The 55,682-nt window shown below is 42.9% G+C and carries 29 protein-coding genes (1 of these 29 running past the window's edge); 27 read left to right on the forward strand and 2 right to left on the reverse strand.

The window, feature by feature from the left end:
* A protein-coding gene (locus BSCG_RS13520) for a SusC/RagA family TonB-linked outer membrane protein (protein WP_008776101.1) crosses the window boundary here: on the reverse strand, nucleotides 1-17 show its 5' end (the start). Its footprint begins 3,109 nt before the window's first position; 17 of the gene's 3,126 nt are visible here — the first part of the coding sequence; its start codon is at nucleotides 15-17; its stop codon lies off the left edge, out of view.
* A 485-nt stretch (nucleotides 18-502) separates the two neighbouring features.
* Between BSCG_RS13520 and BSCG_RS13515 the strand changes: the two genes are divergently transcribed.
* From BSCG_RS13515 to lpxA, 5 genes are all read left to right on the forward strand, one after another.
* Nucleotides 503-3,610: a glycoside hydrolase family 2 TIM barrel-domain containing protein gene (locus BSCG_RS13515; RefSeq protein ID WP_008776102.1), complete on the forward strand. Its 3,108-nt coding sequence runs from the start codon at nucleotides 503-505 to the stop codon at nucleotides 3,608-3,610.
* A gap of 181 nt (nucleotides 3,611-3,791) precedes the next feature.
* Complete coding sequence (locus BSCG_RS13510; RefSeq protein WP_008776103.1) at nucleotides 3,792-4,967, forward strand: efflux RND transporter periplasmic adaptor subunit; 1,176 nt, start codon at nucleotides 3,792-3,794, stop codon at nucleotides 4,965-4,967.
* A 16-nt stretch (nucleotides 4,968-4,983) separates the two neighbouring features.
* Nucleotides 4,984-8,415 carry an efflux RND transporter permease subunit gene (locus BSCG_RS13505; protein ID WP_008776104.1) on the forward strand — a complete coding sequence of 1,144 codons (3,432 nt, stop codon included), beginning with the start codon at nucleotides 4,984-4,986 and terminating at the stop codon, nucleotides 8,413-8,415.
* Between the two features lie 11 nt (nucleotides 8,416-8,426).
* Nucleotides 8,427-9,818: a TolC family protein gene (locus tag BSCG_RS13500; protein ID WP_008776105.1), complete on the forward strand. Its 1,392-nt coding sequence runs from the start codon at nucleotides 8,427-8,429 to the stop codon at nucleotides 9,816-9,818.
* A gap of 18 nt (nucleotides 9,819-9,836) precedes the next feature.
* A complete protein-coding gene (gene lpxA / locus BSCG_RS13495; protein ID WP_008023953.1) occupies nucleotides 9,837-10,607 on the forward strand; it encodes an acyl-ACP--UDP-N-acetylglucosamine O-acyltransferase in 771 nt (256 codons plus the stop codon).
* Nucleotides 10,608-10,691: 84 nt separating this feature from the next.
* Here the strand turns inward: lpxA and BSCG_RS13490 are convergent, their stop codons facing one another.
* On the reverse strand, nucleotides 10,692-11,333 hold the full coding sequence (locus tag BSCG_RS13490) for a carbohydrate-binding family 9-like protein (protein WP_004310385.1): 642 nt from the start codon (nucleotides 11,331-11,333) through the stop codon (nucleotides 10,692-10,694).
* Nucleotides 11,334-11,520: 187 nt separating this feature from the next.
* On the opposite strand from BSCG_RS13490, the gene BSCG_RS13485 reads away from it, so the two are divergent.
* The 22 genes from BSCG_RS13485 to BSCG_RS13380 all read left to right on the forward strand — a co-directional run bounded on the left by BSCG_RS13485 (nucleotide 11,521) and on the right by BSCG_RS13380 (nucleotide 55,550).
* Complete coding sequence (locus BSCG_RS13485) at nucleotides 11,521-12,531, forward strand: LacI family DNA-binding transcriptional regulator (protein ID WP_008023950.1); 1,011 nt, start codon at nucleotides 11,521-11,523, stop codon at nucleotides 12,529-12,531.
* Between the two features lie 125 nt (nucleotides 12,532-12,656).
* A complete protein-coding gene (locus tag BSCG_RS13480; RefSeq protein WP_032849531.1) occupies nucleotides 12,657-15,293 on the forward strand; it encodes a family 78 glycoside hydrolase catalytic domain in 2,637 nt (878 codons plus the stop codon).
* Between the two features lie 122 nt (nucleotides 15,294-15,415).
* Nucleotides 15,416-17,818: a glycoside hydrolase family 2 protein gene (locus BSCG_RS13475; RefSeq protein WP_009039096.1), complete on the forward strand. Its 2,403-nt coding sequence runs from the start codon at nucleotides 15,416-15,418 to the stop codon at nucleotides 17,816-17,818.
* A gap of 5 nt (nucleotides 17,819-17,823) precedes the next feature.
* The gene (locus BSCG_RS13470; RefSeq protein WP_004310376.1) at nucleotides 17,824-18,792 is read left to right on the forward strand and encodes an ROK family protein; all 969 of its coding nucleotides are present in this window, start codon (nucleotides 17,824-17,826) and stop codon (nucleotides 18,790-18,792) included.
* 5 nt (nucleotides 18,793-18,797) lie between these two features.
* Nucleotides 18,798-19,376, forward strand: coding sequence for an SIS domain-containing protein (locus BSCG_RS13465; RefSeq protein ID WP_004310374.1), 579 nt, complete (start codon nucleotides 18,798-18,800; stop codon nucleotides 19,374-19,376).
* A 22-nt stretch (nucleotides 19,377-19,398) separates the two neighbouring features.
* Nucleotides 19,399-21,000 carry a hypothetical protein gene (locus BSCG_RS13460; protein ID WP_008641751.1) on the forward strand — a complete coding sequence of 534 codons (1,602 nt, stop codon included), beginning with the start codon at nucleotides 19,399-19,401 and terminating at the stop codon, nucleotides 20,998-21,000.
* 136 nt (nucleotides 21,001-21,136) lie between these two features.
* Nucleotides 21,137-22,291, forward strand: coding sequence for an MFS transporter (locus BSCG_RS13455; RefSeq protein WP_004310370.1), 1,155 nt, complete (start codon nucleotides 21,137-21,139; stop codon nucleotides 22,289-22,291).
* A gap of 12 nt (nucleotides 22,292-22,303) precedes the next feature.
* Entirely contained in the window at nucleotides 22,304-24,403 is a 2,100-nt protein-coding gene (locus BSCG_RS13450; RefSeq protein WP_004310368.1) for a glycoside hydrolase family 36 protein, read from the forward strand.
* The gene (locus BSCG_RS13445) at nucleotides 24,400-27,909 is read left to right on the forward strand and encodes an alpha-galactosidase (RefSeq protein WP_008776108.1); all 3,510 of its coding nucleotides are present in this window, start codon (nucleotides 24,400-24,402) and stop codon (nucleotides 27,907-27,909) included. The genes BSCG_RS13450 and BSCG_RS13445 overlap by 4 nt, the downstream gene beginning before the upstream one ends.
* Nucleotides 27,910-27,946: 37 nt before the next feature.
* Nucleotides 27,947-29,695 (forward strand): hypothetical protein, encoded by a 1,749-nt coding sequence (locus tag BSCG_RS13440; protein WP_004310365.1) that lies wholly within the window; start codon nucleotides 27,947-27,949, stop codon nucleotides 29,693-29,695.
* A 28-nt stretch (nucleotides 29,696-29,723) separates the two neighbouring features.
* Nucleotides 29,724-32,963 carry a SusC/RagA family TonB-linked outer membrane protein gene (locus tag BSCG_RS13435; RefSeq protein WP_008776109.1) on the forward strand — a complete coding sequence of 1,080 codons (3,240 nt, stop codon included), beginning with the start codon at nucleotides 29,724-29,726 and terminating at the stop codon, nucleotides 32,961-32,963.
* A gap of 19 nt (nucleotides 32,964-32,982) precedes the next feature.
* A complete protein-coding gene (locus BSCG_RS13430; protein WP_004310363.1) occupies nucleotides 32,983-34,821 on the forward strand; it encodes a RagB/SusD family nutrient uptake outer membrane protein in 1,839 nt (612 codons plus the stop codon).
* A gap of 12 nt (nucleotides 34,822-34,833) precedes the next feature.
* Complete coding sequence (locus BSCG_RS13425) at nucleotides 34,834-37,866, forward strand: SusC/RagA family TonB-linked outer membrane protein (RefSeq protein WP_008776111.1); 3,033 nt, start codon at nucleotides 34,834-34,836, stop codon at nucleotides 37,864-37,866.
* 11 nt (nucleotides 37,867-37,877) lie between these two features.
* Nucleotides 37,878-39,650: a RagB/SusD family nutrient uptake outer membrane protein gene (locus tag BSCG_RS13420; RefSeq protein WP_008776112.1), complete on the forward strand. Its 1,773-nt coding sequence runs from the start codon at nucleotides 37,878-37,880 to the stop codon at nucleotides 39,648-39,650.
* Between the two features lie 22 nt (nucleotides 39,651-39,672).
* The gene (locus tag BSCG_RS13415; RefSeq protein WP_008776113.1) at nucleotides 39,673-40,743 is read left to right on the forward strand and encodes an endonuclease/exonuclease/phosphatase family protein; all 1,071 of its coding nucleotides are present in this window, start codon (nucleotides 39,673-39,675) and stop codon (nucleotides 40,741-40,743) included.
* Nucleotides 40,744-40,748: 5 nt separating this feature from the next.
* Complete coding sequence (locus BSCG_RS13410; RefSeq protein ID WP_004310359.1) at nucleotides 40,749-42,044, forward strand: acetylxylan esterase; 1,296 nt, start codon at nucleotides 40,749-40,751, stop codon at nucleotides 42,042-42,044.
* A 195-nt stretch (nucleotides 42,045-42,239) separates the two neighbouring features.
* A complete protein-coding gene (locus BSCG_RS13405; RefSeq protein ID WP_004310358.1) occupies nucleotides 42,240-46,298 on the forward strand; it encodes a two-component regulator propeller domain-containing protein in 4,059 nt (1,352 codons plus the stop codon).
* 292 nt (nucleotides 46,299-46,590) lie between these two features.
* Complete coding sequence (locus BSCG_RS13400) at nucleotides 46,591-48,126, forward strand: sulfatase-like hydrolase/transferase (RefSeq protein WP_008776115.1); 1,536 nt, start codon at nucleotides 46,591-46,593, stop codon at nucleotides 48,124-48,126.
* A 159-nt stretch (nucleotides 48,127-48,285) separates the two neighbouring features.
* Nucleotides 48,286-51,444: a SusC/RagA family TonB-linked outer membrane protein gene (locus BSCG_RS13395; protein ID WP_008023920.1), complete on the forward strand. Its 3,159-nt coding sequence runs from the start codon at nucleotides 48,286-48,288 to the stop codon at nucleotides 51,442-51,444.
* A gap of 27 nt (nucleotides 51,445-51,471) precedes the next feature.
* On the forward strand, nucleotides 51,472-53,244 hold the full coding sequence (locus BSCG_RS13390; protein WP_004324280.1) for a RagB/SusD family nutrient uptake outer membrane protein: 1,773 nt from the start codon (nucleotides 51,472-51,474) through the stop codon (nucleotides 53,242-53,244).
* A 30-nt stretch (nucleotides 53,245-53,274) separates the two neighbouring features.
* On the forward strand, nucleotides 53,275-54,375 hold the full coding sequence (locus tag BSCG_RS13385; protein ID WP_032849532.1) for a DUF5017 domain-containing protein: 1,101 nt from the start codon (nucleotides 53,275-53,277) through the stop codon (nucleotides 54,373-54,375).
* A gap of 227 nt (nucleotides 54,376-54,602) precedes the next feature.
* Nucleotides 54,603-55,550 (forward strand): tRNA-dihydrouridine synthase family protein, encoded by a 948-nt coding sequence (locus BSCG_RS13380; RefSeq protein WP_004313853.1) that lies wholly within the window; start codon nucleotides 54,603-54,605, stop codon nucleotides 55,548-55,550.
* Nucleotides 55,551-55,682: the final 132 nt, after the last annotated feature.

The following is a 55,682-nucleotide window of genomic DNA, read 5'->3' on the forward strand; positions in this document are numbered from 1 at the left end:
GAACAACACATAAGCATTAACGTACTAATGCACCTCTTGCATCTTTTTAGTCTCGTTAGTTTGTTCATAATAATAAATTTAAGAATTTGAAATAGGTTTGTTAAAAACACTCGCCGCAAATTAAGTGAATGTAATAGTTTTTAAGATACAATTATCATACTAAAAAGGGACAAAATAGTACAAAACAAGAAATAAAAAGCATTAAAATTAGCTGTATTACTCATAGTATCAGGATGTCACGCTAGAAAAATACAGCCTATTCATCGTTTCTTCTTTACTTTACCATACTCGAGAGGTGATACTCAAAAAGTTAATTTACCAAGTTCTTCTTTCATCATAAATCTATGCCAACTTCACATACCATTACCAGACTCCATTGAATAGTTCATAAATAAATTAAAATTGAACTATTGACATACCTATTAGACTTATTATTCTCCTTTATTAATCAAATTATTCCCTATCTTTGACTCCAGAAATTCAAACCTAATACAAAAAACCCATGAAGAAACAACTACTCTCTTGCTGCTTGGCTGCATTGGGACTGACAGCAATTCAAGCACAAAGCTTCAACGAGTGGAAAGACCCGGAAGTGAATTCCGTAAACCGCTCCGCTATGCACACTAATTACTTTGCTTTCGCATCGGCTGATGAAGCTAAAGCCGGCATTAAAGAAAATTCCACAAATTTCATGACCTTGAACGGTCTTTGGAAATTCAACTGGGTAAGACACGCAGACGCACGCCCAACCGACTTTTATCAGACTAATTTCAACGACAAAGGTTGGGATGACCTTCAAGTTCCCGGCGTTTGGGAGTTGAACGGCTACGGTGACCCTATCTATGTCAACGTAGGATATGCCTGGAGAAGTCAATTCAAAAACAACCCTCCGCTAGTGCCGACAGAAAACAACCACGTAGGCTCTTACCGCAAAGAAATCATCCTTCCTGCCGACTGGAAAGGCAAAGAAATTTTCGCACATTTCGGCTCGGTAACGTCCAATATGTACCTTTGGGTGAACGGACGCTACGTAGGATATAGCGAAGACAGCAAACTGGAAGCTGAATTCAATCTGACTAACTACCTGAAACCGGGTAAGAACGTCATCGCCTTTCAAGTTTTCCGCTGGTGCGACGGTAGTTACCTGGAAGATCAGGACTTCTTCCGCTACTCGGGCGTAGGACGCGACTGTTATCTTTACGCACGCGACAAGAAATACATCCAGGACATTCGCATTACTCCCGATTTGGACAGCCAATATAAAGACGGTACATTGAATATATCCGTTGACCTGAAAGGAAGCGGCACAGTAGCTTTAGACTTGACAGATGCTCAAGGCAACAGCGTAGCGACTGCCGACCTGAAAGGTTCGGGAAAATTAAACACGACTCTATCCGTCTCCAATCCGGCGAAATGGACTGCTGAAACGCCTAATCTCTACACGCTGACCGCTACACTGAAAAACGGCAACAACGTAGTAGAAGTAATCCCTGTTAAAGTAGGTTTCCGCAAGATTGAATTGAAAGGCGGACAGATACTCGTAAACGGACAACCGGTACTCTTCAAAGGAGCCGACCGTCACGAAATGGACCCGGACGGCGGTTATGTGGTTTCTACCGAACGTATGTTGCAGGATATCAAAGTGATGAAAGAACTCAATATCAACGCCGTGCGTACCTGCCATTACCCGGACGACAACCGTTGGTATGACCTGTGCGACCAATACGGTCTGTATGTAGTAGCCGAGGCAAACGTAGAATCTCACGGAATGGGCTACGGCGACCAGACACTGGCAAAGAACCCAATCTACGCCAAAGCTCACATGGAACGCAACCAACGCAACGTACAACGTGGTTACAACCATCCGTCCATCATCTTCTGGTCATTGGGTAATGAAGCCGGCATGGGACCAAACTTTGAGAAATGCTACACTTGGATTAAAAATGAAGACAAGACACGTGCCGTACAGTACGAACAAGCAGGAACCAGCGAATTCACCGATATTTTCTGCCCGATGTACTATGACTACGACGCTTGTATCAAATATAGCGAAGGCAATATCCAAAAGCCGTTAATCCAATGTGAATACGCGCACGCTATGGGTAACTCCGAAGGCGGATTCAAAGAATACTGGGACATCATCCGTAAATATCCGAAATATCAGGGCGGATTTATCTGGGACTTCGTAGACCAGTCCTGCCACTGGAAAAACAAAGACGGAGTAAGCATCTACGGCTATGGCGGCGACTTCAACAAATACGACGCTTCGGATAATAACTTCAACGACAACGGTTTGATTAGCCCCGACCGCGTACCCAATCCGCATGCATACGAAGTAGCTTATTTCTATCAGGATATATGGACGACTCCTGCTGATCTTGCCAAAGGCGAAATCAACATCTTCAACGAGTATTTCTTCCGCGACTTATCTGCTTATTACATGGAATGGCAATTACTGGCAAACGGAGAAGTAGTGCAAACAGGCATCGTATCCGACCTGAAAGTAGCGCCCCAACAAACTGTGAAAGTGCAAATTCCATTTGACACAAAGAACATCTGTCCTTGCAAAGAACTGCTACTCAACGTGAGCTACAAACTGAAAGCCGCCGAAACACTGCTGCCGGCCGGAACCACCATCGCTTACGACCAACTAAGCATCCGTGACTACAAAGCACCGGAACTGAAACTGGAAAACCAACAAGCCTCTAACCTTCCGGTCATCGTGCCCACCATTTTGGACAACGACCGCAACTTCCTGATTGTAAAAGGTGAAAACTTCTCTATGGATTTCAACAAACACAATGGTTACCTCTGCCGTTACGACGTCAACGGCATGCAACTGATGGAAGATGGCAGCGCACTGACTCCTAACTTCTGGCGTGCACCGACCGACAATGACTTCGGAGCCGGACTGCAACGCAAATATGCTGCCTGGAAGAATCCGGAACTGAAACTGACTTCTCTGAAACATGCTATTGAAAACGATCAGGCAGTGGTTCGTGCCGAATATGACATGAAGTCGATTGGCGGAACATTATCACTGACTTACACCATTAACAACAAGGGAGCAGTGAAAGTTACCCAAAAGATGGCGGCAGACAAGAGCAAGAAAGTTTCTGACATGTTCCGTTTCGGTATGCAAATGCGTATGCCGGTCAACTTCAACGAGATAGAATATTACGGCCGTGGTCCGGGAGAAAACTATGCCGACCGCAACCACGCGGCCATGTTAGGAAAATATCGCCAGACGGTGGAAGAACAATTCTATCCTTACATCCGCCCGCAGGAAACCGGAACAAAAACGGATATCCGCTGGTGGAGACTTCTGAACATCAGTGGCAACGGACTGCAATTCGTATCGAGTGCTCCTTTCTCCGCTTCTGCCCTGAATTACACCATCGAGTCATTGGATGACGGCGACGGCAAAGACCAGCGTCACTCACCGGAAGTAGAAAAGGCAGACTTCACCAACTTCTGTATCGACAAGGCGCAAACCGGACTTGCCTGTGTCAACAGTTGGGGAGCTATCCCACTGGAAAAATATCGTCTTCCTTATCAGGATTATGAGTTAAGTTTTATTATGACTCCTGTATATCATAAAATAAAGTAAAAAACATAGTTAAAAAACACGGTATCAGAGAACAAGAATACCGAATTTAAAGTACTTTTGCAACCGGAAACTAAATTATCTAATTTAGTTTCCGGTTTTTCTTCCTTAACCCCCTTATCTATATAGATGAACAGCACACTGGAAACAAACGCATTAAATTAAAAAACAGATATTTATAAGTATGAAAAGTAGAATTGTTTTATTTGCATTTTGCGTAGCCCTCTTGTCTAGTTGTGGCAATAAGGGCAATGACACAGGAAAGGTTCCTGAATATGCAGTACAAGAGTTACAAAAAACGACTGCTAATTTAACAACTGCCTATCCGGCTACAATTAAAGGAAAACAAGATGTAGAAATCCGCCCCCAAGTATCGGGCTTCATCACGAAACTCTGTGTAGACGAAGGAGCAGCTGTACGTAAAGGACAAGTGTTGTTCATTGTTGATCCGACTCAATACGAAGCAGCTGTACGTACTGCCAAAGCAGCCGTAGCTACAGCAGAAGCAGCAGTGAGTACTCAACAGATGACGTATGACAATAAGAAAGAGTTGAACAAAAAGCAAATCATCAGTGACTATGACCTGGCAATGGCAGAAAACTCCTTGGCACAGACTAAAGCCCAGTTGGCACAAGCAAAAGCGCAACTGACCACTGCTCAACAGAACTTGTCATTCACACAAGTTAAAAGTCCGTCAGATGGCGTTATCAACAATATCCCTTATCGTGTAGGAGCATTGGTAAGCCCTTCTATCGCTACGCCGATGACTACTGTTTCCGAGATTGACGAAGTATATGTATACTTCTCAATGACAGAAAAGGAATTGCTGGCAATGACCAAGTCCGGTAGCACTATCAAAGAAGAAATCAGCAAAATACCGACTATCAAACTGCAATTAATTGATGGTTCCACATACGATATAGAGGGTAAAGTAGATGCTATCACAGGGGTTATCGACCAATCTACCGGTTCGGTAAGTATCCGTGCTATCTTCCCGAATAAGGAACATGTATTGCGTAGCGGAGGTACTGCAAACGTTCTGATTCCTTATACCATGGAGAATGTTATCACTATACCACAGTCTGCAACAGTAGAAATCCAGGATAAGAAGTTCGTTTATGTTTTGCAACCGGACAGCACGGTAAAATATACAGAAATCAAAATCTTCAATCTGGATAACGGAAAAGAGTACTTGGTTACTTCCGGTTTGAATTCAGGAGATAAAATCGTAATCGAAGGAGTACAAAACCTGAAAGATGGCCAGAAGGTTCAGCCTATCACACCGGCGCAAAAAGAAGCAAACTATCAACAACATTTGAAAGACCAACACGACGGTAATTTAGCCACAGCCTTCAACTAATAATCAGATAATCATTATGAAATTAGATAGATTTATTAACCGTCCGGTACTATCAACCGTTATTTCTATCCTGATAGTCATCCTGGGGGCTATCGGATTGGCGACACTGCCTATCACGCAGTATCCGGACATCGCGCCTCCTACCGTTTCGGTAAGAGCCACCTATACGGGAGCCAGTGCATCGACCGTATTGAATTCCGTGATTGCTCCGTTGGAGGAACAAATCAACGGTGTAGAAAACATGATGTATATGACCTCAACTGCGTCAAACACGGGTTCCGGTGAGATATCCATATATTTCAAACAAGGAACAGACCCGGACATGGCCGCCGTCAATGTACAAAACCGTGTTTCTATGGCACAAGGTCTGTTGCCGGCCGAAGTAACTAAAGTCGGTGTAACCACTCAAAAACGCCAGACTTCCATGCTGGTAGTATTCTCTCTCTATGACGAGACAGATACATATAGCGAATCGTTTATTGAAAACTATGCTAAGATCAACTTGATTCCTCAAGTACAACGTGTACCGGGTGTGGGTGACGCCAACGTTTTGGGTCAGGATTATTCTATGCGTATCTGGTTACGACCGGACGTCATGGCACAATACAAGCTCGTTCCCGGTGATGTTTCCGCTGCTCTGGCAGAACAGAATGTCGAAGCTGCTCCAGGACAGTTCGGTGAACGCAGTAACCAGACTTTCCAATACACCATCCGTTATAAAGGACGCTTGCAACAGCCTGAAGAGTTTGAAAATATCGTTATCAAATCTCTTCCTGACGGTGAAGTACTCCGTCTGAAAGATATAGCAGAAATTCAGCTGGACCGCTTGGGATATAACTTTACCAACCGGGTAGACGGACACAAGTCTGTGACTTGTATCGTATACCAGATGGCAGGAACCAATGCGACACAGACCATCAGTGATATTGAAGCATTGCTGGATGAAGCATCAAAAACGTTGCCTACCGGATTGAAGCTGAACATCTCCATGAATGCCAACGACTTCCTTTTCGCTTCTATCCATGAAGTGTTGAAGACGTTGATCGAAGCATTTATCCTGGTGTTTATCGTAGTGTATATCTTCTTGCAGGATTTACGTTCCACATTGATTCCGACTATCGCCATTCCGGTAGCTCTGATCGGTACTTTCTTCATCCTGTCCCTGGTAGGATTCAGTTTGAACTTGTTGACGTTATGTGCGCTCGTGCTTGCTATCGCGATTGTGGTCGACGATGCGATTGTGGTCGTCGAGGGTGTGCATGCCAAGCTTGACCAAGGTTATACATCTGCGCGTCTGGCTTCTATCGATGCTATGAATGAATTGGGTGGTGCTATCGTATCTATTACGCTGGTCATGATGGCCGTATTCGTTCCGGTAAGTTTCATGGGAGGTACAGCAGGAACATTCTATCGTCAGTTCGGTATGACTATGGCAATCGCTATCGGTCTGTCCGCATTGAACGCATTGACTTTGAGTCCGGCTTTGTGCGCTGTTCTTCTGAAACCTCACAAAAAAGAAGATGGAACTACGGAAGACTCCACATTGAAAGAACGTATGAAAGTAGCCTATACGGCAGCCCATACAACCATGATCAACAGATATACCGAGGCTATCGGAAAGATGTTGCATCCGGGAATTACACTTACTTTCACGCTTATTGCCATTCTCGGCATGATCTTTGGTTTGTTCAGTATCAATCCGATAGTTACTGCAATTTTCGTAGTGCTTAGTATTCTGGCACTGATCGGAATGAGTACGAAGAAGTTTAAAAACAGATTCAACGATACATACGAATCAATCCTGAAACGTTATAAGAAACGAGTACTGTTCTTTATCCAGAAGAAATGGTTGTCTATGGGATTAGTTGTCGCTTCCATTGCGATACTTGTATTCTTCATGAACACCACTCCGACAGGTATGGTGCCTAATGAAGATACCGGAACGCTGATGGGAGCAGTGACATTGCCTCCGGGTACTTCCCAAGACCGTTCTGAAAAAATCCTGGCACGTGTAGACAGTTTGATTGCTTCCGATCCTGCGGTATTGTCACGTACCATGATTTCCGGATTCAGCTTTATCGGTGGCCAGGGACCGTCATACGGTTCTTTCATCATCAAACTGAAAAACTGGGACGAACGTTCTATGATACAGAATTCAGACGTTGTAGTCGGTTCCTTATATATGCGTGCACAAAAGATTATCAAAGAAGCACAGGTATTGTTCTTCGCTCCTCCTATGATCCCGGGTTACTCGGCATCTACGGATATTGAGGTAAATATGCAAGATAAGACCGGTGGTGACCTGAACAAATTCTTCGATGTGGTTAATGATTATACGGCAGCACTGGAAGCACGTCCGGAAATCAATTCGGCAAAAACTTCCTTCAACCCGAATTTCCCGCAATACATGATCGACATCGATGCAGCAGCTTGTAAAAAAGCAGGTATCAGCCCGAGCGATATCCTCACTACCATGCAAGGATATTACGGAGGTTTGTATGCATCCAACTTCAACCGTTTCGGTAAGATGTATCGTGTTATGATTCAATCAGATCCATTGTCACGCAAAAACTTGGAATCTTTGAAGAATATCAAGGTGCGTAATAGTGCAGGTGAGATGGCCCCGATTGCCCAGTTCATCTCTGTGGAGAAAGTATATGGTCCGGATATTATCAGCCGTTTCAACCTTTATACCTCTATGAAAGTAATGGTAGCTCCGGCAAGTGGTTATACATCCGGTCAGGCATTGACTGCCCTCGCCCAGGTTGCCCAAGAAAACCTGCCTACCGGTTATACGTATGAATTAGGAGGTATGGCGCGTGAAGAGGCTCAAAGTAGCGGAAGTGCTACCGGACTGATTTTTGTGCTCTGTTTCGTATTCGTTTACTTATTGTTGAGTGCACAGTACGAAAGTTACATTCTTCCGCTGGCTGTATTGTTATCCGTTCCGTTCGGTCTGTTAGGCAGCTTCCTGTTTGTGAACGGTGTAAGTGCTATCGGTAATATTTCGGCATTGAAGATGATTCTGGGTACGATGTCCAACAATATCTATATGCAGATCGCGTTAATCATGTTGATGGGTCTGTTGGCGAAGAACGCCATCCTGATTGTAGAGTTCGCCCTCGACCGTCGTAAGATGGGTATGAGTATCACTTGGGCAGCTGTATTGGGTGCCGGTGCCCGTCTCCGCCCGATTTTGATGACATCATTGGCTATGGTAGTCGGTTTGCTTCCGTTGATGTTTGCCTTCGGTGTAGGTGCCCACGGTAACCGTACACTAGGTACTGCTTCTATCGGTGGTATGTTAATCGGTATGATTTGCCAAATTTTCATCGTTCCTGTCTTGTTTGTTATCTTCCAGTATCTGCAAGAGAAAGTTAAACCGATGGAATGGGAAGATATCGACAATACAGATGCCGTAACAGAGATTGAACAATACGCTAAATAATGAAATTCGATATGAAGAAACAGATTCTATATATGTTGTGCGCAACTGCTCTCTTGAGCAGCTGCCACATCTATAAGTCGTATGACAGACCCGAAGACATCACTACTTCCGGCCTGTATCGCGATCCGGTAGCGGATAATGATACACTGGTTTCGGATACAGCCAACTTCGGTAATCTGCCGTGGAGAGAAGTCTTCACCGACCCGCAACTCCAGTCTCTCATCGAAACGGGACTGAAACAAAATACGGACCTCTTGTCCGCCGCTCAAAATGTGAAAGCAGCAGAAGCATCCCTCATGTCGGCACGCCTGGCTTATGCCCCGTCATTAGGATTGTCTCCGCAAGGAACGATCAGCAGCTTTGACAAGAATGCAGCTACAAAAACTTATTCATTACCTGTCACAGCCAGTTGGCAAATCGATTTATTCGGTCAGTTGCTGAACTCGAAACGAAATGCGCAAGTTACACTGAAGCAAATGAAAGCTTACCGCCAGGCAGTACAAACACAAGTTGTCTCTAACATCGCCAATATGTATTATACATTAATGATGTTGGACCGCCAACTGGAAATAACCAAAGCCACGGCTGAAATTCTGAAAAAGAATGCCGAGACAATGGAAGCAATGAAAAACTCTGCTATGTACAATATCAATTCGGCAGGCGTAGAACAGAGCAAGGCTGCCTATGCGCAAGTACTTGCCACTATTCCCGACATTGAACAAAGCATCCGTGAGACAGAAAATGCCCTGTCCACTTTCCTCGGAGAAGCTCCTCATGCCATCAAACATGGTGTATTGGAAACACAAGTACTTCCAACGGAACTTTCCGCAGGTATACCTATTCAATTGCTATCCAACCGCCCGGACGTGAAAGCAGCCGAAATGTCATTGGCAAGTTGTTATTACAATACAAATTCGGCACGTGCTTCATTCTATCCGCAAATCACGCTCAGCGGCTCTGCGGGATGGACAAACAGCGCCGGAAGTGCGATTATAAATCCGGGTAAGTTGTTGGCTTCTGCCATTGGTTCGCTGACACAGCCTTTGTTCTACCGGGGACAAAACATTGCTCGTCTGAAAGCTGCCAAAGCGCAGGAAGAACAAGCGAAATTATCTTTCCAGCAGGCCTTGTTGAATGCCGGTAGTGAAGTCAGCAATGCGCTAAGTTTATACCAAAAGACGAGTGAAAAGGTAGAATCTCGTCAAATGCAAGTAGAATCTGCCAAAAAAGCTTCGGAAGATACAAAAGAATTGTTTAACTTAGGGACTTCAACCTACCTGGAAGTATTGTCTGCACAGCAGGCTTACTTGAGCGCACAAATTTCACAGGTTTCTGATTGCTTTGATCGGATGCAGGCTGTAGTAAGCCTTTACCAGGCACTGGGTGGTGGAAGAGAAGAATAACTTTAAACTTATACTATTATGATTAGTCCGTTAGCTTACGTAGATCCCGAAGCAAAGCTGGGCAAGAATGTAACCGTTCTGCCTTTTGCCTACATTGAAAAGAATGTAGAGATCGGGGATGATTGCGTCATCATGTCTTACGCTAGTATCCTGCAAGGTACTAAAATGGGAAAAGGAAACAAGGTACATCAGAATGCTGTCCTCGGAGCGGAACCACAAGATTTCCACTATACTGGAGAAGAAAGCAGCCTGATTATCGGAGATAATAACGATATTCGTGAGAATGTAGTAATCAGCCGCGCTACATTTGCCGGCAATGCTACCAAAATCGGAAACGGAAACTACCTGATGGATAAAGTACATCTTTGCCATGACGTACAAATCAACAATAACTGTGTGGTAGGTATCGGCACCACTATTGCAGGAGAATGTACGTTGGATGATTGCGTTATCCTAAGTGGAAATGTCACCTTGCACCAGTATTGCCATATAGGTAGCTGGACACTGATACAGAGCGGATGCCGTATATCTAAAGATGTACCTCCGTACGTTATCATGTCAGGAAATCCGGTAGCATATCACGGTGTAAACGCCGTAGTTCTTTCTCAACATCACAATACATCGGAAAGAATCCTTCGTCACATCGCTAATGCATACCGTTTGATTTATCAGGGTAATTTTAGCGTTCAGGATGCTGTACAGAAGATCATCGATCAGGTTCCTATGAGTGAGGAGATCGAGAATATTGTAAATTTCGTGAAGAACTCGGAAAGAGGGATTGTGAAATAAACAAAGTGAGTCCATATAAAGAAGGTTGATACTTGAAAAAGTATCAACCTTCTTTTTTATATTCAAATTCAAAGATTCAATTCACTATTCAAACTCCAACGTTCCGAAGAAATCAGGGCGGTGGAAATCCGGCTGTTCAATCTGTATCGGATTCCATGAAAGGAAATGAGGGGTCTGCAATTCATCGCCACATTTATAGAAATTAGCTTTTATCTCCTTTCCGTCGAGCGAATCAATCTGGTGCTTAAAGAACACAGAATACGGAATAATAAGGGCCACTTCCCAGTCCGTTTCACCGATGCGTTCAGCAAAAGGCTGATTACCCAGACTAGACCAGCGTTGTACAAGAGCAGTCACCTCTTTCGGTGCATGTTCGCGGTTGTTACGCACAGGTCCGGCACCCACCAGAATAGTTCCGATGCAATTGCATTCTATATTATAATAGATCCCGTCGCCTGCAGGTATGGAAAAGAATTCCACGCAGGAGTCAGTCCATACAGAACCGTTATCTTTTCCATACTTGGCACGTACACTCTCCTCTTTCACTTTAAAATGTAGCAAAATCGAGTTCTGTGTGTGAGCAATTCGAAAATTCACTTTAGGTTTGTAAGGATATTCAGCCCAATTGACACACTGAATCGACTGAAAATCTATTTTTTCTTCATCGAATAGTTTAGGAAGCGAACAAGCCTCCACGTTAGCCGCACTAATTTTCTTTACTTTCATATATCTTTCGTTTGAATGATACAAATATAGTTACTTTCTTTGGTTTACACCTTATTTCTATGTTATTTTTAAATTGCAAATTATTATATCAAAAAATAATATTTAGTTAAATATTACTCAACTATTATATAATGAGATATTTTTTCATATATTTGCCATCACTTAACCGATTAAATAGATACTGTTTATGAAAACATCCCTTAAAGACATAGCAGAAACCTTAAAATTATCCAAGACAACAATCTCTTGGGTACTTTCTGGTAAGGGGGATGAAAAAGGTATTAGTCTTGCTACACAAGAAAAAGTCTTTCAATGCGCCAAACAGTTGAATTACCAGCCTAATTTATTAGCCAGAAGCCTAAATACGGGTATATCAGGCACAATCGGATTAATCATACCGGATATTACAGACTCTTTTTACTCCAAAGTTGCCCGTTCTATAGAAAAGGAAGCGGAAACACAAGGCTATTCATTAATGATTTGTAGCTCTGAATCTGAAATAGAAAGAGAAAACAGAATGATCCGGTTATTCAAAGCGAAACAGGTGGATGGAATTATAGTAGCCCCCACAAAAGTTTCTAAAATTGAAATACAGAATCTAGTCAAAGAAGGCTATCCATTAGTCTTATTTGACCGCTACTTTCCTGAGATGCAGACAAACTACATCATTATTGACAATGAAGGCAGTAGCTACGAGTTAGTAAAGAAAATGATCGATAACGGATCATCTAAAATAGCTATTATTACCACGAATCCTCATCTCCGCACAATGAATATGAGACGAGAAGGGTATGCAAGAGCTTTAATTGAAGCCAACCTACCCGTTGATCCTGATCTATATGGAGAGGTGACCTTTGTTGATTATGAGAAGAATGTTTTCAAGACTCTTGATCAAATATTCAGCAAAGTACCTGATGTAGATGGGTTCTTCTTCACAACCCATATTTTGGCTCTGGAAGCATTCCGTTACTTTTATGAAAAAGGAATCAATATAAATAAAGGATATGAATTGGCTTGTATTCATGGAGTATCAGCATTCCGTGTCTTAGCACCTAATATGAACATCGCAAGAATGCCAATAGAAGAGATCGGTAAGAATGCCGTAAGGATTCTACTTGGCGATATCAAATATCGCTTGGAAAATTCGACCGAAAAAAGAGAAGTAGAAACACTTGTCCTGCCATGTTCATTACCCTAGTCATGATTTTACATTTTTTCTTCAATCACTTAACCGGTTTAGTGAAAATAAATAATGATATCAAATTAACAAATGTAACAATAAAGAAAATAGCCCTCTAATTATTAACATAAAGATACAGAATTATGAAGTTCCAAATTAAAAATGAAAAATACATGCTGGCTCTATTAGGACTTCTAGTATGGGCATGCAGCAGTAACAACATTGATATTGAAAATATGCGATGTGAATATCAAATTTCTCCAATTGGCATTGATTCACCAGCACCGCGTTTTACTTGGAATTACACAACCAATAATGAAGATGCAACAGAGTTTTCTCAAGACAGCTATCAGCTATATATCGCCACCCGGGAACAAGATTTGAGAAACTCATCCGATAATAGCTGGCAATCTGACACTATTTACTCTGATACTCCTCATGCGACCTATCAAGGATCAGAAAAATTGAAATCCAGAACTCGTTATTACTGGCAAGTAATAGCATGGGATAAAACAAAGGAACATAAGATTATCTCTCCTATATCCAGTTTTGAAACAGCTCAACTCAACCAAAGTGACTGGACAGGAGTATGGATTACTGATAATCATGATAAAGATTATACGCCAGCGCCCATGTTGCGCAAGTCGTTTATCGCTCAAGATGATATACAACAAGCAAGATTATATGTAAGTGCCGCTGCATATTATAAAATGACATTAAATGGTAAATCAATAACATCATCACATCTCAATCCGGGTTTTACTCATTATAATAAAAGAAATCTGTATAACACATACGACGTCACTTCACAACTGCTCAAAGGAGAGAACGTACTATCTGCAATACTTGGGAACGGATTCTACAACGAATCGGCCCCTGTAGCAACATGGAGCTATGAGCAAGCCCGCTGGCGTAACCGCCCAAGAATGATCTGCGAAATGGAGATATTATATAAAAATGGAGAAAAGCAAACCATCCATTCAGATTCTACTTGGAAAACGAGTATCGGTCCTTATATACAAAACAATATTTATAGTGGTGATACCTATGATGCATGTCTTGCAATTGCTGGATGGGACAAACCGGGTTTTGATGACTCTAAATGGACAAATGCAATTCAGGTGGCTGCCCCTTCTCCCCTACTAGTATCACAAAACATGCCTGCTATTGAAACGGAACAATTTATCACTCCAATCAATATGCGTTCTTTTGGTGATACAGTCTATGTATACGATTTTGGAGTTAATATGTCAGGGGTCTGTACTCTTTCTATCAATGGCAAGAAAGGCACTAAAGTCAGTATGCAACACGGCGAATTGCTAAAAGATAACGGACGCTTGGAAATGCGCAACTTAGATATTTACTACAAACCATTACCTGGCCTCGCTTTTCAAACAGACACTTATATATTGGACGGAAAACAAGGTACATTCACTCCAGATTTTACATATCATGGATTTCAATATGTAGAAGTTCGTTCAGATCGTCCTGTAAAACTTACTAAAGAGAGCTTAACCGCTCAATTCATACATACGGCTGTTCCTCCTGTTGGTAAATTCAGTTGTTCAAATGAACTATTAAATAAAATATGGAAAGCTGCTAATCAATCATATTTATCAAATCTGATGAGTATCCCGACTGACTGTCCCCAACGAGAGAAAAATGGATGGACTGCCGATGCACACATAACAATGGATTTAGGATTATTAAACTTCGATGGTATTACTTTCTATGAAAAATGGCTGGATGATATGATTGATAATCAAAATGAAGAAGGACGTATATCGGGAATCATTCCTAGTTCCGGATGGGGCTATGATGACTGGATAGGTCCTGTATGGGATGCTGCCATGTTTATCGTGCCAATGGCAATTTACCACTACTATGGAGATACAAGAAGCATCGAAAAACTATGGCCTGTATGCACCAAATACCTTGCCTACCTCGCAGGACGCGAGGACGCGGAAGGAACCGTAACTTACGGAATTGGTGACTGGGTATTCCATAAAACACAAACCCCTACAGAATTCACCACTACCTGCTATTATTATTTAGACAATCTGTATATGGCTAAATTTGCAGAACTCATTGGAAAAGATGGTAGTAGTTATGCTAAGAAAGCAGAAGAATTGAAATTGCTTATCAATCACAAATACTTCGACACATCCAAAGCTATTTATGCCAATGGTTCGCAAGCAGCACAAGGAGTTGCCTTATACCTTGGAATCGTTCCTAAAGAATACGAACAGCAGGTTGCAGATAATCTTTCTACGATGATAAAAGCCAATAAAAACCTGCTCGATTTTGGAGTTTTAGGCAGTAAAACAGTCCTGCGGATGCTTTCCAAATATGGATATGCTGACTTGGCATATCAGATGGCCGCACAAGAAGAAGCTCCATCTTGGGGCAATTGGATAAAACAAGGTTTCACTACACTAGCAGAAACATGGATACTTTCACCTGAATTTAGAGATGCCTCCGTAAATCACATGTTTCTTGGAGACATTAATGCATGGATGTACAATATATTGGCAGGCATTAATTATGATGAACAGAAACCCGGATTCAAACATATTCTTATCCAACCTCATTTCGTAAAAGGTCTTGACTGGGTAAAAGCAGAATATAAATCTGTAAACGGAATCATTCGTTCTGAATGGGAACGTAAAGGAGAACAAGTGATTCTCAAAGTCACGATCCCAGTCAATACGAATGCAACAGTAGAATATAATGGTAAAAAGATAGATTTAAGGTCAGGAAAACATCAACTCACATTTTAATTGAAACAAAAGAAAGGAGGTTTAATAGAGGTATATAAAGAAGCAAAAATGAGACCGTTATGTAATACTATAAAAATATAACACTAGTTACTTTGTCACACCATCAATCAAATCTATTAACAATGAATAAAATCAGTACACTGCTATTTTTGATATTTCTCACTTGTACAAGTGGTGTTTTTGCCGATTCCGGTAGTTCCATCTCCTTAAATGGAACATGGGAACTCTCTTATTGGATGCAACCTGAAGAACCTATAACTTCGCCCAAGGACATGCAACTAGCTGAAGTGAAACATCTATCAGCCCAAGTCCCCGGTAATGTAGAACTAGACCTAATGGCTGCCAACTTAATTAAAGATCCGATGATTGGCAGTAATGTAAATGAATTACGCAAATGGGAAGGCTATCAATGGTGTTATTCCAAATCATTCGTAGCGCCACAACTAAAACCAGGACAACAATATCAACTCTTCTTTGCCGGAATAGACTGTCTGGCCGATATATGGCTGAATGGAAAGCACATTGGCAAAGCAGAAAATATGATGATTGAACATGCTTTTAATGTAACTAAAGAAATAAAAGCAGGAGAAAGCAATCAACTCCAAGTGATACTCCGTTCATCTGTTATTGAAGGACAAAAACATCTGTTAGGGACATTCAGTATTGGAAACTTCCCGTCTGAAGAATCCGTATTCATCAGAAAAGCTCCGCACACCTATGGATGGGACATTCTGCCACGATTAGTCAGTGCAGGTTTGTGGAGAGATGTAGAATTACGCGTATTGAATCCGGCACGTCTCACAGATGTTCACTATATGGTCGCCAATGTAGACACTGCTACCAGAAATGTACGTTTGTATACTGATGTACAAGTAAAACTACCTTTCGAAAAGTTCGACAAAGTGAAAGCCGTATATACATTAAGTCGCCATGGGAAAGAAATATATAAAGGAAGCTCTGTTGTCGTTTCCCCAGCATTCCGATATATAATGGAAATCAAGAATGCTGATTTATGGTGGCCAAGAGGATATGGAGAACCGGCTTTATATGATGCAAAAGTAGAGTTAGTAGATTCTGACGGCACTATTTTATCAACAGATAATAAACGGGTAGGCCTCCGCACGATTCAACTAGACATTACAGACATCAACCTCCCACCGGATCATCCGGGTAAATTCTGTTTCATAGTCAATGGAGAACCTATTTTTATTCACGGAACCAATTGGGTACCCATGGATGCACTCCATAGCCGGGATCATTCTTTCGTAGACGAATCTATCCGCATGGCTGTAGAATTAAACTGCAATATGATACGTTGTTGGGGTGGCAACGTGTATGAAGATCATCATTTCTTTAATTTATGCGATGAAAACGGCATTATGGTATGGCAGGATTTTACGATGGGATGTACTTTCTATCCTCAACGCAGCTCATTTACACAAGCATTGGAAGAAGAGGCCATTTCCGTTGTATGCAAGTTACGCAATCATCCATCACTCGTTTTATGGTCAGGAAATAATGAAGACGATTGTGCACTGCGCTGGTCTTTGCAACCATTTAATATTAATCCAAATCAGGATGTAGTTAGCCGCAAGGTCCTCCCGGCAGTTATTTATGAGTTTGACCCTACTCGCCCTTATCTTCCCAGCTCTCCTTACTACAGCCAAGCGGTATATGAAAGAGGAAGTGCTGACCAATATTTACCAGAAAACCATTTATGGGGTCCCAGAGGATATTACAAAGACAAATTCTATACGGATGCTACCTGCTGCTTTGTCAGTGAAATCGGCTATCACGGCTGCCCTAATTTAGAAAGTCTCCAGAAAATGATGACAAAAGATGCCGTATATCCCTGGACAAAAAATCATGAATGGAATGATGAATGGGTTACCAAATCTGTTCGTAGATTCCCAGAATGGGGAAAGACATTCGATCGCAATAATCTTATGATTAATCAGGTACGTTTACTTTTTGGTGAAGTTCCCTCCAAACTGGATGATTTTATATTCGCTTCTCAATCCGTACAGGCAGAAGCTATGAAATATTTCATAGAAATGTGGCGTGGAAAGAAGTTTGACGACAAGACTGGTATTGTCTGGTGGAACCTGCGGGATGGATGGCCAGTGATCTCTGATGCGATTGTTGACTACTACAATTCAAAGAAGATGGCATATTATTTCATCAAGAATGTTCAACAGGATGTTTGTGTACTAATCAATGATGCAGAAGGCGGAAATTACCCACTGATAGGAACGAATGACACACGCAACGTACAAAGTGGTAATGTAACGGTAACAGATGCATCCTCGGGACGTAAAATCTATGAGAGCACTTTCCGTATTCCAGCCAATCAAAAGGTCAGAATAGCCTCACTACCGGAAGAAAGCGGTCAAGGAATCTATCTGATCCAATACCAGATCGGTAATCAGAAATTCATGAATCATTACCTATACGGCAAGGCACCTTTCAACTTGAAAGAATACAAGCGGCTGTTACAAAAAACCGGATTATACGCTAAAAAATAATAGTTATGAAAGAGAACTTGTTAGGAATTGACGTAGGAGGCACCAAATGCGCCATCATCTACGGTATCAAAGAAAACGACGAGCTACATATCATCGACAAAAAGAAATTTGATACGACCACAGTCGACGAAACAATAGACAGAATTCTCTGTGAAACCGAAAAGATGATGAACCTCCACCAGCTAACCCCTACTAACACAAAAGCGATTGGAATCTGTTGCGGAGGTCCTCTCAACAGTGAAACAGGCATCGTGATGTCTCCCCCTAACCTACCGGGATGGGACAACATCCCCATTGTGGCAATGGTGGAAAAAAAGACGGGCATTAAAACCAATCTACACAATGATGCCAATGCCTGTGCTTTAGCCGAATGGAAGTTCGGAGCAGGAAAAGGAACTAAGAATATGGTCTTTCTCACATTCGGTACGGGACTGGGAGCAGGATTAATATTAAATGGCAAACTGTATACGGGCACCAATGACAATGCCGGAGAACTGGGACATATCCGCCTGTCGGATTTCGGTCCGATAGGTTACGGTAAAAAGGGCTCTTTTGAGGGATTTGCCAGCGGTGGAGGTATTGCTCAACTCTCCAAAATGTATGTGATGGAGAAATTGCAGACCGGACAGAAAGTTGAATGGTGTACCTTACAGGAACTAGATCAGCTTACTGCCCGAAAAGTGGCTGAAGAAGCTGCCAAAGGTGATAAATTAGCCCAAAGCATATATGAGACGTCTGCTATTTATCTGGGAAAAGGATTATCCATGGTGATCGATATCTTGAATCCGGAAGTCATTGTGATAGGTGGCATCTATACCCGGAATAAAAATATGATGGAACCCATCATGCAAAAGATAATCGATCAGGAAGCATTATCCTGTGCAAACAGAGTATGTAAAGTGAAACCAGCCGCCTTGGGAGAGCAGATAGGAGATTATGCAGCTCTTTCTGTAGCCGCTAACTTAACCGATTAACTATTATGAAAGAGCTTATTGAAACAACACTGGAAGAGGCTCGGCAAACGTTGGAGAGCTTTCTTGAGGAAACAACAACAGTCGGGATTATTTCACAGGCAGCCTCTACCTGCGCCGAAGCATTAAAAGCCGGAAATAAGATTATCAGCTGTGGTAATGGAGGTTCTTTATGTGACGCCACCCACTTTGCAGAAGAACTAACCGGACGTTACCGCAACAACCGCATCCCGCTACCGGCAATTGCAATCAATGACCCGGCTTACATGACCTGTGTGGGAAATGATTTTTCGTTCAACGAGATCTTCTCCCGCTATGTAGAAGCTATGGGATGTAAGGGAGATGTATTATTGGCCATCAGCACAAGCGGACATTCCGAGAACATACTGAAAGCTGCCGTACAAGCACACAACAATGGAATGAAAGTGATAGCGCTGACTTCAAAAGGAGAGAATGAACTGTCACGACTGGCAGACATTGCAGTCTGCGCGCCACGAGCAGCACATTCCGACAGAATACAAGAAATTCACATCAAAGTTATCCACATTCTGATTCAGGCAATTGAGGCAGAATTAGGCTTTGAATAATAACCTACTAAATTTAATCAATATGGCAATGAAAATGACACATATCAGTAAAACTCTATTGAGTATTGTTTGCACACTTTGGGGAATGTCCGCCTGCTCGGATGATTATAACAAATATGACGATTGCCCGGCTTGCAACTATTATCCTGTTGCAGTAGGGAATTCAACAGGAACTCCGGTTCATGCTATCGGTGTCGAGATGGATCCACACTTCTTCTCACAAAACATCACCCGCAATGATGGTTCAAAGGCTGAAGATTGGGAAAATATAGTTGTACAACGGGTAAAGAAAATGAAAGTACAACAATTCCGAATCATGATGCAGCCACAATGGTGGGAACCCTCCAATGACAACAACGATCCTAATGTCGCGGATATGAGCAAATTCACTTTTGATTCGGAAGAAATGCAATCTGTATACAAAGTATTGGATCTGGCCCAGGAGAATAATATCGGAGTGACATTAGTCGTATGGGGAGCCATTACCAATATCGACTTACTATCAGGCATTAACAATGGTCAAAAGCATTTCTTGTGTGATGCACGAAGTTATAACGTTAATCCGGGTTGGATTGCCGGTATAGATAACTATGAAGAATTTGCTGAAAACTTCTCCACAATGGTGAAATACCTGATTGAAGAAAAGCATTATACCTGTATCAATCAAATTACTCCATTCAATGAACCTGACAGTCATATAGCAGGTTACGGCCGCATCATGTGGCAAGGTGATTTTGAAACCATGGGTTGGCAGGACACCTACGCCCCCATGGTGAAAGCACTGGATGCCAAGTTTAAAGCAGATGGAATACGCAGTAAGGTACACTTCAACCTTTCTGACAATACAGACGGTACACCCGGATATATCGCTGCCTGTGTTTCCGCTTTCACAAACGATGAAGCCGACCTGTATAACTCTCATGTATACAAGTTTGACTACAACACCCCTAATTCGACTCTCGTAAATTGGGAACGTCAAAATATAGCTTCTGCAGGAGGTAAAAGACATTTTGTTGGAGAATTCGGTTTTCCTGGATACGGAAGTGCCCGTCAATATGGTATAGACACGTATACGCGAGGGGTACAGATAATCCGCGTTGCTCTGAACTATCTGAATGCCGGTGCTTGCGGAGTAAGCTACTGGAGTCTGATCGATCAATATTATAACCGCAATGCCTCCTATTCGGAAATGCAGCAACTCGGTTTATGGAAATATCTAAAATCCGCTTATACCGAAGACCCAGATGTATATTCCAAAATCAAGGAAGACTACGAGGTACGTCCTCAATACTATGCATATAGTCTGTTGACACGTTTTGTCCGCCAGGGCGACGAAGTATATCCATTGGATCTCGGCGACGAGTTGATAGCCGGAAGTGCTTTTCTCAACACAGAGGGAAAATGGACGTATGTACTTTCCAACGCTACAGACAAAGACAAGATGATACAGTTGGAAAATGATAAAGAAGGTGCCAATGGAGAATACAATGTCTACAAATATATGGAAGGACGCCTACCGGAAGGTGATAATCTTATAGAATCAACAGAAACGGTCAACACGCAAGAGAATAACCTAAAACTTAAATTATCTCGTTCATCAATCAGGGTATTAGTACAAAAATAGAAGTATATACACCCCATTTAGTGGGGATATATATACACCGTATTGGGCATATATATTCACCATGTTAGCCATATATATCCACCGTGCTGGATATATATGCCCACCAACCAAGTAATTTATCATCAAAAGTACACGAATGAAAAAAGAAATATCCATAGTAAAAATGCTCTCCGTCATGTTCGGATTCTTCGTTATGGGATTTGTTGACATTGTCGGAATAACCACGAGCTATGTGAAGAATGATTTCAGCCATCTCACCGATACGATGGTTAATCTCATCTCTCTATCCTGTTTCTTGTGGTTCCTGGTGCTTTCTATTCCCACCGGAATGTTAATGAATCGCATCGGACGCAAGAAAACCGTACTACTTAGCTTCGCATTCCATGTATTAGCCATGTGCCTTCCACTCGTTGCATACGACTTTACCGCCATATTAATCGCATTTGCCTTGATAGGTATCGGTAACACTCTATTGCAAGTTTCACTCAATCCATTAGTAACGGATGTCGTTGCAAACGATAAGTTGACAGGTACATTAACCCTAGGACAATTTGTCAAAGCAGTCAGTTCATTCCTGGGTCCTATCCTGGCAGCTTGGGTGACCGGTAGTTTTTTCGGATGGAAAATGATATTCCCCATTTATGCCGGACTGTCACTGCTCGCTTTGATATGGCTATGGCTTACCCCTATACAAGAAAAACAACAGGAACGGAAGAACATTTCTTTCAAAGTCACTCTTGAATTATTCAAAGACAAATACATTCTTGCTTTCTTTATCGGTATTCTCGTGCTGGTAGGTGTAGACGTAGGTATCAATATGACTTTCCCTAAATTCCTGATGGAACGTTGTGATCTACCACTGACAGATGCAGGAATGGGAAATAGTGTGTATTTCTTCGCCCGCACTGTAGGAGCCTTTTTGGGTGGTATCCTACTGATGAAATATTCAGAAAGTAAATTCTATATTTATAGCGTCTGGATAGCTCTCGCAGGATTGATACTGATGACCATTAGCACTAATCTCTGGTTTATCCTCGGATGTGTAGCAGTTTTCGGGATAGGATATGCCAATCTGTTTTCCATCATCTTCTCTCTGTCTTTGAAACGTGTTCCCGAGAAAGCGAACGAAGTATCTGCACTTCTTATCGTCGGTGTATCTGGCGGTGCCGTCCTCCCGCCTATTTTAGGAGTAATTACCGATTCATTCCACAGTCAGTTATCTGCAATCATAGTACTTGCCATTGTATGGTGCTATCTGATCGGAATAATGAGAAAAATAAAAACCACATAAACCTATATTCTAATGAAACATTTCAAGAAAATCGAATCGAAATTCCTGTTCTCATTACTGATTATGAGTGTGTGGAGCATCATAGCCGTGGGTCAGACGACGGCTAAAATCTCCAAACACATTCCTGAAATCGAAAAATGGATTCAGAAACAATTCGCTAAAGGAAAAACACCTCCGTTCTCGTTTATATGTGACGGGAAACCTTCCGCAGAATTTATCCGCCAATGGGACTATTCCCAGCAAAAGATAGAATCCGAAGAAGCGGATGTGATAAAGTATCTCTTTACCTACTACAATCCTACCAACGGACTGAAAGTAGAATGTACCGTAAAAGGCTATCCCAGTTATCAGGCTGCCGAATGGGTATTGAACTTCACCAACAAAGGTACGAGCAACTCTCCCACTCTGGAACAAGTGAAAGTAGTGGACCTTGCCATGCAATACGCTTCTAAAGGAGAATTCAAGTTACACTATGCAGACGGAAACCATATCTCCAAATATGATTTCCATCCACGTTCGGTTACTCTGGCAACGGGTGAAACCAAACAGATGTCTCCACAAGGAGGACGCTCTTCAGAAGGGGACTATCTTCCTTTCTTCAACATTGAATCACCTGCCGGACAGGGAGTCATATTAGGAGTAGGCTGGTCGGGCACCTGGTATGCAGATGTATGCGCACAAGATAATCGTACAATATCCATGGCTTCGGGAATGAAAACCATGAAATTATACTTACGTCCACAGGAAACAATTCGTACCCCAAGTATCAGTCTGATGTTTTGGGAAAATATCGACCGGATGGCAGGACACAATAAATTCCGCCGTTTTGTCCTGGCACACAAGTCACGGAAAATCAACGGAAAATTTGCCGAATATCCTCTTTCCAGCGGATTCAACTATCGGGACCCCGCACCTTGTACGGAATACTCATGCCTGACAGCCGATTATGCCATTGCCATGGTGAAACGTTACATACAGTTCGGATTGAAACCCGAAGTATTCTGGCTGGATGCCGGATGGAACACCGATGCTGCAGACTTCGAACATGGCAAGACCTGGGCCAACACAGCCGGTAACTGGACTGTAGATACATTGCGCTTCCCCAAAGGACTTCGTCCTGTAGCCGACGAAATACACAAAGTAGGAGCTAAATTCATGGTCTGGTTCGAACCCGAGCGTGTCATCCGTGGTACCCAATGGGCAGTAGAACACCCCGACTGGATGCTCGACATTCCCGAACACAACAATGACACCTACCTACTGTTCGATCTGGGAAATCCGGAAGCCTGCCACTGGATGAGTAAATATATAGGCGATATGCTCGAAGAAAACGGCATAGACTATTACCGTCAGGATTTCAATATGCAGCCGGATATCTACTGGGCAGCCAACGATGAGCCCGGACGTACAGGAATGAAAGAGATACGACACATCGAAGGACTATACTACTTCTGGGATTATCTGCTGAGCCGATTCCCGAACCTGCTCATAGACAACTGTGCCAGTGGGGGACGACGTATTGACTGGGAAACAATCGGCCGAAGCGCACCACTATGGAGGAGTGATTATTATCATTACGACGATCCGGACGGCTACCAATGTCACACGTATGGCCTGAATTTCTTCCTACCTTTACATGGAACAGGTAGTTTACAGACCGATCCGTATTCTTTCCGCTCAAGCGTCAGCACAGCTTTGATTTATAACTGGAAAATAACCGATAAAAATGCCTCCGTTTACGAAATGCAACGTTGTCTGAAAGAATTCCACGAAATCAGACCTTACTATTACGAAGATTATTACCCACTGACGGGTACAGAAGACATGACGCGGGATAATATCTGGCTAGCCTATCAAATGCATCGTCCGTCGGACGACAGTGGTATTATCGTTGCTTTCCGCAGAACCGCCTCCAAAGACAAAAAAATCACCGTCAGACTTTCAGGAGTGGATCCGGAAAAATACTATACAGTGACAGACATGGATAGCCGACAGAGCAAAATCTATCAGGGAAAAGAACTGACCAGTCAGTTGCCACTGATCCTCGAAAAGCCACATAGTTCCTTATTACTAAAATATAAAGTTACCAACGAAAAACCGAATAAAGAATGAAAAAAAGAATACTATATTATCTATTCATTCTGCTTCTGTTCCCTCATAATGGAACAGGACAGACGGTAGCCCGCATGAGCGACCGCCCGGTAAACACCAGCCAATGGATAACCACCCACTTTGCCCGCGGTGTGGTCCCTCCTTTCTCTTTCGAATATGGAGGTAAACCTTCACAGGAATTTATCAAAAGCTGGTCTTATACGGCTACGCGTCAGAAAAGTGACGATCCCAAGGTTCTGAAATACCTTTATACTTATCGTGAACCATCCGGAGGATTAAAAGTCGAATGTGAAGTGAAAGGCTTTACCGACTTCAATACGGTGGAATGGGTACTCCGTTTCACCAACCAGGGAAAGAAAAATACGCCGGAGATTGCCAACATAAAAGTGTCTGATATCACATTCCGCTACCAGCATCCGGGAGCATTCAACCTTCATCATTCCGAAGGCAGCCATGCATCCAAATCAGATTTCAGCCAGCAACTTACAATCTTGTCTCCGGGTGATAATCTTTATATGAGACCGGAAGGTGGACGCTCTTCACAAATGCGTATGCCATTCTTCAATATTGAATCTCCGGCTAATCAAGGAGTTATCGTAGCCATCGGATGGACAGGAACCTGGTTTGCCGATGTGCGCTGTGCAGACCAGCAAAGCGTAGCGCTTACCTCCGGAATTGAACGTTTGAAAACCTATCTGTATCCGGAAGAGAGCATCCGCACTTCCAGTGTATGCCTGTCATTCTGGAACGGTTCCGACCGGATGAAAGGACACAACCAGTTCCGCCGTTTCGTGCAAGCCCACCACACTTGGAAAGTAGGTGGTAAACCGACCGTATATCCAATATCGACCAGTTTCAACTACGGTGATCCTACTCCCTGTAATGAATATACCTGCCTGACTACAGATTATGCCATTGCTATGGTGAAACGGTATGAACAATTCAAATTAGTACCCGAAGTATTCTGGCTGGATGCCGGATGGTACAATCACTCTGCAGATGTAGCCAATCATAAGAATTGGGCGAACACCGTAGGAAACTGGACCGTCGACTCTATTCGTTTCCCCGAAGGATTACGCCCCATCGCCGACGAAGTGCATAGAGTTGGTTCCAAGTTCATGGTATGGTTTGAACCGGAGCGTGTTATGAAAGGCTCAGCTTGGGCACTGCAACACCCTCAATGGATGTTGGATGCCAGAGGAAAAGCCAAACAGGAAGACTGGACAAAAGATGGTGAGCACGACTCTTATCTATTCAATCTCGGAAATCCGGAGGCATGTCGATGGATGAGTAAATATATCGGAGACTTCCTCGAAGAAAATGGCATAGACTACTACCGCCAGGATTTCAATATAGAGCCGGAAGGTTTCTGGGCTGCCAATGATGAACCTGGCAGACAAGGTATCTGCGAAATCCGATACATTGAAGGACTTTATTCTTTCTGGGAATATCTGCTGAACCGCTTTCCGGGCTTGCTGGTTGATAATTGTGCCAGTGGCGGACGCCGTATTGACCTCGAAAGTATCTCACGCAGTGCACCGATGTGGAGAACAGATTACAGTTATGGAGAACCAATCGGCTATCAATGCCATACTTACGGATTGAACTTATACCTTCCCCTGCATGGTACAGGAACTGTGAGTGCCGATAAATTCACTTTCCGTTCCAGCCTCGGAACCTCTATTATCTACAACTGGAAAATAACCGAAGCTGGACAATCCATCTATGATATGCGCGACCGCCAGGCAGAGTTCAAAGAACTCCGCCCCTATTTCTATGAAGATTACTATCCGTTGAGTGGAATAAACAACATTACTTCGGAAAATATCTGGCTAGCATACCAACTTTATCGTCCGTCGGATGACAGCGGATACATCGTAGCTTTCCGCCACAAAGACAATCCGGACAAGAGCTATACTGTCAATTTATCAGGGCTACACCCTGACCACACTTATATACTCACCAATAAAGATACAGGAGAAGCTATAAAGAAAACCGGTAAAGAACTGGCTAACGGCTTCACGCTGACACTGGATAACCCGCAAAGTAGTCTGATAATCAAATACCAAAGTTCAACAACTGCCATACAGAAACTTTCTGTAGGAAAGAAAACCGGTGTAAAGCTCCGTGCTATAGGTGCAGAACTAGATCCCCACTTTCTCTCACAAAATGTGACCCGCAATGATGGAGCTAAAGCTGAAGACTGGGATCGCATCGTTGTGAAACGTGTCAAAGAAATGGGACTGCAAAGCTTACGGGTGATGGTGATGCCACAATGGTATGAGCCAAAGAATGACAATCCGGATGCATCCAAAATCGACTGGCATAATTTCACTTTCAACTCTGTAGAAATGCAATCACTCTACAAAGTATTGGATATGGCACAAGAACAGAAAATGGAAGTCACCCTTGTACTTTGGGGAGCCCCTCCGGGACATTTCCTGGCCGAAGGGAATTATGGTAACTGGGTAGTAGCCCCGACTAACTATGAAGAATGGAGCGAGAACTTTTCCGCACTTGTACAACACCTGCTCAACAACAAAAAATACACGTGCGTCAAAGAGATTACTCCGATCAACGAACCAGATTGGTCATATATCATCAAAGGTAAAGCTGCTCCCACCGCCGACTATATTGAAATGTGTAAAGTACTCGACAGACGTTTCAAAGAGGATGGAATAAGAAATAAAGTACATTTCAGCCTTTCTGACAATTCAGACGGAGGTACAGGAACGCATAAATATCTGGCAGCCTGCACGAAAGGACTGGCGAACGTTGCTGACGTATTCAACTCCCACACCTATATCTTCGGCTACGAAACTCCGAACTCCACAATTCTGGATTGGGAAAAACAAAACTCTCAATTGGCCTCTTCAGTTGGAAAAGCCCATTTCATCGGTGAATTCGGAGGTAATCAATGCGTAGGTGCCACCAGACAAAAAGATATCGACTTGTATGAACGAGGAGTACTCATGACACGCATAGCCATCAATCTACTCAATGCAGGAGCAAGCGGTGTTAGCTATTGGAGCCTGATAGACCAATACTATGGTAAGGATGCAGACTACGGAGCAATGCAGCAACTGGGTTTATGGAAGTATGTAAAGAAAACATACGCTTCGGAACCATACTACAACGATATCAAAAGTGATTACGAGGTACGCCCACAGTACTATGCCTATTCTCTGTTGACACGTTTCATACGCCCGGGAGCTGAAATCTATCCGATAGCAACACCGGAAGAATGGTATGCAGGAACTGCTGTTCGAAACACAAATGGCAAATGGGTATATGTTTTCGCCAATGGAATGGACCAGGAGAAAGCAATAAGCCTAATCAACCAACATACGCAAACCAAAGGGAATTATCAGGTTTACCGTTATATCAAAGACGGTTTACCTACCACAGACCAAATGTTGGCTCCGGACGCCCAGCCTCTCAAAGTGAACGATAAAATTCTATGTTTACTTCCGGCTCATTCTGTGATCGTCTTAAAACAAGAATAACTATGTACTCTATTTATTCATTAAACAAATAGTATTTATGAAAACACATTTCTACATTTTATTAATGCTTGGAATGGTATTCCTTTTGGGATGTGAAGACGAAAAGTTAGGCACAGACCTAGGAGTAACCAATGTAGTGCTTCCGGATATTTCGGAAGAATCCCTGGGCACAGAGATTACCATTCAGGGAAATGGCTTTATCGACTGTGATGTACTGGCTCTTTCTCCCCTTTCAGGAGGAACCGAACAGCCCATCTACATGGAAACCAGAGAAGTACAATCCGATCATATCACGGTACTTTACCCCTCTACGGCCACCAAAGATTCTTATGGACTTGTATTGGTACGCGGTAGCAAAATGCGAACATTAGGCGTCATCAACAGTACTGTTGGAGTTATGCCCGACGAAAACCTGCGTAATGCCTTGTCTGCTCTTTTCCCTGATATATTTAAAGGAGAAAAGATATCTTCCAGTGCTAAATATGTCACTTTCACTGATGGCACACTAAATATCAGCGATAAAAATATCACTTCTCTGGAGGGACTCGAATATTTCAGCAACATTCGGAAACTGATCTGCAACAATAATGATATCAGTGAAATTCCTGCAGAAGTACTATCCAGACTGTCTGAACTGACTGCACAAAACACTGGTCTGACCAAACTGGAACTAGCCACTTCGGAACAGCCGAACACGACATTGGTATCTCTCAACATAGATGGAAGTACCAAACTAGAATCTGTCGACCTGTATTATTGTTATAACATTGAGAAGTTCTCTGCTCTAAACTGTAAACTGGTATATCTGGATGTACGCAATTACCACAGTATCTATGGCGGATGTCTGAACTACAACAGCACAGACTTCAAATTTACTTTCAGCGATGACGCAAGTAAAGAACGACTCCTGAAAATGGAATCCTGGTGGATGGACTCATACTACAGCAATAGCGGTTCTATCGTAGATGCCATCAATAATGGAGTGACAGTGGAAGGGTACGACTGGATGCACGACTATCCCGATGGAAACAACAACTATTATTACAGTTACGGAAAATATCAGAAGACAATGAAAAAGTACGGAGAAATTCCTGATATCAATCTGCGAAACGCACTCAAAGCATTGGTTCCGGATGTATTCGATGGAGATAAAGTTCTGACAGTGGCTGCTCTGAATACTGAATACTTCAGGAATAACACGACCCTTGATCTTAGCAATAAGGGAATCACTAATCTGGAAGGACTACAATACTTCTGCGGATACAAAAACCTCATTCTGGATGGAAATAATCTGGGAGAAATCGATCTTAGTAAATACGCAATCAGTACCAGCTACACGGCAGGTCCGGTAGATGAGAAAGGAATTCAGACTTTCAGTGCCAAGAATGCAGGATTAACCAAATTCATTTCTGGCGATCAGTATATGATAACCTCTATAGATGTGAGCAACAATCCGGGATTAGCATATCTGGATATAAACCGGTGCAAATCCATCACATCACTAAATGCATCCGGTTGTCCGCTCACTTATGTTGATCTGCGTAATCTGGCAGGTACTTATTCCGTACTAGGTTACTCCGGTGGAGCTGTAGATGCCTCAAAAGTTCAGTTCTCATTTACCGACAGCTCTTCAACTCAAAGGAAGCTACTAGTAGAAGAATGGTGGATGGATAGCCCATGGAATGGCACAAGCCCATGTATTACCGCAAAGAATCAAGGTGTCCGGATAGAACGCTATGAATACATAGGATACGACAAGGATAAAATGTTGAGTTCATTTAATTAGACAGAAAACAATCTTAAACGTTATAGTTATGAAAAAAAGTTATTGGCTATACAAAATGTGCCTGTTGCTTGGGTTGGGAATCTGTATTCCCGTTACAGGAAATGCATCGGATATCGGAGATGCTACCCTGACACAGCAACAGTCTAAAATAACAGCCTCTGGAGTCGTCGTAGACGAGTCCGGTGAAAGCCTGATCGGAGCTTCCGTCATAGAAAAAGGAGCAGCAACGAATGGTACTATTACAGACATAGACGGTCGTTTCTCTTTATCGGTTGCCCCCAACGCTATACTGGAAATCAGTTATGTAGGTTATCAAAAGCAGGACATTCCTGCTAAAAAAGACATGCGTATCATCATGCATCCGGACGTAGCGAACCTGGAGGAAGTTGTAGTGGTAGCTTACGGTACCCAGAAAAAGGTTTCTGTCATCGGTTCCGTAGCTTCCATTGATCGAAAAGATTTGATGAAATCCTCATCGCCCAACCTAAGTTCCGCTTTATCCGGAAAACTCCCAGGATTGACAACTATCCAGACCTCCGGTGAACCGGGACGTGACGAAGTCACCATGTTCCTGCGTGGTGCTGCCACTACAAACGGAACAAACCCATTAATTATGGTAGATGGAGTAGCTGTAGACGATATGCGATCTATCGACCCGAACGAGATTGCTAATATCTCCGTATTGAAAGATGCTTCCGCAACAGCAGTATTCGGAGTACGTGGTGCCAACGGAGTGATAATGATTACCACTCGTAGAGGTGAAAAAGGAACTGCCCGTATCAGTGCCAATGTAGAATTCAGCATGCAGGAAATCGCTTTCAAGCCCGAACGTCTGGATTCATGGGACTGGGTCAGACTTCGCAATGAAGCACTCGTGAACGACGGAAATTCCGCTGAATTCCTCGGGCCGGACATTGATAAGTTCGACTCATGGAAAACAGGTAATCCTGTAGACCCGGATTTTTATCCGAATAATAACTGGCAAGATATCTTGTTCAGAGATTATGCTCCCATGACCAGAGCCAACATGAACGTTTCGGGAGGTTCGGACAAACTTCAATACTTTGTAAGTGCAGGCTATCTGCATCAGGGAGGTATGTTCAACGTAGAACCTAAATCCAGGTTGGGATACAATGCCCAGTCTTCATTAGACCGCTACAACTTCCGCTCAAATATCGACTACAAAGTCAATAAGTCGGTAAAGATTAACTTAAACGCTTCCTCTTATCTGGAACGGATCAACGGAACTTCCGCAAGTATGTCAAGTGTATTCAACAGCGCTTTGACCTCACGCCCTACTTCCATGTATCTCACCCCGGAAGGTGCATACGCTACTGATGCTATACGTACTTTCCCTATTGGTGCCGGATTATCCGTAGAAGATCCCGCCAACAATTCATTGAGTGCATATCCGCTAATCAACCGTTCGGGCTATCAACTGGAAACCAGATCGGGAATCAATGTTATCGGAGGAGTAGAAATAGATTTGGGATTTATCACTAAAGGGCTCTCTGTCAAAGGCCAGGTATCTTTCGACTCCAAAGGATTTGGGAAAACAATCGGAAAACGTTCCTATACCTGGTATACGTATCAGACATTAGCTTCAGGAGAGCATTTGTTTATCAATCGCCATCCTAGCCTGGAGGACGAAGACGGCCCGATTGAACTCACAAAGTCTTCCGAATCTTATTGGGTTATGAACTTACAGGGACAAATCAACTATAACCAGACCTTCGCCGGAAAGCATAATGTCACTGCTATGTTTCTAGCTCAACGGGACATCAAAGAATCCAAAGAAACATCCGGTGACCTACTGCTTCCTTACAACGTCATCGGTATTGCCGGACGTGCAACTTATGACTATGACAGACGTTATTTTGCAGAGGTCAACGTAGGTTATAACGGCTCTGAACAATTTTCACCGGACAAACGATTTGGTCTCTTCCCGGCTGCCTCTTTCGGTTGGCTGATTACTAATGAGGGCTTCCTTCAGGATAATCCGGTTTTGACCAATCTGAAGTTAAGAGCTTCTTGGGGAAAAGTTGGTAACGACGCCTTCGGTTCAGCCCGTTTCCTTTATCTGGATAATATCAGTCAATATTCCGTAGTCACCGACAGTAAAGGAGATCATTGGTTATCCCCAAGCTTGGGATATGCTTCCAATGGTTCCGGTTGGGGACAAGGTTACAAGATAGCCGAAAACTACATAGGAAACAAAAGCATCACATGGGAAACAGCTGAAAAACAGAATTATGGTATAGACATATCCTTGTATCATGATCTTTCCTTCTCATTTGACTACTTTGTTGAAAAAAGAAAAAATATTCTGATTATCCCGCAGACTACTCCTATGATTCAAGGTCTTCCCTCATCCGCTCTTCCACTGATGAACGATGGTGAAGTAAAGAATCAGGGATTCGAAATGGTCCTCGGATATCAGAAACAATTCAAAAACGGGCTATCTGTTTCTGCTAATGCAAACTTCAGTTATGCCAAAAACAAAGTATTGGAATATGACGAGCCACTATTAGGTAAGGATTATGCTTATCGCACCCGCACCACCGGCTTCTCATTAGGACAAAACTGGGGATATATCATCGACCACAGCTATGATCCTGAAAAAGGGCGTGACGGCACAGGATTCTTCTATAGCGACGAGAGTATTGCCAAGAGCGGACTGACTTATGAAGGTGTAGGAACACCGGAACCCGGAGACTTTATTTATAAAGATCTCAACGGAGACGGTGTCATCAATGACCGTGACAAGGCTCCCATTGGCTATTCCTCCCTATTGCCTCGCATCAACTACGGTTTCTCTTTATCTGCCAACTGGAAAGGATTCGATGTTTCTATCATGTTGCAGGGAGTAGGCCAATACAGCAAGACTTATTCAGGAGCCGGTATTTATGAAAGCAGCGGCAACTTTTACAAGATGCACATGGAACGTTGGAGCGAAGAACGCTATAATAATCACGAAAAGATTACGTATCCTCGTCTGTCCAGCAGTGGCGGCCCGAGCTTGCAGCCCAACGACTTCTTTATCATGGATGCCTCATATATACGTCTGAAAAATGCAGAAGTAGGATATACATTACCGGAAAGCATCAGCAAGAAAATCGGTGCTTCCAATGTACGTTTCTATTTAAGTGGTAACAACTTGTATACATGGACTCACCTGAAGACTGACAGCTTCGATCCCGAACAAAACAGTCCGGCAGCCTATCCAACAATGCGTACGTACAATGTAGGTTTAAATATTACATTTTAACGGCTAAAACAAAACCGATATGAAAAAAAGATTGATTTATATATGCATGTTTGCTTCCTTGCTCACATTCAGTTCTTGTAATGAAGCGTTGGATGTAGCTCCCGACGGAAGATTATCACTGGACGAAGTATTCCAAGATCCCGATCTGACTAAAGCTTATTTCAGTACTTGCTTTGACTATCTGCCTAAAAAGAGTTTACGATATCATTTCTGGAGCAACTATCCCGTAGCACTTAGTGATGAAGCGTGGGATTGCACGGATGGTTCCGGTGCCGGCTTTGCACATGCCGCATCCGGCAACTGTACCACCACCGACTTCTATCTCGACGTTCGCAGAGATATGGGTGACACCTACTCAGAAGGAGGATACTGGCAGTTATACTGGGGGCAAATCCGTATTATCAACACATTCCTCCAACGGGCAGCCACCGCCGCCATACCAAGAGAAAGCGACCGTGACCGTTGGGTAGCAGAGGCTCATGTACTCCGTGCTTATTTCTATATGGAGTTACTGAAATGGTATGGTCCTGTGCCTATTGAGAAAGAGCCATACGGTTTAGACTATGATTATTCAACTCTATCACGTCCTACTTTCGAAGACTGTGCCCGATTCATTGTAGATGATTGCGAAATAGCTTTGCAATCCAGCAACCTCCCTTGGCGACTGACAACACTCAACGAGAAGATCAGAATGACCAAAGGTATCGCAATGGCTATCCGTTCCGAAGCATGTCTATTCGCAGCCAGCACTTACAACAATGGCGGCAAAGATCTTTGGGAATGGGCTTACACAATCAACAAAGACTGTCTGGAACAGCTGAAAGCCAATGGATATGAATTGTATACTAAATGTGCGGATACTGAAAAGTACTATAACAATGCTTATATGGAGTACTTTACGCTCAATAACTATATCGGAACAGATCCCAGTGATAAAGAAACAATCTGGCAAAGTACCGAAGGCTATTGGCCCGACCCATACACCAATCCTTTGTATGACGTTATCGGAGCTCCGGTATTGGGAAACGCTCAATTAACTATTGTTCCTTCCCAAGAATTAGTAGACGCCTATGATATGCTAGCAACAGGAAAGCCTGTACTGGATTTATCGAAACCTTATAACGATGAGAAGCATCTGTCACCTAATTATAACCCTAATAGCGGTTATGACCCAGCCAACCCTTATAAGGGACGTGATCCTCGTTTCCAGGCTACAATTTTTTATAATAACAGTCCTGTGCTGTTAGGAAAGGAACCGGCAGTAGTAGAAACGTACGTGGGAGGAAATAGCGAAATCCGTACAAGTGGAAATACGAATACACGTACCGGTTATTATTGGAGAAAAAGAATGGTAAACGGTAACTGTAAGGCAGCCGGAGTGGCTGGATATGATGGCCGTTTCCGTTTTTACCGATTAGGCAAAATTTATCTGAATGCCGCCGAAGCCGCTATTGAAAGCGGACACCTTACCGAAGGCCTGGAATGGATCAATGAAATCCGTCATCGCGCAGGTTTTGATCCTTCGGTTGATCTGTCGACAAACGACAAGAACGAAGCTCGTTTATTGGTACGCCACGAACGCCAGATAGAGCTGGCTTGTGAAGAAGACAGATATTTCGATATCCGCCGTTGGACACCCGCCAATGAGAATATGGAAAATGAGAAGTTTACCACAGGTATGAGAATCACCAAAAATGGAAACTCATTCTCTTATGAAAGAATCAATCTAGGAACAGACGGCAGCAAACCGAGCAAAATGAGTTATGAAAAGAAATGGCACGTATATCCTATCCCTGCCAATGAAGCAGCCGTATTGGAAGGCACGACAGGACAGACGTGGCAAAATGCAGGATGGTAATCATAAAACAGAATGTATATGAAAAACAGAATAATCACACTTTTGTGCATCGTATGCCTGTTCACAGGCAATGAAGTATGCCGGGCACAAGTGCAAGAAGTTATATCCGGTGTGGTGCGGAATGAGAGCAACGAACCTTTAGACGGCGCAATCATTTCTGTCCCGGACAATCCCGAATACACCACAAGCAGTGATAAAGACGGAAAATTCATCATGGAGATTCCGTCGGGAGCCAGTATGGTCATTTGTAAGATTCCGGGATATCGGAACCAGACAATGAAATTCACTCTGAATAAACCGGTAGAGTTTTGTCTGATATCAGACATCGCCGGTCAGGATACATCTCTCGAAGTAGCCATGCTGCAGAAAGAGAGAAAAGGAGGTTATACAGGAGCAATCTCTACCGTTCAGGGAGAAGAGTTAGTTAAAACACCTAATAGCGGATTTTCAGCTACGCTGACCGGACGCTTGGCAGGATTGACTTCTATCCAATCCACCAGCACACCAGCCGATGATGCAACAATGATGTATATACGTGGTCTGAATTCCATAAACGGTAATTCACCTTTGGTTGTACTCGATGGAATTCCGGCTCCATTATTCGATATGAATACACTCGATGCCAACACTGTAGAATCTGTCAGTATTCTGAAAGATGCCGCAGCTAAAGCATTATATGGTCCGCGAGCTTCTTCCGGAGTAATTCTTATTACTACAAAAAGAGGCGAAATAGGACGTACTAAAGTAAATGTGAACATGGACTTCTCCATACAACAGGCTACCCAGCGTCCTAAAATAGTAAGTACCGGTGAATACGCACAAATGCGTAACCAGGCCTTACTCAATGACGGTGGCACTCCACTCTATTCTTTATATGAAATAGCCGGGTTTACAGATGGAACTATGCCGGGACACGACTGGTATGACACTTTTATGAATGATGCAGCCAGTATGCAACGTTACAACGTAAATATCAGCGGAGGTAACAACCGGGTTAAATACCTTGTTAATGCCGGTTATCTTCACCAAAACAGCCTGATTGATGCAGAGAAGAATGATAATTATAATCCTGCACTCAAATTGCATCGCTTCAACATTTTAGCTAATGTGGACGTCACTCTGCATCGTTATCTAAACTGTTTCCTTAACACAAATGTCACTATCGACCGGATGAATCAAGGATACAACGGGACAGGAGATATCATGAATTCGATCTATCAGATGGCCCCCACCGTACCTGGACCTATCACCGAAGACGGAAAAGTGATTACTGCAGAATACAATGAATATCCTACTTACGGACTTATCAACCGCTCCGGATATAGCCATCAAACAGGTATCAATCTGAACGTCGCTTATGGAATGAATCTGGATCTGGGATTCCTGACTAAAGGATTGAGCGTAAAAGGAATAGTAGGTTATGAAGCAAACTATGACGGAACAATCTATGGTTCTACTGACTACGCACGTTATGCAGCCAATGGCAGCGGACTTTTCGGTACTCACACCACTCTTCCTCTAAGTTTAAGTAAGACCGCTAATATGCGCTACTTTATCAACTTCCAAGGATTCATCAACTATAATCGTATTTTTGGAGGCAAACATGAAGTAGATGCATTTGTCAGCTATTTCAATGAGAATATGATGAAAAACGGTGATCTCCCATACGATCGTTTGTCATTAATGGGACATGTGAAATACGGCTATGATTCACGGTACTATATACAGGGAGACTTTACCTATGATGGCACAGAACAGTTCAAACCAGGTAACCGTTTTAAATTCTTCCCGACAGTATCTGCCGCTTGGGTGGTATCCAACGAAAGTTTCCTGAAAGACACAGATTGGTTGTCCTTCCTCAAAATACGCGCATCTGCCGGCTGGCTGGGTAATGACCAGATATCTGACACCCGTTTCCTGTATGCTACAGATGTACGTTATAAAGATGCAGGTTACTTACTAAGCAACTACTATGGCTTTCATACTGTAGAAGGTATGCAAGGTAATCCGTATATCCATTATGAAGAATCTTTCCAGCAAAATTACGGAATAGATGTTACCTTATTCAACTCACTAGGTATCACATTTGATTATTGGAACGTGAAACAGACCCAAATGGCTATCCAAAATAACAGTGTATCTTCTGCACAAGGTATCGCCAGTGAAAATCTGCCATTTGAAAATCTGGGTAAGATGAACAACAAAGGATTTGATCTTGAACTATCTTATATCAAGAATCTGAAATGTGGATTAAGAATGACTATCAGAGGGAATATGGGATACAATAAAAATGAAGTAACTGACATAAAAGAGTTGAACCGTACCGCCAGCGGATATTACTATCCATATCGTAAAACCGGCTATTCTGCAGGACAACAGTTCGGATATCTGATTGACTATTCCAACGGAAACGGCTACTATAATAGCCAGGAGGAAATAGATAAAAGCGGTCTGCGATTCTCTGGTGCTTCTCCGCGCCCAGGTGATTTCATTTACAAAGACTTAAATAACGACGGAAATATAGATGAGCGTGACCAGGCACCGATGGACAAAGCCCAGACACTACCTACACTTTCTTATGGTGGTTCTATTCAACTGGAATACAAAAACTTTGACTTGTATGTTCAGTTACAAGGTGTATCAGGTACAGCAGCCTATTACAGTGGATGCGGTATCTTCGATAATGCTTACCAAGGAGTGTACACAGACCTGCACCGTAATGCCTGGACAGCAGATCGCTATGCGGCAAATGAAAAAATCAGCTATCCGGCTTTGACCACAGGAAGCTCTTCAAGTCTCCAATCGAATGAATTCTTCTATTCCAAAAATAACTATATGAGATTGAAGAATGTAGTATTAGGTTATACACTTCCTAAACGTTGGAGCAGTAAGCTGAAACTGGAGAAAATGAGATTCTATATCAGCGGAGCCAATTTGTTGACCACCTCATCTCTCAAGTTCGATAATCTGGACCCGGAACAATATTCCTACTCTGTATACCCCATTTACAGAACATTTAACATAGGACTTAACCTGAATTTCTAAAGACTGAAGTTATGAAAATAAATAAAATCATATCAGGAGTATTCTCCTTGCTCATATTATCCTCATTCATAGGATGTACTGAAATTGAAGATCATCCGGACGGCCGTACGGATTACAGCGATTTGTTTACCACGAACCGTAAAACGTATACTTATATGAATCAATGTTATGGATGGATTCTGAATTACGGAATGAACTATAACTATACCATGCTAGCTGGTTGTACGGATGAAGCCAAAGATTCCTGGGAACTACAGAACGGAGTTACCCGCAAATGGAATGAAGGACAATTATCTCCCTTCAGCAATCCGCTGGAGGGCATCGAAGGAAATCCGGAAAACTACAATTATTATTATCAAGGGATTCGTGCCTGCAACATCTTTCTTGCCAATATCCCTACTGCCAGTGTCTACTCGGAAGATATACGTAACAGTTTCAAGGCACAGGTACTTACATTACGCGCTTTCTATTATCTTCAATTGGTGAAACGTTATGGAGGTGTTCCCATCATAACAACTCCCGACTACGATTATACCAAGGTTAAAAGAGGTACATTTGGCGAGTGTGCCCGCCAAATATTAGCTGATTGTCAGGCTGCTATTGATATTCCCACTGTTGAAGAATGGGGATGGCGTTCCTTAGATAAGGAGAACTACCGTCACGTTATGACAAAAGCCATCTGTGCAGCCATCCGTTCACAGATATCACTCTATGCAGCCAGTCCTCTGTACAATGACGGAACAATCACTTGGACAGAAGCCGCAGAAATTACTAAAAAGTCTCTGGATGACTGTCTGGCGAACAATTATGAACTTTATAAGAAACAGCCGAATGCTACAGCTGGTTATTCTCCTTATGATGTGTATTTCTATTCGCGCACTGACTTGCCGGTAGTTAATGACAAAGAAACCATTATGGAAGTTGGACAAATGTATATGTGGAATTATGCTGGCCTGCCAACTACCGACGGCCAGACAGATGCCGGTGCGTGTCCGTCGCAAGAGCTACTTGATGCCTATGAAGTTGTGAACGGTGACATGACAGAATCTTATCCTCTGCTCAATTTAGAGAGCCCTTATCTAGATGCCAATCATCTGCAGCCTAACTTGAATTCGGCTGTTCAAGGTCTCTACAATCAAGCCAAACCGTATGAGAACCGTGATCCGCGTCTTAAAGCTTCTATTTATTATGATGGTTCCAAACTAAACCTGGAAACCGGTGCACTACTCTCAACTAAGACAGGAGGAAACTGTGCACTTGATCCCAGTAATGCACGTTACACCTGTACCGGCTATTATACACGTAAGTTCTCGCATTATAAATCCGGACGTTCCGGCAATCTGGATGGCTACTTCAAAGAGTTCCGCCTGGCTGAATTATATTTGAATTATGCAGAGGCAGCTAATGAAGCATCCACTACCGGAACTGTACCCAATGATGCGGTAGACGCAGTCAATGCAGTACGTTCCAGAGTAGGTATGCCAGGCATTCCTTACGGATTATCCTGTGATCAGTTTCGTCTGCGAATCAGGAACGAAAGACGCGTAGAACTTGCTTTTGAAGAACACCGCTTCTTTGATGTACGCCGTTGGAAGATACTGGATCAAACAGATAAAGTAATCACCGGAATGAAAGCAAACTCAGATGGAAGTTACTCCCGTTTTGTAGTAGATAATAACCGAAAAGCATATAGTGAAAAATTCCTATTATATCCAATACCGGGTGACGAAGCAATCCGGTTACAGAATGCTTCAGGAACTAACTGTCAGAATCCGGGCTGGTAATCAAATCTAAAAAATACAGATTATGCAAAAGTGGTTATTAACTATTATTATTGCCATACTTCCTGTTATCACTGCATGTTCTAAAACCGATACGGAAGTATCTGTACCGGAAGAAGAAACAGGAAAGAAAACAGAGATTAAGTTCCTTCAACTCAACTTATGGGTGGAGTGTACCAAGGTGGAGCATGCTCCGGAATATCTGATAGAACAGATTGCTACCCTACAGCCAGACATTGCTACATTTTGCGAATTATATAAAGGTCCACAAGACGATCCCGTGATGCCTAAACTAATGCAAGGGCTTAAAGATAAGGGACTCATCTATTACGATGCACGAATAGACGGAAGAGCGGTCATATCAAAATATCCGTTCAAAGAGACAGAACGCATCAACAAATGGATGTTCAAAGCGATTCTGGATGTCAATGGGAAACGAGTGGCCGTTTACCCGGCACATTCAGAGTATCGTTACTACACCTGTTACTATCCCCGGGGATACAATGACGGTAGCGTTAATTGGGATAAACTTCCGGCTCCTATCACTGATGTAAACAAGATACTTGCTGTCTGCGAAGAATCAGACCGTATAGAATCCGCCCAAGCTTTTATCAACAACGCTGCCAAAGAGCTAGAGCAAGGAGCACTCGTGTTTTTTGCCGGAGATCTGAATGAGCCTTCTTATCTGGATTGGCAGGCCGATACAAAAGATCTATTCGATCATCGCGGATGTATCGTCAATTGGGGAACTTCCAAATTGTTGGTTCAACGGGGATATAAAGATGCCTACCGGGTAATTCATCCCGATCCGGTGAAATGTCCAGGATTCACTTTTCCAGCAGACAATAAATCAGTCATTCCAGAGAATCTCTCATGGGCACCGGAGGCAGATGAACGCGAACGAATTGATTTCGTTTACTATTATCCAAATAAAAATCTACAAATAAAAAGTGCCCAGATAGTAGGTCCAACAGGCTCTATTGTACGCGGACAAAGAATAGAAGAACAAACCAAAGATCCAATCATTCCGCCCGTAAACAATCAGTGGCCAAGCGATCATAAAGGAGTGCTGATTACGTTTTATATCAAAGAGTAATTACAATGATTAACAGGATGCAAAAGTGGATATACGTCATTATACTCCTGACCGGATACTCAATAAGAAGTTATACACAGAAGACCATAAATCTCAATATTCCTGTTGAGCAAAACTGGATGTTCGATAACGAACATCCAGTACGCTTCATGCTGGAATTGACATCTGCACAGTCAGGTTTTTCGGATAGGATACGCATGGACATTGCAACAGATTTCGGCAATGCTGTATCGTCTACCTTTATAACCTACTCTTTCGGAACAGATTCGATAGCTCCCGGTGGAGGCTTTCGCAGTCGTGCATCAGTCACTCTCACGAATCTCACTCCCGGATTTTACCAGGTTTGTTTCATTGCCGGCACCGACACTCTGAAACATTTCTTCTTTGGATACGAAGCCGAACAGATTTTATCCAAACCGGATGGTCCCCCTAACTTAAAAAGATTTTGGAATAAAACCATCACCGAACTTAAACGTGTACACCCTGCCTATAAAATGACACGTCTACCTGAATCTTCGAAGCCAGAGCGTGATGTTTACGAAGTAGAAATGCGCTCGCTTGAAGGAGAAATCTTACGGGGGTATTGGGCAGTCCCTACAGATGGTCAGAGTCATCCGGCCGTAGTGGTTTATCAAGGTTATGATGCCGTCACCTGGATTCCCAGTCCCGACGACTATCCCGGTTGGTGTATCTTGGTCATTCCACCCCGTGGACAAGGCCTCAACAAACCTTATAACCGCTTTGGTGAGTGGATTGCTTTCGGACTGGATTCACCCAAACATTACTATTACAGAGGTGCTTTTGCTGATACAGTCCGCAGTATTGATTTTATTTTTGCTCAGCCATGCTTTGACGGACAAAACCTTTTTGCTACAGGTATTTCGCAAGGTGGAGCGCTCACACTAGCAGCAGCGTCACTCGACCATCGTATTTCCGCAGCTGCGCCTATCGTACCCTTTCTGTCAGACTATCCCGATTATTTCCGTTTGGTTCACTGGCCTGCCAACTTGGTATTCGAAGGAGCTGCCCGGCAGAATATTGACAAAGATAAAATATTCTCATTACTAACTTACTTTGACTTGAAGAATCTGACCGGATGGATCAAATGCCCAGTATTAATGGGATTCGGACTTCAGGACAACATTACACCACCACATACAAATTTTGCAGCATACAATCACATCCGTACACCTAAACGCTGGATATGTTACCCTACATCAGGACACTTTGCAGCTTATGAGAACATGGACTCATGGATTGCTGAAAGTACTCGTTTTTTCAATCAGTATGTAGTGTGGTAATAATCTGAACTGATAAAAACGAAACAGGCACAAACACTATAACAAGAGGTTAGTTAGGTTAGAAACCAGAAGAGTAATTCTGTTAAATAGAATTCTCTTCCGGTGTTTTATAGTTACTTTCTTCTAATAAGATTCACTGAAATCGAATAAAAACAATATATTTGCATAGATGTAAACACCTTAAAAAATAAATTAGTGAGAAAAGTAATTCTTTTATTTCTGCTATTTTTAAGCGTAGCTGGAGTCCGCACACAAGGTCAAAACATCACTTTTAGCCACTTGACCACGGACGACGGACTCTCCCAATTTTCTGTCAATAGCCTTTATATTGATGAACGGGGGATTATATGGATTGGCACGCGTGAAGGACTGAACCGGTATAACGGTAACGATATCAAAAGTTTCAAACTTAATAAAAACGATCCGAACAGTTTGTTCAGCAATACAGTGCTGCGTATCACCGGAAACAAAAACGGGAAGGTATACCTGCTCTGTACGGACGGGGTAGCAGAGTTCGATCTGACCACACAAAGATTCAAAACGTTGCTGCAAGGCAATGTGGATGCTATTTATTTCAACGAGAAATTATATATCGGGAAAAGAGAAGAAGTGTTTGTATATAATGAAAGTACCGGAAACTTCGATCTCTACTATCATCTTGCCGGAAAAGATATCACCCTCTCCTGCCTCCACCTGGACGAAAAGAAAAATCTGTGGATGGGAACTACCAGTAACGGACTTTACTGTTTATCGGGAGACAAAAAGATTTCCCAACCTGTCACAAGAGGTAATATCGCGAGTATTTACGAAGATTCGTCTAAAGAATTATGGATCTGTACCTGGGAAGAAGGACTCTACCGGATAAAAACAGATAGTACCATTGAGAACTTCCGTCATGATCCTAAAAATCCAAACAGTATTTGCACCGATTTCGTAAGGAGTTGCTGTGAAGATAATGCAGGAAATCTGTGGATAGGAACCTTTCACGGGTTAAATCGCTATGAAAAGAGCACAGGTAAATTCCAACTTTACACTGCCAACGCGAACAAACCCGACGGACTTACCCACTCCTCCATCTGGTGCATCGTCAAAGATGAACAAGGAACAATTTGGCTGGGTACTTATTTCGGAGGTGTCAACTATTTCAATCCAGAATATGAAATCTATACCCGTTACAAAACCGGAGATACAGAGAAAGAAGGTCTAAGTAGTCCGATCGTCGGTAGAATGACTGAAGATAAGGACGGAAACCTGTGGATTTGTACCGAAGGCGGCGGCGTGAATGTGTATAACCGGAAGGATAACACCTATCGGTGGTATCGCCACGAAGAGGGCAAAAATAGCATTTCCCATAACAATGTCAAAGCAATCTACTACGACCGGACTAATGAAATCATGTGGATAGGTACACACTTGGGAGGATTGAACAAACTCGACCTGCGTACTAACCGTTTCACAGTCTACCGAATGAAAGCCGGAGACCCAACCTCACTACCTTCGGATATCGTCCGAGACATTGTACCTTATAAGGACAAGCTGGTTGTCGCCACACAAAACGGTGTTTGTCTTTTCAATCCGGCAACAGGCGCTTGCCAACAGCTCTTCAAAGAGACTAAAGAAGGAAGAGGTATTGGCATGGTAGCCAGTCTTTGCATTGATAAAGACGGTACATTGTGGATTGCGGCTACCGGGGAGGGTGTTTATTCTTACCGGTTCGACAGCGGTAAACTTACTAATTATCCACACAATCCCGCTAATCCGAACAGTCTTAGCAACAATAATATCAACAGTATCATGCAGGACAGTAACGGTAATCTGTGGTTCTGCACCTCCGGAAGCGGTCTCGACCGTTACCGTAAGGCAAGTGATGACTTTGAAAACTTCGATGTACAGACAGATGGTTTATCCAGCGACTGTATCTACGAAGTATGCGAATCGTCCATACAGAAAGGAGACTTATTGCTGATTACCAATCAGGGATTCTCACAGTTCAACTATCCAAGCAAGAAATTCTATAATTACGGTACGGAGAATGGATTCCCGTTGACTGCCGTCAATGAAAACGCACTATTTGTGACACATGACGGAGAAGTATTCCTTGGCGGTATTCAGGGAATGATTTCTTTCTGGGAGAAAAAATTACATTTCACTCCCAAATCATATAATATCATTCTTTCCCGCCTGTTTGTCAACGGAAAAGAAGTAGTTCCGGGAGATGAAAGCGGCATCCTGGAACAGTCGATCTGTCATACTCCGGAAATCAGTCTGAAAGCGAATCAATCGATGTTTAGCATCGAATATGCCACTTCCAACTTCATCCCTGCCAACAGAGATGAAATTCTCTATCGCCTGGAGGGTTTCTCAGACGAATGGAACCATACTTACCGGAAGCAAACGCTGATTACTTATACAAACCTGAATCCGGGTAAATATACCCTTGTCATCAAATCACAGAGGGAAGGAATAAAAGAGGCCAGACTGCTGATTATCGTACTCCCTTCATGGTATGAGACATGGTGGGCTTACCTGATTTATACCATTGTCACTATCAGCCTGTTATGGTATCTTATTCAGAACTATAATTCGCGCATCAAACTCCGTGAGTCTTTGAAGTACGAAAAGAAGCATATTGAAGACCTCGAAGCATTGAACCAGTCGAAACTCCGTTTCTTCACTAACATCTCGCACGAATTCCGCACACCGTTAACGCTGATCGTGGGACAAGTGGAAACTTTGTTGCAGGTGCAGACATTTACGCCTAATATATATAATAAGGTGTTGGGAATTTACAAGAACAGTCTCCAATTACGGGAACTGATTACGGAACTACTTGATTTCCGTAAACAGGAACAGGGTCACATGAAGATCAAAGTTAGCCAGCACAATCTGGTTAACTTCCTGTATGAGAATTATCTGCTCTTCCTCGAATATGCGAGCAGTAAACAAATCAACTTCAAGTTCAACAAACAGAAGGATGACATTGAAGTATGGTATGACCAAAAGCAGATGCAGAAAGTGATAAACAACCTGCTGTCTAATGCAGTGAAGCATACCAAGGCCGAAGATACAATTTCGATTAATGTATCGCAGGAGAAAGACCATGTCATCATTGAAATAAAAGATACAGGTACAGGTATCGCCGCTGCCGAAATTGATAAGATATTCGACCGTTTCTATCAGACCGAGCATCTCAACTCGCTGAATACCGGAGCCGGTACAGGCATCGGACTGGCACTGACGAAAGGTATTGTGGAACTTCATCACGGCACAATCCGGGTAGAAAGCGAACCGGGCAAAGGAAGCAGTTTCATTATCACCCTCAAACTAGGCAAGGAACACTTCACAGAAGAGCAAATAGCGAAAGATGATACGGAAACCATCCAGCAAACAGAGACTATTGTTCCTTCAGTAGAAATAATCCCTGATTCGGAATGGAAAGAAGAAGATAACAAGCGCATCGAAGACGCCAAAATGCTGATAGTGGAAGACAATGAATCTATCAAACAGATGTTAGTCGGTATTTTCGAAACATTCTATCAAGTCAGTACGGCTTCCGACGGAGTAGAAGCATTAGAGATGATACAGAAGGATATGCCGAGCATCATTTTAAGTGATGTCGTAATGCCACGCATGTCGGGTACGGAACTTTGCAAACAGATCAAGACGGACTTTAACACTTGCCATATTCCGGTGGTATTATTAACCGCACGTACTGCTATAGAGCACAATATCGAAGGTTTGAAGATTGGTGCGGATGATTATATCACGAAACCGTTTAATACCAATCTTCTGATTTCCCGCTGCAATAACCTAGTTAATTCCCGCCGGCTATTGCAAGAGAAGTTCAGCAAACAACCACAGGCTTTTGCCCAAATGTTGGCTACCAACCCGATGGATAAGGAGATGCTCGACCGCGCGATGGCCATTATCGAACGTCATCTGGACAATACGGATTTCAACGTTAATATCTTCGCCCGCGAAATGGGTATGGCACGTACGAACCTATTCACTAAACTGAAAGCAGTTACAGGCCAGACCCCGAATGATTTCATCCTAAGCATACGTCTCAAAAAAGGCGCTGTCATGTTAAGGAATAACCCGGAGCTGAATATCACGGAGATCTCTGACCGGATTGGGTTCTCCTCCTCCCGCTATTTCAGTAAATGTTTCAAGGAGATTTATCACGTCAGTCCGCTGGCTTATCGTAAAGGAGAAGAGAGCGAAGAAGAAGGGGACGGAGAAGAAACAGATTAGCAGGCAACTATACAAGCACTCTTGCAAAATAATCTTATATTATTAGGCACGGATCACACGGATTTCACGGATTAAAAAACGATGAGTATGAAAACAACAGCGTTAATCCGTGTAATCCGTGCCTAAATTTATGATATAAACGGTTTCTTAGTCCGGACATCTTCGCCCGAATAAAGAAGGTAACCTCTTAAGTGTACTATTTTGTACTTCACTTGTACATTCCTACTCATTCTTTTTCTTCCATTCGCTTATCTTTGTGTTCATTACATTATTTCCTAAAACATTCAGCATTATGAAAAACGTTTCGCGTCTACTTCCCCTATTGTCCGGCATCGTCACGCTGTCAGGATGCAATCATGCACCCCAAAAGAACAATGGGCAGAATAGCCAAAAGCCTAACATTATTTATATATTTGCAGATGATCTCGGCATTGGTGATTTAAGTTGTTATGGAGCAACAAAAGTGAGCACTCCCAACATCGACCGGTTGGCAGGACAAGGAGTACAATTCACCAATGCTTATGCAACTTCTGCCACCAGCACCCCTTCCCGTTTCGGACTCCTGACAGGTATGTATCCTTGGAGACAGGAAAACACAGGAATCGCTCCCGGCAACTCTGAACTCATTATCGACACTACCTGCATCACCATGGCAGATATGCTGAAAGATGCAGGATACGCAACCGGTGCAGTAGGCAAATGGCATCTGGGACTCGGTCCGAAAGGTGGAACCGACTTTAACAACCGGATTACCCCTAACGCACAAAGCATCGGGTTCGACTACGAATTTATTATTCCGGCTACCGTAGACCGTGTACCTTGTGTATTTGTAGAAAACGGACATGTCGTAGGACTTGACCCCAATGATCCTATCACCGTAAACTACGACCACAAAGTAGGCGACTGGCCTACGGGAGAAGAGAACCCAGAGCTCGTCACTTTAAAACCCAGCCAGGGACACAACAATACAATTATCAACGGCATTCCCCGTATCGGCTGGATGACCGGAGGAAAATCCGCCCTTTGGAAAGATGAAGACATAGCCGATATCATCACCAACAAGGCCAAGAATTTCATTGCATCCCATCAGGAAGAACCCTTCTTCTTATATATGGGTACGCAAGACGTACATGTACCACGCATCCCCCACCCACGTTTCGCAGGCAAAAGCGGACTCGGCACTCGTGGCGACGTCATCCTGCAACTGGACTGGACCATCGGTGAAATCATGCACACACTGGACAGCCTCCACATCGCAGACAACACCATCCTGATCTTTACCAGCGATAACGGTCCTGTTATCGACGACGGCTATCAAGACCAAGCTTACGAACTTCTCAACGGGCATACTCCGATGGGGATCTACCGTGGTGGGAAATACAGTGCTTACGAAGCGGGGACACGCGTTCCATTTATCGTCCGCTGGCCTGCCCGAGTAAAGCCGAACAAGCAACAAGCTCTTTTCTCTCAAATAGATGTGTATGCATCGCTCGCCTCCCTTTTGGACCAACCTTTACGTAAAGGAGCTGCTCCCGATAGTCAAGAACATCTGAACGTACTCCTCGGCAAAAATAATACAAACCGTGAGTATGTCGTTCAACAGAATCTCAATAACACACTTGCCATCATAAAAGGTCAATGGAAATACATCGAACCGAGCGACGGCCCCGCTATCGAGTATTGGACGAAAATGGAGTTAGGCAACGACAAACAGCCTCAACTTTACGATTTATCCTCCGATCCATCGGAGAAAACGAATGTATCAAAACAATACCCCGACATAGTGAAAGAATTATCTGAATTACTAGAATCCGTAAAAGAAAAATAGTTTATGAGAACAGGAAAATTGTATGATTTTGCACCAATCTTGAATAATTCTATCCATATTAGAATATTCAATCCATCTATCTTTGCAAGCGTAGATTCAATAAAATCACTTAATTTTTAATATATGAAAAAACATTTATCCACTCAAACTAGAAAAAGGATGCTCTCCTCCATCGGACTGATCCTGTTTTCTGTTTCTTTTGTACTTGCACAGGTACTTGTTAAAGGTACAGTGAAGGATAACTTAGGAGAAGGAGTACCGGGAGCCAGTGTCCAGGTAAAAGGTACTTCGCAAGGAACAATCACTGACCTTGACGGTAAATTTGCTTTTAACGTGCCCAATAAAAATTCGATATTGGTTATTTCTTTCATTGGTTATGTCACAGTAGAAATGAAGGTGGACACTCAAAAGCCAATGGTTATCACATTAAAGGAAGACACAAAGACATTGGACGAAGTGGTAGTAGTCGGCTATCAGGAGATACGCAAGAAGGATCTGACTGGCTCTGTTGCCAAAGCCAGTATGGCGGAACTACTTAGCACTCCGACTGCTTCTTTCGGCGAGACATTGGGCGGACGTATTGCCGGTGTCAACGTAAGTTCGGGCGAAGGTATGCCGGGCGGACAGATGAACATCGTCATCCGTGGTAACAACTCTTTGACACAGGACAACTCTCCTCTTTATGTCATTGACGGTTTCCCGGTGGAAGACCCCTCCATAGCCGCAGCCATTAATCAGAACGATATCGAGTCACTCGACTTCCTGAAGGATGCCTCTGCTACCGCTATCTACGGTGCCCGTGGTGCCAACGGTGTCGTGATGATTACAACCAAGAAAGGAACAATCGGCCAACCTAAAATTAAATACGACGGAAGTTTCGGTATTCAGCATATCACCAAAACGATCCCGATGATGGATGCCTATGAATTCGTCAAACTACAGGCAGAACGTAGTCCCAAAGATATGGAAACTACCTACTTCATGAATTATGACGGTAAGAAATGGGGACTGGAAGATTATAGAAATATCCCGCAATATAACTGGCAGGATGAAATCTTCCGCAGCGCATGGATGCAAAGCCACAATGTCAGCCTGACCGGTGGTTCGGAAGGAGTTCGCTACAATGCTTCTTTATCTTATTATGACCAGGACGGTATCTTGTTGGAATCAAACTACAAACGTGTACAAGGCCGTATGGGTACTACCATCCAAAAGAAGAAACTGAAAATCTATCTGACGACCAACTATTCCAGTACTACAACTACCGGTGGTTCTCCTTCCCAGAACTCATACAGTGGTATGAATAACCTGTTCTATAGTGTATGGGGATATCGCCCTGTGACCGAACCGGACAGACCATTAAACTCGTTGATGGATAACATCATGGACGACGCGATAAACAATACCAACGACTATCGTTTCAACCCTATCATGTCTTTGAAAAATGAATATCGCAAGACGTACGCGAACTATATCCAGTTCAACGGATTTGCAGAATATGAATTTATCAAAGGATTGAAGTTGAAAGTTTCCGGCGGTTACACATTCGATACCCGCAAAGGGGAAACATTCAACAACTCGAAAACTCGTTATGGTAATCCGAAATCATCCGATAAGGTGAATGCAGAAATCTACCATTCTCAACGTGCAACGTGGTTGAACGAAAATATTCTAACCTATCAGACCAATATCAAACGGAAGCATTTCTTTAATAGTATGGTAGGTGTAACTCTGCAAAATTCTGACTATGAATACTATTCATACAAGACAGTGCAAATTCCAAACGAAGCACTCGGGATGGCAGGAATGAGTGAAGGAACTCCCAGTACGACCAAATCATTAAAGAGTTCCTGGTCTATGCTCTCTTTCCTGGGACGTTTGAACTATAACTACAAATCATTGTATTATGCAACGGTTTCTTTCCGTTCCGACGGTTCTTCCAAATTCCGTGGTGATAACCGTTTCGGCTATTTCCCTTCCGGTTCATTGGCATGGGGATTCATGGAGGAAGATTTTATGAAACCATTGAAGTCTGTTGTTTCTTCCGGTAAATTAAGAGCAAGCTGGGGATTGACCGGTAACAACCGTGTAGGCGAGTATGATACGTATGCTTTATATCAGATATTAAAAGATAAAGTTGGAGATTTTATTTCGATCGGTAGCCTACCGAGTGGTGTATATCCGTTCGAAAACAGCCTGACAAGTGTAGGTACAGTGCCCACTTCCTTAAGAAACAGAAAACTGAAATGGGAGACTACCGAACAGTGGAACCTGGGTCTGGACTTAGGCTTCCTGGACGAACGCATCGGATTAACCGTAGACTGGTATCGTAAAACGACTCGTGATTTGTTGCTGAATACTGCACTTCCCACCTCTTCCGGTTATTTCAGTGCCATGAAGAATGTAGGAAAGGTACGCAACCAAGGTATCGAGCTCACATTGAACACAACCAATATCAAGAACCGTCATTTCTCATGGACTACTAACTTTAATATCGCATTCAACAAGAACAAAGTATTAGAATTGGCCGAAAACCAATCTTCTCTGTTGAGTGCAGCCAAATTTGACCAGAACTATAACTCTCAATACAGCTACATTGCCAAAGTGGGTTATCCGATGGGAATGATGTACGGATTCATCTACGAAGGTACATACAAATACGAAGATTTCGACAAAGTAGGTGATACATATACACTGAAACGCAATGTTCCGTATTTCTCTTCCGAAAGTAATACACAACCGGGTATGCCGAAATACGCAGACCTGAATGGTGACGGTATCATCGACGATAACGACCGCACTATGATCGGTAACGGTATGCCGAAACATACGGGCGGATTTACCAACAATTTCGAATACAAAGGATTTGACTTGAGCATCTTCTTCCAATGGTCGTATGGAAACGATGTATTGAATGCCAACCGCCTGTTCTTCGAGAACAGCAATAAAACACGTGACTTGAACCAATACGCAAGTTACGCAGACCGCTGGACACCGGAAAATCCGGAAAGTAATATTCCGAGAGCTACCGACTCCGGTTCTAACAAAGTGTTCTCTACACGTATTATCGAAGATGGTTCGTTCCTTCGTCTGAAGACCGTGTCTTTAGGATATACACTGCCGAAACAACTGACCAAGAAATGGAAGATAGACAATGCACGCGTATTCGTTGCCGGTCAGAATCTATGGACATGTACAGGGTATTCCGGTTACGACCCGGAAGTATCTATCCGTGAAGGCGCACTGACTCCGGGACTGGACTTCTCCGCTTATCCGAGAGCCTACTCTATCAGTTTTGGTATAAACTTAGGTTTCTAATCAATCATCCTTCAAACAATTACGTATATGAAAACAATAAAAATAATCATCATATCACTTCTTGTCGGACTTAACCTGACTTCCTGCGATTTCTTGGAAAAAGACCCGACATACACCACTCCTGAAAACTTCTTCAAAAATGAAGCGGACGCTACCTCTTGGCTGACAGGAACCTATGCCATTCTGGGACAAAGTTCCTTCTACGGAAATGAGTTCTTATACCTTGTAGGAGGTGACGATCTGGGACACTATGGTGGTGCCAACCGCGGACCTAACAAAAGTGGGTTGATCTGTAACAATGCCAACACAAGTGATCCGGCCGTTGCAGCATTGTGGTACACATTATACTCCGGCATCAACAGAGCCAATATTTTCCTGGAAAATATTGATGCAGTGCCCGATATGAACGACGATACCCGCAAGCAGTACAAAGCCGAAGCCCGTTTCTTACGCGCATTCTATTATTTTACTTTGGTAGAATGTTGGGGAGATGTACCTTTCAAGACTACTTCTACAGAAGATGCCTATAACCTCTCCATTCCACGTACGGACAAACAGACGATTTATGATTTTATCATCAAAGAGATGTATGGTTCTGCCGAGGATCTCAAATCTGCTCAAGATTTGAACTATTTGCCGGGACGTGTTTCCAAATCGGCAGCTTGGGGTATGTTGGCACGGGTATATATGTTCAGAGCCGGCGAACCTAAGCGCGACAAGGAAGTGGGTTTGGCTAACAACACGACTAGTGCCGAGATTACAGAATATTTCAAAAAAGCAAGTTACTATGCACAGTTAGTCAAGAATGAGGGTCATTCACTAACTGCCAAATATTGGGACTTCTTTATCGACATTTGTTCTGATAAGTATAACACTGCTCTCAATAAGGATGGTGCCAAGGCTAATGAAAGTATTTGGGAAGTAGAATTTGCAGGTAACCGTTCGACGGATGTACGTGCAGAAGGTAGAATCGGTAATATTATCGGCATTCAGGGTAAGGACCTTTCTTCCAAAGCATCCATCACTGGTAAAGGTGATCCGGGCTATGCATACGCTTTTATCTGGAATACTCCTAAACTGCTGGAATTGTATGAAGCAAACGATGACATTGACCGTTGCAACTGGAATATTGCTCCATTCACTTACACCCAGTCAGCAGGAGAAGGTACTCCGGTGGACGGTCGTGAATTTGTAAAGGGAAAAAGAGATGAAGTGGAACAACAATACTGGGATAAATCCTTCAGCTATGGTAAAACAGAGCCGGGGTCTACTTACGGTGATCGTGAATCGAAGAACGATGCCAATAAGAACCGCAACAGGGCTGCCGCCAAATATCGTAGAGAATATGAAGCAGACAAGAAGAGTAAAAACGATACTTCCATCAACTTCCCTCTTCTCCGTTACTCTGACATTCTGCTAATGATTGCAGAGGCAGAAAATGAAGTCAACCATGGTCCCAATGATTTGGCGTATGAATGTATCAATGCAGTAAGAGAACGTGCAGGAATCAAAAAACTTGCAGCAAATCTGGATGAAGAGAGCTTCCGCAAAGCGATCAAAGACGAACGTGCAATGGAACTCTGTTTCGAGTACACACGTCGTTTCGACCTGATCCGTTGGGGAGACTATTACAAACTGATGCAGGAACAAGTGGACAAGGCACAGGCTGACGAATCCTGGAAATTCGGAATCAATGTATATACTTACTTCAATATTCCGAAGTCTTACAATTATTTCCCGATTCCTGCCAATGAAATTGGATCAAACGGTGCTATCAAAACGAATAATCCGGGTTGGTAAATCCCTTATTAACTTTAAAAAGAAAAGGATATGAAGACAATATATAAAAGTTTGATGACTATCGCTTTTGCCGGACTATGTCTCGCTTCATGCGACAAGGAATTAAAAGAAGACACAGCAATGGAAGTTGGTGTGGTGACAGACAGCAATGTCAGCTTCGATGGCAAAACTGTAACTGTAAAGAAAGGAAGTCCGGTAACGTTCAGCTTCGATGGTGACCCTGATTTTATCAGTTTCTTCAGCGGTGAGATAGGGCACGAATACAAACACCGGAACAGAATTGAAATGCAACCGGAAGACGTAGAAAAATGTGAAATCAATTTCTCTATAGTATATGACTATGGCAATGCGAAAACCATCGAAGGTTCTACTCACATATTAATATCCGATCAATTCGGAGGGATTAGTGGCAACAACGTGGAAAAAGACAAAGAAGCTGTTACTAACTGTGACTGGACGGAACTTGTCAGCCAAGAAGATCTTCCCAAAGCAACCAAAGTTACTAAAGACTATTCCTGCCCTTTGACTTCTTACTTGGGCAAGGAAATCAGCATTGCTTTCCGCCTGAATCCCCTTGACAACAGCGCTACAATGCCTGTTATACATATTAAAGGATTACAACTTAATCTAGAATTCAACAATGGGAAATCAACCACAATTAATGCAAAGAACTTCGAATTCTCGGCTTTAAATGTAACCTACAATTTAGATGATCTTTCAAAAAACAACACTCATCTTACCAAACTGAAGGAAGCATTAGGAAACAAAAATCTCACACTTGAAGAAATGAAAAGTGCTGAATATGCAGACAAGATAGCATACACCACAGTGGATGGTAATATTCCTTATTTTTGGAGAATTAGCCAACCAAACGATTTCGTAACTAGCGGGGGTAGCAAAGATTATACCAAAGGAGATACTTGGCTTATTTCCAATCCAATCCTCCTCAATGGTTCCTGCGATCCTGACGCTGGTGTAGCCATCAAAAATATCTCGCAAACATTAGAGATATACTCACATACCTACGAGGAGGCCGGAACATATACCGCTACCTTCGTAGCCAACAATGCAAACTACGTCCATCAAGGTGGTCAAGTAGTACGTGAACTGACTATAAACGTTGTAGAATAAAAGCATATCCCCCAATTTTTCTAACCTTCAATCATAGAAAACGTTTATAAAAATCAGACTTTAATCAATTTAACATCAGAAAGAGAGGGACCGCGAGGTTCCTCTCTTTTACTTTTACCATATCTTTCCACCCTCTTCCCTTTCTTCTCCTCCGAAAAAGCATTTTTCTTTACTCAACTAGCGTATAAATCAACATTTATATATAAGTTTGCACAAAAATAAAAACAATGCAAAAGACTCTTCCTATTCATTTTGCCCCATTACAAGGGTATACCGACGTGATTTACCGTAATGCTCATGCTGCCTGCTTCGGAGGTATAGATACTTATTATACCCCATTTGTACGACTCGAAAAAGGCGGATTTCGCCATAGAGATGTCCGAGGAATCGAGCCCGGGAATAATCAAGTACCCCATCTGATTCCACAACTGATAGCTCCCTCTTTTGAGAAAGCAGAAAAAATCTTATCCCTACTCATTGAAAAGGGATATAAGGAAGTCGATATCAATATGGGGTGCCCTTTTCCCATGCTGGCTAAACGCCACAATGGTTCCGGTATTCTTCCTTATCCCGAAGAAGTGCAAGCGTTACTTAGCTGGCTGATTACGGAATATCCGCAAATTAGTTTTTCTATCAAAATGAGGTTGGGTTGGGAAGATCCGGAGGAATGTCTGAAACTGGCTCCGATTATCAATGAGCTCCCCCTACGACAAGTGGTTATGCATCCCCGCTTGGGAAAACAGCAATATAAAGGAGAAGTCGACCTTAAAGCGTTTGAAGCCTTTCAGGGAGTCTGCAAACATCCGCTCATCTATAATGGGGATATCAATAGTGTAGAAGATATTCACCGCATTCAGGAACAGTTTCCCGGACTAGCCGGAATGATGATAGGACGGGGATTACTTGCCAACCCGGCATTAGCTTTGGAGTATAGACAAAACCGTGCACTCGAGTTCGATGAAATGAGAGAAAAATTGCAATCTATGCACAAATGCGTATACAATCAATATGCAGAACAGTTGGAAGGAGGAGACGAACAACTTCTGAACAAAATGAAAACTTTCTGGGAATATTTAATGCCGCAAGCAGACAGAAAATTACTGAAAGCAATTCATAAAAGCACAAGTCTCAATAAATATAATCAGGCAATCCTTGCCTTTTTTAATCAACGATGAACTGATAACCAGTAATTTTACGTAATTTTGCGCCCGTTTACAAACATGCACATTATGAAAAAATACATTCTAATCTTTCTTTGTCTGATAACCGTATCGGGCAGTTTCGCACAAATGCAGGATTTCAAGTTC

The organism is Bacteroides sp. 2_2_4 (genome assembly GCF_000157055.1).
In the GTDB taxonomy this organism is placed as follows: domain Bacteria; phylum Bacteroidota; class Bacteroidia; order Bacteroidales; family Bacteroidaceae; genus Bacteroides; species Bacteroides ovatus.

What these genes read in the sequence shown, in the direction of transcription:
- BSCG_RS13515 (WP_008776102.1), top strand. Translation starts at nt 503, where the DNA reads ATGAAGAAACAACTACTCTCTTGCTGCTTGGCTGCATTGGGACTGACA.
- BSCG_RS13510 (WP_008776103.1), top strand. Translation starts at nt 3,792, where the DNA reads ATGAAAAGTAGAATTGTTTTATTTGCATTTTGCGTAGCCCTCTTGTCT.
- BSCG_RS13505 (WP_008776104.1), top strand. Translation starts at nt 4,984, where the DNA reads ATGAAATTAGATAGATTTATTAACCGTCCGGTACTATCAACCGTTATT.
- BSCG_RS13500 (WP_008776105.1), top strand. Translation starts at nt 8,427, where the DNA reads ATGAAGAAACAGATTCTATATATGTTGTGCGCAACTGCTCTCTTGAGC.
- lpxA (WP_008023953.1), top strand. Translation starts at nt 9,837, where the DNA reads ATGATTAGTCCGTTAGCTTACGTAGATCCCGAAGCAAAGCTGGGCAAG.
- BSCG_RS13490 (WP_004310385.1), bottom strand. Translation starts at nt 11,333, where the DNA reads ATGAAAGTAAAGAAAATTAGTGCGGCTAACGTGGAGGCTTGTTCGCTT.
- BSCG_RS13485 (WP_008023950.1), top strand. Translation starts at nt 11,521, where the DNA reads ATGAAAACATCCCTTAAAGACATAGCAGAAACCTTAAAATTATCCAAG.
- BSCG_RS13480 (WP_032849531.1), top strand. Translation starts at nt 12,657, where the DNA reads ATGAAGTTCCAAATTAAAAATGAAAAATACATGCTGGCTCTATTAGGA.
- BSCG_RS13475 (WP_009039096.1), top strand. Translation starts at nt 15,416, where the DNA reads ATGAATAAAATCAGTACACTGCTATTTTTGATATTTCTCACTTGTACA.
- BSCG_RS13470 (WP_004310376.1), top strand. Translation starts at nt 17,824, where the DNA reads ATGAAAGAGAACTTGTTAGGAATTGACGTAGGAGGCACCAAATGCGCC.
- BSCG_RS13465 (WP_004310374.1), top strand. Translation starts at nt 18,798, where the DNA reads ATGAAAGAGCTTATTGAAACAACACTGGAAGAGGCTCGGCAAACGTTG.
- BSCG_RS13460 (WP_008641751.1), top strand. Translation starts at nt 19,399, where the DNA reads ATGGCAATGAAAATGACACATATCAGTAAAACTCTATTGAGTATTGTT.
- BSCG_RS13455 (WP_004310370.1), top strand. Translation starts at nt 21,137, where the DNA reads ATGAAAAAAGAAATATCCATAGTAAAAATGCTCTCCGTCATGTTCGGA.
- BSCG_RS13450 (WP_004310368.1), top strand. Translation starts at nt 22,304, where the DNA reads ATGAAACATTTCAAGAAAATCGAATCGAAATTCCTGTTCTCATTACTG.
- BSCG_RS13445 (WP_008776108.1), top strand. Translation starts at nt 24,400, where the DNA reads ATGAAAAAAAGAATACTATATTATCTATTCATTCTGCTTCTGTTCCCT.
- BSCG_RS13440 (WP_004310365.1), top strand. Translation starts at nt 27,947, where the DNA reads ATGAAAACACATTTCTACATTTTATTAATGCTTGGAATGGTATTCCTT.
- BSCG_RS13435 (WP_008776109.1), top strand. Translation starts at nt 29,724, where the DNA reads ATGAAAAAAAGTTATTGGCTATACAAAATGTGCCTGTTGCTTGGGTTG.
- BSCG_RS13430 (WP_004310363.1), top strand. Translation starts at nt 32,983, where the DNA reads ATGAAAAAAAGATTGATTTATATATGCATGTTTGCTTCCTTGCTCACA.
- BSCG_RS13425 (WP_008776111.1), top strand. Translation starts at nt 34,834, where the DNA reads ATGTATATGAAAAACAGAATAATCACACTTTTGTGCATCGTATGCCTG.
- BSCG_RS13420 (WP_008776112.1), top strand. Translation starts at nt 37,878, where the DNA reads ATGAAAATAAATAAAATCATATCAGGAGTATTCTCCTTGCTCATATTA.
- BSCG_RS13415 (WP_008776113.1), top strand. Translation starts at nt 39,673, where the DNA reads ATGCAAAAGTGGTTATTAACTATTATTATTGCCATACTTCCTGTTATC.
- BSCG_RS13410 (WP_004310359.1), top strand. Translation starts at nt 40,749, where the DNA reads ATGATTAACAGGATGCAAAAGTGGATATACGTCATTATACTCCTGACC.
- BSCG_RS13400 (WP_008776115.1), top strand. Translation starts at nt 46,591, where the DNA reads ATGAAAAACGTTTCGCGTCTACTTCCCCTATTGTCCGGCATCGTCACG.
- BSCG_RS13395 (WP_008023920.1), top strand. Translation starts at nt 48,286, where the DNA reads ATGCTCTCCTCCATCGGACTGATCCTGTTTTCTGTTTCTTTTGTACTT.
- BSCG_RS13390 (WP_004324280.1), top strand. Translation starts at nt 51,472, where the DNA reads ATGAAAACAATAAAAATAATCATCATATCACTTCTTGTCGGACTTAAC.
- BSCG_RS13385 (WP_032849532.1), top strand. Translation starts at nt 53,275, where the DNA reads ATGAAGACAATATATAAAAGTTTGATGACTATCGCTTTTGCCGGACTA.
- BSCG_RS13380 (WP_004313853.1), top strand. Translation starts at nt 54,603, where the DNA reads ATGCAAAAGACTCTTCCTATTCATTTTGCCCCATTACAAGGGTATACC.